The organism is Janthinobacterium foliorum (assembly GCF_978021625.1).
This window is the reverse complement of sequence record NZ_CDXDQE010000001.1, coordinates 1-57,671: the sequence shown is the minus strand read 5'-3', so window position 1 is coordinate 57,671 and position 57,671 is coordinate 1. Positions and strand designations below refer to the sequence as shown.

The following is a 57,671-nucleotide window of genomic DNA, read 5'->3' as shown; positions in this document are numbered from 1 at the left end:
TGGTCGCTCAGCATGTAGCCGGCGCTGCGCACGGTGCGCAGCAGCTGGGTGGGAAAGCCCGCGTCGATCTTTTGCCGCAGCTTGCTGATGTGCACGTCAATGACGTTCGTTTGCGGGTCGAAATGGTAGTCCCAGACGTTTTCCAGCAGCATGGTGCGCGTCACCACCTGGTTGGCGTGGCGCAGCAGGTATTCCAGCAGCTTGAATTCGCGCGGCTGCAAGGCCAGCTGGCGGCCGTCGCGCACCACCTTGTGCGTCAGCAAGTCGATGGACAGGCCGCCCAGCGACAAGCTCGTTTCCACGCTCTTTTCCTGCGAACGGCGCAGCAGGGCGTCGAGGCGCGCCAGCAGTTCGCCAAAGGCAAACGGCTTGATCAGGTAATCGTCGCCGCCGCTCTTCAAGCCGCGGATGCGTTCGTCGACGCCGTCAAGCGCGCTGAGGATCAGGATCGGCACGCGGTTGCCGCTCTTGCGCAGGGTTTCCACGATGGCCAGGCCATCGATGCCGCCCGGCAGCATGCGGTCCATGATGATGGCGTCGTAGGCGGCGCTGACGGCGTGGTACAGGCCGTCGCGGCCATTGTCCGCATGGTCGACGGTATGGCCCGCTTCGCCCAATCCCTTGCTGACGAAACGGGCCACGCGCTCATTGTCTTCCACTAATAGTAATTTCACTGCTGCCTCGTCTCGGTTCAGGTCGCGCCATGTTCGCGCCAGCCGCCGCCCAGGGCGCGGTACAGTTCCAGCATGCTGTTCCAGCGGTTCAGGCGCGCCGTGACGAGGGCGATCTGCGCATTGTACAGGTCGGTCTTGGCGTTGAGCACGCTCAAGTAATCGTCCACGCCATTGTCATAGCGCAGCTCGGCCAGGGCCAGGCGGCGCTGCTGCGTCTCGCTGTAGGCTTGCCGCGCCGCCAGTTCCGTTTCCCAGGTGCCGCGCGCGGCCAGGCCGTCCGCCACTTCGCGGAAAGCCGTTTGCACGCTTTTCTGGTATTGCGCCACGCCGATGTCCTTGCCGATGCGCGCCGCGTCCAGGTTGGCCTGGTTGGCGCCGCCGTCGAACAGGGGCAGCAGCAGTTGCGGCGCGAAGGACCAGGCGCCGGAGCCGGCGCTGAACAGATTGCCCAGCGACGAGCTGGCCGTGCCGGCCGTGGCCGTCAAGGCGATGCGGGGGAAGAAGGCGGCCCGCGCGGCGTTGACGCGGGCGTTTTCCCCGCGCAGCAGGGCCTCGGCCTGCTGCACGTCGGGGCGGCGCAGCAGCAGGTCCGACGGCAAGCCGGCGGGCAGGTCCGCCATCAGGGCCAGCTGGCGCAGCGGCACGGCGGGCGGCAGGTCGGCCGGCAAGGCTTGACCCAGCAAGAGCACCAGCGCGTTCTGCGCCTGCGCCTGCTGGCGCAGCAGCGCCGTGCGGTTGGCCTGCGCCTGCTGCACCGTGCCTTGCGCCAGGGTGGCATCGAGCTCCGAACCGCTGCCCGTGGCGTAGCGCAGCTGGACGATGCGGTGCGATTCATGCGCGGCGTTCAGGGTGCTGTCGCTGACGGCCAGCTGTTCGCCGGCGGCCAGCAGGGCCAGGTATTGTTCGCTGACTTGCGCCACCAGGGCGAGCTGCGCCGCCTGGCGCGCGGAATCGGTCGCCAGGTATTGTTCGCGCGCCACGTCGTCGAGCGCGCGCAAGCGGCCGAAGAAGTCCAGTTCCCACGACGTCGACAGGCCAGCGTTCTGGTTATGCACGACGCCGTGGTTGCGGCTGGCATCGCTGCCGCTGGCCGCATTGTTCTTGCTGTTGCTGCCGGATGCCGCCAGGCTTGCCTGCGGCAGGCTGGCGGCGCGCTGCAGTTGCAGCTGGGCGCGCGCCTGTTCCACGCGCAGCATGGCCACGCGCAGGTCGCGGTTGTTGTCGAGAGCGATGCGCACCAGGCGCCGCAGGGCCGGGTCGCCGAGGAATTCGGACCAGCCCGTGTCAAACGCCGAGGGCGCGCCACCGGGCTTGTCCGCCGCATAGGCCGGGCCGGCAGGGTAGGCGGCTGGCGCCGCGTCCGGGCGCTGGTAGGGTTCCTGCAGCGCGCAGCCCGCCATGGCCAGGGCGCTGGCCGCAGCCAGCACGGTTTTCAGATATGTCATCAGTGCGCTCCTTCGGCGGCGGCCGGCGCGGCGGCAGGCTGTTTCGCCTTGCCCGCCACCAGCACGTAAAACAGGGGAATCATGTAGGTGGCCAGGAAGGTGGCGCTGAGCATGCCGCCGATGACGCCGATGCCCAGCGCCTTCTGGCTGGCCGCGCCCGCCCCGCTGGCCAGGGCCAGCGGCAGCACGCCCAGCACGAAGGCCATCGAGGTCATGATGATGGGGCGCAGGCGCAGCTTGGCCGCTTCCATGGCGGCCGCCAGGGGCGTGGCGCCATGCTGCTGCAATTCGCGCGCAAATTCCACGATCAGAATCGCGTTCTTCGCCGACAGGCCGATGGTGGTGAGCAGGCCCACCTGGAAGTACACGTCGTTCGACATGCCGAACAGGCTGGCCGCGCCCAGCGCGCCGAGGATGCCGATCGGCACCACCAGGATCACGGAGACGGGCACCGACCAGCTTTCATACAGCGCGGCCAGGCTCAAGAACACCACCAGGATGGACAACGCGTACAGCAGCGGCGCCTGCGCCCCCGCCTGCGATTCCTGCAGCGAGATGCCGCTCCATTCGTAGCCGATGCCTTGCGGCAGCTGCTGCGCCAGGCGCTCCATGGCGGCCATGGCCTGGCCCGTGCTCTTGCCGGGGGCGGGCTTGCCGAGGATTTCCGCCGCCTCCACGCCGTTGTAGCGCTGCATGGCGGGCGAACCCCAGGACCAGTCTGCCGAGGCGAAGGCGGAGAACGGCACCATGTCGCCCTGCTTGTTGCGCACATGCAGCAGCTTGATGTCGTCCGGGTTCATGCGGAAGGGCGCGTCGGCCTGCACGTAGACGCGCTTGATGCGGTTGTCCATGTCGAAGAAGTTGTTGATGTATTTCGAGCCCCAGGCCGTCGAGAAGGTCTGGTCGACGTCGCTCAGCGAGACGCCCAGCGCGGCCGCCTTTTCATGGTCGATATTGATTTTATAGGTGGGGTTGTCGGCCTGGCCCGTGAAGCGCACCTGCATCAGGTCCGGATCCTGGCGCGCCAGTTCCAGTAGCTGGTCGCGCGCCTTGGCCAGGGCCGCGTGGCCCAGGTTGCCCCGGTCCTGCAGCTGGAACGAGAAGCCGGCGGCCGAACCGAGGCCGCGGATGGGCGGCGGTTCGATCGGCGTGACCAGCGCGCCCTGGAAGGCGGCATAGCGGGCCGCCACGCGCGCGCCCAGCGCCGAGACGGACAGCCTGGCATCCTTGCGCTCTTCCCACGGTTTCAGACGCACGAACAAACGCCCCAGGTTCTGTCCGCGGCCGTTCGAGTTGGCGCCGTTGATCATCATGGTGGCGTCGACCATGTCCGCCTCGTCCTTCAGCAGATACGTGCTGATTTCGTCGAGCACGGCGCCCGTGCGTTCCAGGGTGCTGCCGGCGGGCGTCTGCACCTGCACGAACATATAGCCCTGGTCCTCGTTCGGCAGGAAGCCGCCCGGCAGGCGCATGAACAGCCACAGCACCACGCCGATCAGGCCCGCATACAGCAGCAGCCAGCGGCCACGGCTGCGCACGATGCCCGCCACGCCGCCCAGGTAGCCGTCGCGGCGCGCGTCGAACATGCGGTTGAACCAGCCGAAGAAGCCTTTTTTCTCCGCGTGGCCGGGATCGGGGCGCTTCAGGATCATCGCGCACAGGGCCGGCGTGAGGGTCAGCGCGACGAAGACGGACAGCAGCATCGAGGCGACGATGGTGAGCGAGAATTCGCGGTAGATGGCGCCCACCGTGCCGCTGGAAAACGCCACCGGCACGAACACGGCGCACAGCACCAGCGCCACGCCGATCAAGGCGCTGCTGATCTGGCCCATGGCTTTCTGCGTGGCCTCGAACGGCGCCAGGCCGTCTTCATGCATCACGCGCTCGACGTTCTCCACCACCACGATGGCGTCATCGACGAGCAGGCCGATGGCCAGCACCAGGCCGAACATCGACAGGGTATTGATGGTAAAGCCCATGGCCGACATCACGCCGAAAGTGCCCAGCAGGACCACCGGCACGGTGATGGACGGGATCAGCGTGGCGCGCACGTTCTGCAGGAACAGATACATCACGAGGAAGACCAGGAGGATGCCCTCGATGAGGGTTTTCACCACTTCGTGGATCGATACTTCGATGAAGGGCGTGACGTCGTTCGGGTACACCACGCGCAAGCCGTGCGGGAAGTAGGGCGCCAGTTCGACCAGGCGCGCGCGCACGGCGGCGGCCGTCGCCAGCGCGTTGGCGCCCGGCGCCAGCTGGATGCCCAGGCCCGAGGCGCTCTTGCCGTTGTAGCGCACGTCGACGTTGTAGTTTTCGGGGCCCAGCGCGATGCGCGCCACGTCGCCCAGGCGCACGCGGGCGCCGTCCGGCTGCACCTTGAGCAGGATGCGGGAAAACTGCTCGGGGGTGCGCAGCAGGGTCGCCTCGCTGATGGTGGCGCTCAGGGTCTGGCCCTGCACGGAGGGCGAGCCGCCCAGCTGGCCGCCGGAAATCTGCACGTTCTGCGTCTGGATCGCCTGGTTCACGTCCAGCGGCGTGAGGGCATAGCTGGTCAGCTTGACGGGGTCGAGCCAGATGCGCATGGCGTACTGCGTGCCGAACAGGTTCATGCTGCCCACGCCGGGAATGCGGCTCAAGGGGTCCTGGATGTTCGAGGCGACATAGTTCGAGATATCGAACTTGCTCATGCTGTTGTCGTCCGAGACGAAGCCGGCCACCATCAAAAAGTCGCTGGTCGATTTCGTCACGCGCAGGCCCGACTGCTGCACTTCGGCCGGCAGGCGCGAGGTGGCCGACTGCAGCTTGTTCTGCACCTGCACCTGGGCGATGTCGGGATCGGTGCCGGGCGCGAAGGTCAGTGTCGTGGTGGACTGGCCCGTGTCATCGCTGATCGAGGACATGTACAGCAGGTTGTCGATGGCGCTCATCTGCTGTTCGATGACCTGGATCACCGTGTTTTGCAGGGTTTCGGCCGAGGCGCCGGGGAAGGTGGCGGCGATCTGCACCACGGGCGGCGAGACGGGGGGGAACTGTTCCACGGGCAGCTTGAAGACGGCGATGCCGCCGGCCAGCATGATGATCAGGGACAGGACGATGGCGAAAATGGGGCGGCGGATGAAAAAGTGCGACATGCGGCCGGCCTCAGTTCTGCGCCAGCGCGGCGCTCGCCGGCAGCACGGTGACGGCGATGCCGGGCTTGAGCTTTTGCGTGCCGCTGACGATCACCCTGTCGCCATCCTTCAAGCCGCCCTGCACCAGCCAGGCGCCGCGCTGCAGGGTGGTGGCGGTGATGTTGCGCTGTTCCGTCCTGCCGTCGGCCGTGGCCAGCATGACGCTGGCCTGTCCCTGCGGATCGCGCGTGACGGCGGTGGCGGGCACCAGCATGGTGTCCTGCTGCAAGCCCTGGCCCACTTCGGCGCGCACGAACATGCCGGGCAACAGCAGGTGCTCGGGGTTCGGGAAGCGGGCGCGCAGGGTGACGGAGCCGGTGGCCGGATTGACCGTCACGCCGGAAAATTCCAGGCTGCCCGCATGCGCGTAGGTGCTGCCGTTTTCCAGGGTCAGGCGCACGGCGGTGGCGGCCTCGCCCGCCGTTTTCAGCTTGCCCGAGGCCAGCGCCTGGCGCAGGGCCAGGCCTTCGGCCGACGATTGCTGCAAGTCCACGTACATGGGATCGATCTGCTGCACCGTCGTCAGCAGGGTGGCCGAGCCGCCCTGCACGTAGGCGCCCTGCGTCACCTGCGACACGCTGCTGCGTCCGGCGATGGGCGAGGCCACGCTGGTGTAGCCCAGGTTGATGCGGGCGCTGCTGACGGCCGCCTTGCCGGCTGCCACGTCGGCCGCCGATTGCAGCTGCGCCGCCAGTGCATTGTCATACGCCTGCTGGCTGACGGCATTGCCCTGGATGAGGATCTTGTAGCGCGCCAGCTGCGCGTTATTGCTGGCCAGGTTAGCCTCGGCGCGCTGCAGCACGGCTGCGGCGCTGGCCAGCGCGGCGCGGTACGGCGCCGGATCGATCTGGTACAGCGCCTGCCCGGCGCGCACGTCGGCGCCTTCCTTGAAGCTGCGCTGCAAGACCACGCCATCGACCCTGGCCCGCACTTCGGCCATCAGGAACGGCGCCGTGCGGCCCGGCAGCTCGACGCTGAGGGGAACGGCGCCGTGGCGCACCGTCAGCACGGACACTTGCGGCGTGGCGCTGGCGGCGGACTTGGGGGCGGGACTGCAGGCGGCCAGGGCAGTGATGGCCGTAAGGCAGGGCAGCAGCAGGCGATAGGGGCGGGGCAAGGGCAGATGCAAGGCGGGCATGGGCGATTCCAGAAGGCGAGAGTCGGACAGTGGAACAGGGGACGGGAAATTGTTGCGATGCACTATGCCAGCCCGGCGCTTACGTCAGCCTTTGCATATCATTAAAGTTTTTTAATGTGCGGGCCGTCGCCCATGTAATACTTGTTTTCGCAGCAAATGTGCTCATATGCCAATGATGTGCCTGGACACATCACTTCGTTTGCCATCTCATTACAGGAGAACACCATGTCCCATCTCCGCAGTCCCCTGCGCTCCACCGCCATGGCGGCCACCTTGTTGTTCCTCGGCCTGTCCGCCGCCCGCGCCGAACTGGCCGCCACGGGCGAACCGCCCGCCGCGCAGCAGGCATGGAAGGCCGAGACCGTCGCGCAGGGCGTGCGCCAGCCGTGGGGCATCGCCTGGCTGGGCGAGGGGCGCGCGCTGGTCACCAGCAAGCAGGGCACCTTGCATCTGCTCAATGGCAAGACCTTTAGCGACGTGGCGCTGGAAGGCATGCCGGCCGTCTTCACGGGCGGGCAGGGCGGCCTGCTCGATATCGTCATTCACCCGCAGGATGCGGCCAAGCCGAACCCCCGCGTGTACATGACGGTATCGACCGGCGACAACGACGCCAACCGCACGACCCTGGTGCGCGGCGTGTTCGACGGCAAGAAGGTGACGGGCATCCAGACCCTGTTCAAGGTCGCCACGGACAAGAGCGGCGGCCAGCATTTCGGTTCGCGCCTGCTGTGGCTGCCGGACGGCACTTTGCTGATGAGCGTGGCCGATGGCGGCAACCCGCCGCTGCGCGTCAAAGACCGCCTGGCGCGCGAGCAGGCGCAAAACCTGGCCACGCATCTCGGGTCCATCCTGCGCCTGACGGAAGACGGCAAGCCGGCGCCCGGCAACCCGCTGGCGGCCAAGGGCGCCTTGCCGGAAATCTGGTCGTATGGCCACCGCAACGTGCAGGGCCTGGCGCTCGACCCCGTCTCGGGGCGCGTGTGGGCCACGGAACACGGTCCGTATGGCGGCGATGAGCTGAACCTGGTGGTGGCGGGCGGCAATTACGGCTGGCCGCTGCAAAGCTATGGCGCCGACTACAAGACGCACGAGCCCGTCGGCAAGCACGAAGTGGCGGGCATGATCAACCCGAGCGTGGCCTGGGTGCCGTCACCGGCGCCGTCGGGCCTGGCCGTCTACACGGGCGACAAGATCCCCGCCTGGCGCGGCAGCGTGTTCAGCGGCGGCCTGGCGGCGAAGGATATCCGCCGCGTGGCCGTCGATGCGCAAGGCAAGGTGACGGGCCAGGACCGCCTGGCCATCGGCGCGCGCGTGCGCGACGTGCGGCAGGGGCCGGATGGCTATCTGTATGCGCTGACGGATGAAGACAATGGGCGCTTGCTGCGCATCGTGGCGCAGTAACGCTGCGGCAGGAGGGGGCGAAAAAAAGGCGCGTCCCGCAGGCGCGCCGTCTCCGCTATCCTGTTTTTAGTGCGTTACAGGTTGTAGATCAGGCACGTGGTGGTGGCATACGCATACAGCTTGCCGCTGGCGTCGGTGATGCGGCCTTCGGCGACGCCGATCTGGCCGCCGCAGCTGATGACCTTGCCTTCGGCGCGCACGGGGCCCGTCCTGTCCGTCATGGCCCGCACATAGTTGACTTTCAATTCCAGGGTCGTGTAGATTTTCCCTGCCGGCAGCATCGTATGGATGGCGCCGCCCACGGCCAGGCCCAGCAGGGTGGCCGCGTAGCCGCCATGCACGGCGCCGCCCGGGTTGTAATGCATGGCCCCTGGCAAGCCCTGGAAGACGGCGTGGCCCGGGGCGCCGCTGATGGGCGTAAAACCCATCAGCTCCGCGATCGGCGGGGGCGGCATGCCGCCCGTGCCGATGCCGTGGATGAATGCCAGTCCCGTCGTGCCGCGTATCGTCTCGTGGCTGGCCACGCCGGTGGGGGCCAGGCGTATGCTGATCGCCTCCTTCTCGTCCAGCCACATCTGCAAAGTATTATTCGCTTCCATGATCGCCTTTCGTGGGTTGAGGAAGCTTGAATATAAGCATTTGCTGAAAAAACAGGCGCCAGTTTGCTGCGCCTGCGATTAAGATGGCGTCCCAGCCCCACAGCGTGAGAATGAGAGAGAATCGATGGCCAGAGATACCTATGCATACCGGCATGTTGCCGTCGAATCGCGCGACGTCAATGGCCACGTGGAAATCCGTCCCGTGCCGGGCCAGGCCTTTTCGCCGGAACTGGCCGTGCAGTGCTCGCGCCGCCTGAGCGACGTGCAGCGCTATCGGCTGGGCAGCCGTTTCCTGCTGTTCGCCAAGCTGACGGACCGCCTGGGCGGCACGCCTTTCCTGTACGCGTATCACGGCGATGCGGACGTCCTGATGACGCCGGCCGAAGTCAGCAAATTCCTCGGCGAATTCCGCCGCGGCCGCATCTGATCGGGCTTTACGCGCCAGCCTTGCAGGCCGTGGCGCCGGCGTCCGCCGCTGCGGCGGCTCGTGGCTTGCCGAAGATGCCAATGGTCAAGGCGCAGCCGAGGGCGAACAGGCCGCCCACCACCATCGCGCTGGACACGCCCAGATGATCGACGGCCAGGCCGCCCAGCAAGGCGCCCGAGGCGAGCGACACCTGCACGATGGCAACGAACAGCGCGCTGCTGCCTTCCATCAGGTGCGGCGCCGCCTTGAACATCCACGTCTGCACGGCGATCGGCATGGCCCCAAAGCCAAAGCCCCAGATCGCCACCAGTAGCATGGCCGTGGGCGCATGCCTGCCCAGCGCGGCCAGCGCCAGGGTCGCGCCGCCAAGGATGGCGCCCGTCACCATCAGCGCCGGACGCTCGTGGCGCCCGGCCGCCCAGCCGCCCGCGATATTGCCGATGAAGCCCGCCGCGCCGTACACCAGCAGCATGGCGCTGACGGTACCGGCGGCCAGGTGCGACACCTGCGTGAGGAAGGGGGCGATATACGTGTAGGCGGCGAACTGGCCCGTGAAAAGCATGGCCGTGGCGATCAGGCCCAGGCGCGCCTTGCGGATGCCAAAGATCATCGGCAACTGGCGCAGGCGGATGGCTTGCGTGGGCGGCAGCTTGGGCAGCAGGAACAACTGGCCGATGAAGACCAGCACGGCAATGGCGCTGGCTGCGCCGAAGGCGACGCGCCAGCCCACCAGTTCGCCCACCAGGGCGCCGGCCGGCACGCCTGCCACCGTGCCCAGCGAGACGCCGGCAAAGATGATGGACATGGCGCGCGAGGCGTGCTGCGGCGACACGAGGCGCGGGCCGATGGCGCTGCCGATGGCCCAGAAGCCGCCCACGCCGATGCCCAGCATGGCGCGGCCCAGCAGGATCGCCCCAAACGATGGCGCCAGCGCCACCAGCAGGTTCGAGGCAACCAGCAGCGCCGTGAGCGCCAGCAGCACGATGCGGCGGTCCAGCCGGCCCGAGCCGACGGTGACGAAAATGGCGGCAAACGCGGCGACGATGCCGGGCGTGGTGATCATCAGGCCCGCCTGGCCTTTGCTGATGGCCAGCTCGGCGGCCATGGCCGGCAGCAGGCCGACGGGCAGGAATTCAGAGGTGACGAGGGCGAAGGCGCCAATGCCGACGGAGAGGACGGCCAGCCAGGGCGCCACGGTGGTAGCGTCGCTGGCGGCCGCGGAGGCGGGGGTGGAAGCAGGTGGTGTTTGCATGGTAGAAATCCTGAAAGACGGGGCTAGTGTTTTTAACCGGTCGGTATATAATCAGGGCAGGCAGACAGTGTTGTCAATAATTTTTTACCGAACGGTATGAAACAAGATAAAAAAGAGGAAGCGGTCAAGGCGAAAACGGGGCGGCCACGCACGTTCGACGCGGACGAGGCGCTCGATTGCGCCATGAAAGTGTTCTGGGAAAAGGGCTACGAAGGCAGCTCGCTGCCGGAATTGACGAAGGCCATGGGCATGAACCGGCCCAGCCTGTATGCCGTCTTCGGCAACAAGGAACAGTTGTTCCACAAGGCGCTGGAGCGCTACAGCGACACGCGCATGCAGTTCTTCGATGCGGCGCTGGAACAGCCGACGGCGCGCCAGGTGGTGGAAGCGTTGCTGACGCAATATGTCGATGCGCAAACCATGCCCGACGGTCCGCACGGCTGCATGGGCGTGAACGCGGCGCTGGCGTGCAGCGACGACGCCTTGCCGATCCGCGATGAATTGTTTGCGCGCCGTTTGCGCGGTGAAATCAAGCTGCGCGACCGCTTGCGGCGCGCCAAGGAAGAGGGGGATTTGCCGCCCGATTCCTGCCCGGAGCAGCAGGCGCGCTTTGTCGTGACCCTGTCGCAGGGCATGGCCATCCAGGCAGCCGCAGGCGTCGCGCGCGAGCAGTTGCACCAGATGGTGGCGCTGATGCTGCGCAACTGGCCGCTCTAGCGGCCGTGTTATCCCGCCTGGTCGATGCTCTTGGCCAGGTCGCTGGGCGCCTTGCGCCGCCACGCGGCCGTCAGGGCCGCGGCCAGCATGTCCAGTTCGGCATCGGCCAGGCGCACGGTGATGCCCGCCAGGCGTTCGCCCCACCAGAGTTTTTCGCAGCCTGACGGCGTGATGACGGTGGCGATATGCGCCGCTTCCGCGTCGAGCAGCACGTTGATGTGCTCGTCGTCGGGCAGGGTGGCAAAGATCTTCCCAGCCACGCGGAAGGCCGGACGGTCGTGGTGTTCTTCCTCGGTGGTGTCGGGAAACGACAGTGCCAGATAGCGCAGTTCTTCCAGGTCGACCATTTCCTCTTTCCCCTTCATCGGACGAATAAGCAGTGTGACTGCATTTTGCCATGCTGTTTCGCCGCGTGGTGCAGCGGCGTGCGAAAAGAAATGCGCCAGATGCGACAGTCGGGTCGCCGTTTGTGGTGCTGGCGCGACACGCAAGCGCAGGTATCCCAGGCTGCGCACGTCGTTTGCCAGGGGCGCACGGGCGGATTCCGGCACATCCGCATATGATTGCTAGAAAAATATCTTTCATGGTAAAAAGAAAAATACTTTTCTTATGGGGAAATTAAGATAGAATACATTCATCGTCTTACCTGACCCGTCAACTGTCTGGCTTTGTCCCGGGAACCCGAACCCTTTCCAGGACGCTTGCGATGCCGCCATGGCACCCAAGTCCGTGTTGTTTCGCGGAAGCTCACGCCACCGACCGCTCATCTTTGCAATCTTTAGCGCGCTACGCCGACACGCCTCAATGCAGCGTGTATTCAGCTCAAGCGCCCGCCTGCCGCGCCCACTGAATACTTACTTATTGGATACCATCATGAAAAACTTGCCTAAAATTGCCCTGTCCCTGATCGCCGTCGGTGTGTTTGCCCACGCGAACGCCAGCACCATCACCCTGTCCACGGGCTACTCGGGTGCCAGCGCACAAGCGTCGGCTGCCGCCTACCAGTCCGTGGTGAATGCCGCCGTGGCCACGCCAGGCGCCGGCTACGGCTCGACCAGCATCGCCAGCTACGACAACGTCAACAACAGCAGCCTGTTCGGCAGCGGCTCGAACATCGCCTTCAAATCCGTCATCAACTTTGGCGTCAGCGCCGCCGATGCGGGCGCCTGGAGCTTCCGCAGCGGCGTCGATTTCGGCAAGGGCGGTGCCCTGTTCCTCGACGGCGTGGCGCTGGACTTCAAGAGCAACGACATGTGGTGGGCAGGCAACTACAACAATGCCAGCCAGTTCCTCAGCGGTTCCAGCACCCTGTCGGCCGGCAACCATACCCTGAGCATCTACGGCCTGGAAGGCTGCTGCGATGGCGGCCAGCAGGCGCAGTTCAAGGCGGGCAATAACAACTTCCTCAGCTTTGGCGCGCAGGACGGCTTGATCTCGGCCGTGCCGGAACCCACCACCTACGCCATGCTGCTGATCGGCCTGGGCTTGCTGGGCTTCACGGCCCGCCGCAAGCAGGAAGCCAAGTTCTAAGTTTTCAGCAATCGCCGCGCGCCGGATGGCGCATGAAAAAGCCCGCCGTGTCTGCAAGGATACGGCGGGCTTGTTGCATGGGCGGCGTCGCGCTTATTCGTCTGCGTCGCTGTCGTCGTCCGCGTCGCCCTTGGCCGCCTTGCCCCGTTCGGCATCGACGCCTTGCTGCAGGCCGGCCGCATCGCGGAAGAAGGCATCCGCCGCATGGTTCGGGCTCAGGCGCAGCGCGGGCGGGTAGATCACGGACATGTAGGGTTCGTCGGCCAGGCGGCCGCTGATCTGCAGGTTGCTCAGCAAGATCAGGGTCGAGCCGATGATGGCCAGCACCACGGCAACGAGGGCGAAGCGGCGCGGATGCTGCGGCTTGATCGTGCACAGATGGTAGTAGATCATGGCGCACACGATGACGATGAACATATGCCGTCCATAGCGCGTCAGTCCTTCCAGCGACAGCGCGTAGGCCAGCACGCTGCTGCCCAGTTCCCACGCTTCCATGGCCAGCAAGCCGCAGCCGATGATGAACAGGTGGCGGCCGAAACGCGCCGTCTGGCCGAACAGGCGGTTTGCCACGGCCCAGATCGACGCCCATATGAGGCCGCCGCCCAGCGCATACGCGATGATCATCAGGTAGGAAATCGGATCGAACGCTTCCGCGTCGCCCAGCCAGTTGCTGAAGGCGGCCGAGGCGCCGATCATGGCCAGGCCCGCCACGGCGGGGCGCAAGCCTTCCCAGTCGTGCATGGTGGTGTCGCTCAGCTCGGGCGCCACCGGATGGTTGCTGGTGCGCACGCGCAGGCGCGTGTGGCCCAGGCGCACGACGCTGTCGCCGCTCAATGCCACCTGCAGTTGCCGCTTGCCACGGTGGATCACGCCGTTGTGGCTGCCCAGGTCGCGCAGCAGCAGGCCGCCGGCGCCGTCGTCCTCGATGATGGCGTGCGCGGCGGCCGTGTGCGCGTCGTCGAGGATGAAGTCATTGTCGTAGCCGCGGCCGATGCGGATCGGCAGGGACGCCATGCGCTGGCGCTGCTGCACGTCGCCATTCTCGGCCAGGATTTCGAGGTAGTAGGGCCCGTTCATGGTGTTTTGCCGCTTTCCCGCGACAGCGCTTCGAGGAAGGTGCGCGTGACGCGCATGCCGTTGGCGTAGGACACGCCGCGCGCGTCGATGCGGCTTTGCAGGTTCATCAATGGCTCATCGGTGCTGGCGGCCAGCAGGGCAAAATCGTACAGGCCGGTAAACTTGCGGTAGGCGCGCACGCACATGACGGCGCGCAAGGGCAGGGTCTTGTTCTTGACGAACTGTTCGATGCAATGGGGACCCGTCAGGTTCGCGCTTTTATAGCTGCCGAAGTTTTCATTCTTGAACGAAGCGCTGGCCAGTTCGGAAAAGCGCAGGGCGCCCAGTTCGCTGCTGCGCAGGAATTCATGGCGCATCGACACTTGCCCCGTCTGCAGGGCGCCGGAAATGAAGATGGCCGATTCCATGGCGCAGCTGGTGTTGTCGATCGTGTAGGGCTTGTCGGATTTCACGTTGGAGCGGCCCCAGCAGCGCATCTGGTCCGATTCGCGCACGGGCACGCGGTACGGGCCCATGGCTTTCAGGTTCAAGGGCGTGTCGAGCAGGCGCGCCACCATCACTTCCTGGTGCGCCAGCAGCTGCGCCGTCACCAGTGGCTTGAAATCCTTCGGCGGCTTGCCCTGGCTGGCCACCTTGGCGAGCAGTTGCTGCGCGTAGCGGGCCGGCACGAGGAAGCTGACCAGTTCGCCATCGAGGCGTTTCGACACATTCACGCCGGCCACGTCGCCGGCCGCCGTCACGCTGGGGCCGCCGCTCATGCCGGAATTGATCGGCCCCGTAAACATCAGCTGGTCGTAAAAGCTGCGCGTGACGATGCCGTTGTATGCGCCTTCCGAAATGGCGAAGCCCAGGTCCAGCGGATTGCCCATCGAATACAGGTATTGGCCCTGGGTCAGCGGCGCCAGCTGTTCCGGCATCTTGAAAAAGCCCGTGCCGTGGCGGTTCACGCGCAAGACGGCCAGGTCGTGCAGCACGTCGACGGCCAGCAATTCCACATTGCCGCGCTGGCCGCTGGTATCGACCCATTCGCCCACATAGGTATCCGGGTCGAGCGCGAATTGCGACACCACGTGGTAGTTGCTGACCACCAGGTCGCCCGTGCCGATCAAAAAGCCCGAGCCGACCGACGACTGCGTGCGGCCATTCTTCAGCAGCACGCGCACTTGCAGGATGTCGGCGCGCGCCGCCGTATACAGCTTTTGCGCGGCCGACGACGGCGGTGGCAGGGCGGCATGTTCGGTGGCGGCGGGCGCGGCGGTGGCTGGCGGTGGCTTGGCGGGGGGAGTCGTGGCGGCCGCGGCCGCGGCAGGCGCCGGAGCCGCCTGTGCGCCTGCTGTGGCGCACAGGCCGGCCAGCAGGAAGGCAAAGTTAGAGAATTTCATGCATCCTTTGTGCGTGAGCAGGAGCGCAGCGGGGACGCGCGACTGCGCGCCAGCCCGGCATGTTTACAGGGCGCCGTCTTCCAGCGCCGGCGCCGTCACGGGCGTCATCATATGGCCCAGCTTGCTTTGCTTGGTATTCAGGTAGTGCTGGTTGAAGGCATTGCGGTTGACCAGCAGCGGCACGCGTTCGGCCACGGCGATGCCCAGCGCTTCCATGGCGGCGATCTTGCGCGGATTGTTGGTCATCAGGCGCAGGCTGTGCACGCCAAATTGCGCGAACATGGGCTTGCACAGGGTGTAGTTGCGCGCATCGGCCTTGAAGCCCAGCTGCTCGTTGGCTTGCACCGTGTCGGCGCCCGCTTCCTGCAGGCGGTAGGCGCGGATCTTGTTGATCAGGCCAATGCCGCGCCCTTCCTGGCGCAGGTACAGCAGGATGCCGCGGCCTTCCTCGGCGATGCGTTTCAGGGCGCCTTCGAGCTGGGCGCCGCAATCGCAGCGCTGCGAGAACAGCACGTCACCCGTCAGGCACTCGGAATGCACGCGCGCCAGCACCGGTTCGCCGTCGCCGATATCGCCCAGCACCATGGCCAGGTGTTCCTTGCCCGTGGCGTGTTCGACAAAGGCGTGCAGGGTGAACTGGGCCCACGGCGTCGGCAGGGCGCAGGAAGTCGTGTAATCCAATTCGCCTGTCGCCAGGAGGTCTGCGCCGCTTTGCATGTGTGTGCTCATATAGGTAATTGTCAAAAAATAAAAGGCGCGCCTGACCACTCCGGTGCCGGCGCGCCCTGTCATCATACCAAAAAGCAGGGGAAGCGATTTCCCCTGGCTGATATTGGCAGGCTGGAATGCCTGGTGCTATCACTCTAATTGCGGCCGGATCAGGCTTTTGCAAGACGGCTGGCCTTGCCGAAGCCGCGCTCCACCAGCAACAGCATGCCGCCGAAGATGGACAGGTTCTTCAGGAAGTTGGTCAGCTGGTCCTGGAAGTGGGCCGCGTCCGCGCTCCAGAAGGCGTGGAAAATCACCGTCGTCGGGATCAGGAACAGGGCCAGCGCCAGGGCTGCCCAGCGCGCCTGCCAGCCCGTGATCAGCAGCAAGCCGCCGCCCACTTCCAGGGCGATCACGCCGACCAGCAAGATATTCGCCATCGGCAAGCCCTGGCTGGCCATGTAGCCGGCCACGCCCGCAAAGCCGCCGATTTTCAGCAAGCCCGACACAAAGAACAGCACGCCAAGGGCGGCACGGCCCAGGGGGAGCAGCAGATCAGTATTATTTTTCATGTTCATTCCATTGTTTTTATCAAGATTTAAGGTTGACTTGCGGTGCCTGGCAAAACCGTAGCGAGCGGCAGTGACGTGTGGCCAAGAAGCGCAACCGTACCTTGTACGGGGGCGCCGGGCCGGTGAGCATCGCAGGCCGCAAAGGGCGACGCGCGGTAGGTTTGGCCAGCTAGCCTCATTGAGGCAGATCGAAGACCAGCACTTCCGCGTCTTCCGGCTGCGTCAAGGTTACGGCCGCTTCCTGCGTCAGCTTCAGCGCATCGCCCGCTTTCAAGGGCGTGCCGTTGACCACCAGGCTGCCGCGGATCAGGTGCACATAGGCGATGCGGCCTTCGTCGAGCGCATGTTCGGCCTGTTCGCCTTCCTGCAGGATGCTGGCGTAGATGGCCGCATCCTGGTGGATCAGCACGGAACCCTGGCGCCCGTCGGACGAAGCGATCAGGCGCAGCTTGCCCCGTTTGCTTTCCGGCGTGAAATGCTTCTCTTCATAGCTGGGCGGGATGCCCGTCACGTTCGGCTGGATCCAGATCTGCAGGAAATGCAAGCCGTCCGTGTTTGAATGGTTGAACTCGCTGTGGCGCACGCCGCTGCCGGCGCTCATGCGCTGCACGTCGCCATAGTGCAAGACGGAACCGGTGCCCATGCTGTCCTTGTGTTCCAGCGCGCCGTCGAGCACATACGAAATGATTTCCATGTCGCGGTGGCCGTGCGTGCCGAATCCCTGGCCTGGCGTGACCCTGTCTTCATTGATCACCAGCAGCGGGCCAAAACCCATGTGATTGGCATCGTGGTAGCTGCCGAAGGAAAAGCTGTGGTGGGAATTGAGCCAGCCGTGGTTGGCGGCGCCGCGTTCTTCGCTATGACGAATCTGTAACATGGTGGACTCCGTTTCTATAAGTGAATGTGCGATAATTTCGAAGGACCGTTGCCTGGCAGTTGCCGTGGCGCCTGATCTGCCCTTCGCTGTACGATGGAGAAAGTATAGGCGCCTCTGCAGGGAAAGAAAAACGGAAAATCTTGCGACCTATGATCGAAAAAATCGAATGTTAAGACTGAGCCTGGAAGCACTGCAAATCGTCGACGCCATCGACCGCCGGGGATCGTTCTCGTCGGCCGGCAAGGAATTGCATAAAGTCCCGTCCACCATTTCCTACACGGTGGCCAAGCTGGAAGACGACCTGGGCGTGCAGGTGTTCCAGCGCAACGGCCCGAAAGTCGTGCTGACCGCGGCCGGCCAGGAATTGCTGAAGGAGGGGCGCTACCTGCTGAAGGCGGCGCAAGACCTGGAACACCGCGTGCGCCGGGTGGCCTCGGGCTGGGAAACGGAACTGGCCATCGGCCTCGATTCCATGTTTTCCGCCGTGGCCCTGGCCGACGACGTGCGCGCCTTTTACGACGTGGCCCAGCAGACGCGCCTGCGCCTGGCGCAGGATGCCCTGTCCGGCACCTGGGAAGCGCTGCTGGACCGCCGCGTCGATCTGCTGGTGGGCGCGCCCGGGGACGGGCCGGCCGGCGGCGGCTATATATCGCAGCCGATCGGCATGCTCGATTTCGTCTTCACCGTGGCGCCCACGCATCCGCTGGCGCAGCTGCCCGGGCCCCTGTCGCGTGGCGACCTGCAGCAGCACCGGGCCGTGGTGGTGGCCGATTCGGCGCGGCAGATGGCGCCGCGCACGGTGGGCTTGCTGCTGGGGCAGGATGCGCTGACGGTGCCGAACATGCAGGTCAAGTTCGACTACCAGGTGCTGGGACTGGGATTCGGCTTCCTGCCGGGGCCGTGCGCCCGCGCCGCCATCGAACGGGGCGTGCTGGTGGAGCGGGCCGTGGAAGAGCCGAAACCGTCGGAAACGTTTTACCTGGCCTGGCGGGTGGGCGAGGATGGCGCCGCATTGCGCTGGTGGCTGGCGCGCATGCGCGAAGCGGACGTGTTTGCCCGCCTGGCGCAGCATCTGCCGGGGCGCGGCTGGCCAGCGGCATGACGCCGCCCCGCCATTCTGCCGCGCCTGCAAAATGTTGACATACGCCAACATTTTTAAGTTACCATATTCACAGTATTGTTATCGTATTTCCGGCCCGACCTCCATGCCCCATAGTGGGATTTTGATGATTACACAGACCGCAGCGCCCCTGATTTGTTCCCCTGGCTTGCCTTTGGCGCGGGGCTGCCGTGCTTGAGGCGAAAGTCGCGCTGTGCCTGCGCCTGTCCCAGGAAGCCAGCGAACAGGCGGGGCCGCAGCAGGCCGCCACCCTGGCGCGGCTGCACGAGGAGCTGGAGCGGCTGCGGGGCGCCAGCCGGCCCGTGGTGCGCGTGGCGCCGGCCGACGCCTTGCTGGAAATCGACCATGACGGCTTCCTGATCGGCTGGAACCATGGCGCCGAACAGATGTTCGGCTATTCCGAACTGGAAGCCATGGGCCAGCACATCCTGTTTTTGTATCCGGAAGACGACGCGGAAGCGAGCGTGCTGGAGCTGCATGCGGCGCCGGGCGACGTGGCCACCGACGTGCGCCGGCGCAAGAAGTCCGGCATGGTGACGTGGCTGCGCATGCACCGCCACGTGATCCACGACCAGGCGGGCAAAGGCTGCGGCATGGCCGTGCGCCTGTCGGCCATGAGCGAGCCGCTGTCCGACGTGGACAAGGTCAAATTGCACGCGCGCATCATCGAAGACAGCGAACAAGCCGTGCTGATCACGGATGCGGAAGAGCGCATCGTCTCCATCAACAGCTCGTTTTCCCGCATCACCGGCTATTCGCCGGCCGAGGCCATCGGCCGCACGCCGGACTTGCTGCGTTCGGGCGTGCACGATCCCGATTTCCGCGCCAAGGTGCGCGCCGCCATGCGCGGCCACGGTTCCTGGCGCGGCGAAATCATCGGCAAGCGCAAGAATGGCGAACTGTTCCCGCAAGACGTCACCATCAGCGTCGTGCGCGACGAGTATGGCGAGATCAGCCACGTGTTTTCCCTGTTTTCCGATATCTCGGTGCACAAGGATGCGGAAGCGCGCATGCAGCGCATGGCCAACTACGACAGCCTGACGGGTTTGCCCAACCGCTGCCTGCTGAATCAATTGGTGGACCAGGGCCTGGCCGAAGCGAAACGCCAGGGCACGCATGGCGCGCTGATGGTCATCGACATCAGCCGCATCGGCTCCATCAGCGATACCCTGGGGCATGAAGTGGGCGACCAGCTGGTGATCGCCATCGGCCAGCTGTTCCGTGGCGCCCTGCGCGACGCCGATATCCTGGCGCGCGTCGACAACAGCAAATTCGTCGTGGCCCTGTTGCACATCGAAAAGCGCGAGCACGCGGCCAACGTGGCGCAAAAACTGCTCAACCTGCTGGAAACGCCGATCAATATCGACACGCACGCCTTGCACGTGGGCGCCAGCATCGGCATCACCGTGTATCCGGAAGACGGCCTGGAAGCGCCGGCCCTGTTCCGCTTTGCCGACGTGGCCGTGGCCAAGGCGGGGCAAACCATCGAATCGACCTTCCTGTTCTACCGCGAAGACATGAACCGCAGGGCCAAGGAACATTTGCGCCTGGAAAGCGAAATGCGCCTGGCGCTGGGCGACAAGGAACTGGAACTGCACTACCAGCCGAAAGTGAGCCTGGCCAGCGGGCGCATCGTGGGCGCGGAAGCCTTGCTGCGCTGGAAGCATCCGATGCGCGGCATGGTCTCGCCCGGCGTCTTCATCCCGGTCGCCGAGGAAACCAGCCTGATCCTGGAACTGGGCACCTGGGTGCTGGACGAGGCGTGCCGCCAGATCCGCAGCTGGGAAGACCGCGGCCTGCACATGCCGGCCATCGCCGTCAACCTGTCGGCGCGCCAGTTCGATGAACAGTTGCCGGCGCGCATAGCGGCCGTGCTGGAGCGCTACGGCGTGCGGCCCGAGCAGATCATGCTGGAAATCACGGAGAGCCTCTTGATGCGGGGCGCCGACAAGGTCATCGACATCATGAACCAGCTGGTGGCCATGGGCCTGGCGCTGGCGCTCGACGACTTCGGCACCGGCTATTCCAGCCTCGCCTACCTGAAGAAATTCCCCATCAGCACCTTGAAAATCGACCGCTCCTTCGTCATCGGCCTGCCGTTCGAGGAAAACGATTGCGCCATCGCCCGCGCCATCGTCACCATGGCGCAGCAGCTGCGCCAGGAAATCGTCGCCGAAGGGGTGGAGACGGCCGAGCAGATGCGTTTCTTGCGCGAACTGGGCTGCGACCAGCTGCAAGGCTACCTGTTCAGCCCGGCCGTGCCGGCAGCCGAATTCGAACTGATGCTCGACGAGGGACGGCAGTTGCGGCTGGAAGCGGTGGCCTGAACCACGGAGGCTTGAACAGGGAGGCAGGCTGTGCTCAGACGCGCAGCAGTCCGCGGAAGCCGCGGCTCGCATAATACGATTCGGCGCCATTGTGATACATGAATACCTGCTCGTAGCGGCGGTCGCAAAACACGGCGCCGCCCAGCGCCCGGATGCTCGCCGGGGTGGCGATCCAGCTCGACGTTTTGCGGTCGAACGGTTCCAGGTCCTGCAATTGCCGGTACTGCGCTTGCGTGAGCAATTCCATGCCCAATTCCTGCGCCATGCCGACGGCGCTGCCCGCCGGCTTGTTTTCCTTGCGCGCCGCCAGGGCGGCGGGATCGAAGCACAGGCTGCGGCGCCCGGCCGGACTTTCAGCGGAACAATCAAAAAACGTGACGGCGCCCGTGTCGCCGGCCGGTCCGACGACGTCCGGTTCACCGCCCGTGTCTTCCATCTTTTGCAACACCGCCAGGCTGGCGGGAGCGGCGTGCAGCCGGGACAGCACGGCGTCCCATGTCCATCCCGGATGGCGGTGCATATGCTTGCCGAAGCGCGCTTGCAAAGTGTGGATCAAGTCATCATTCATGGCACGGCTCCCTGGAAGTTCAATGATACGGCCGATTATAGGACGCGCTGCAGGCGGGCGGCGCTCATCCCAGCTGTACTTTTTCCAGCAGATAATCGAGCATCACGCGCACCCGGGCCGGCACTTGCTGGCCCGGCCCCACGAAGACGGCATGCACGAGTTCCTTGTCGCCGGGATTGTAATCCTGCAGCACGGTGATCAGATCGCCTTGCTGTATGTCGCGCAGCACGTGCTGGCGCGAAAAGCGTCCCAGTCCCATGCCCGCCAGCACCAGCTGGCGCATGCTCTCGCCATCGCTGACGCAGGTATTGCCCTGCGGCGCCACCTGCACGGTGTTGCCCGCCGCATCGAGAAAGGGCCAGGTTTCATTCTGGCAGCGGAAGTTGAACGCCAATAAATTGTGCCGTGATAATTCCTGCGGCGTGCGCGGCAGGCCATGGCGCGCCACGTACGCCGGCGACGCCACCACCACCATCGGGTCCTCGCCCAGCTTGCGCGCCACCAGGTTCGATTCCTTCAACTTGCCCGTGCGGATGGCGATGTCGGTGCGGTCTTCCAGCAAGTCGACGATGGCGTCGCTGACGACGACGTCGAGCACGATGTCGGGATAGCGCCGGGCGAATTCGGGCAGGATGGGCAGCAGATGGCGCACGCCGAACGGCACGAAACAGTTGATGCGCAGGCGTCCGCGCGGCGCCGCGCCCTGCGCCGCCTCGCGCTCGGCGCCATCGATATCGTCGAGGATGCGCTTGCATTGCGCAAAGAAAGCGTCGCCTTCGGGCGTGGTGTGCAGCTGGCGCGTGCTGCGCTGGAGCAGCCGCGCGCCCAGCCGCGCTTCCAGCCGATTGACGAGCTTGCTGACGGCCGATGGCGTCAGGGCCAGCCGGCGCGCGGCGGCGGAAAAGGCCCCCGTTTCCACCACGGCCACGTAGACGGCCATCTCGAAGGCGCGGTTGATGTCTTGCCTGGCCATTATTGAATCCATTTCACAGGTGTTTCCATTCTGCGAGTCTATATCAAAAGTAGGAAGCCCGATACACTGGCCGGCTTGAACCATCCGCCGGAGAATTCCATGACCACCGCACACCCTGTTTCCACCCAAGCCAAGATGCCGCCCGGCGTGCTGGCGCTGGCCGTCGGCGCCTTCGCCATCGGCGTGACCGAATTCATCGTCGTCGGCATCCTGCCGACCATCGCCAGGGATTTGCATATTTCCATCGAATCGGCCGGCTCCCTGGTCAGCGTGTATGCGCTGGCCCTGGCCATCGGCACGCCGCTGCTGGTGCTGCTGATGTCGCGCCTGCCACGCAAGGCCGCCTTGCTGGGCCTGATGTCGGTCTTCCTGGCCGGCAATTTGCTGGCGGCTTTTTCGCACACCTTTGAATTGCTGCTGGCCGGGCGGGTCATCACGGCCGTGGCGCACGGCACCTTCTTTGCCATCGGCGCCACGGTGGCGGCCAGCCTGGTGAGCAAGGCGCAGGCGGGCAGGGCGATTTCCGTGATGTTTGCCGGCTTGACCCTGGCCATGGTGATCGGCGTGCCTTTCGGCAGCTTTCTCGGCAACCTGATGGGCTGGCGCCTGCCGTTCTTTGCGGTGGTGCTGCTGGCCGCGCTGGGCCTGGGCGCCATGGCGCGCTGGCTGCCCGCCGGCTTGCAACAGGGCAAAGGTGGCAAGGCGATGACGCAGCTGGCGGCGCTCGGTAGTGGCCCCATCCTGACGATGATGGCCGTCACCACGTTCGGCTTCGGCAGCAGCTTTGCCGCCTTCACCTTCATCACGCCCATCCTGACGGATGTGACGGGGTTTTCCGCCACCATGGCCAGCGCCTTGCTGATCGTGTTCGGCGCCGCCACCTTTGCCGGCAACCTGGCGGGCGGCTACCTGACCAGTCACCTGGGCTGGCAAAAAGCCCTGCGCGTGATGCTGCTGTTGCTGGCCGCCACGCAAGTGGGCGTGGCCCTGTGCATCGCTTCGCAATGGGGCATGCCGGTGATGCTGTTTGTCTGGGGCGTGTTCGCCTTCGGCCTGTCGCCCGCCCTGCAGGCCGGCATGCTGGCCACGGCCGAGCGCTACACGCCGCAAGCCGTCGATTTCGCCTCGGGCCTGAACATTTCCGCGTTTAACCTCGGCATTTCCTTCGGCTCCATGCTGGGCGCGCTGATGGTCTCGCGCCAGCTGATGGCGTCGTCGCCGTGGGCCGGCGTGGCGGCCGCATTACTCGCACTGCTGCCGCTGGCCTGGCTGGCGCGCCGCAAGCTGGCCGCCCACGTGGCGGGGGCGGCCGTGCATTGACACATCAGTTGTGGATGGCAGCGGCGGGCGCGGCCCGCATGCGCTGCGCCATATACGAACTGCCCATCGACGCGGCCATGATCATGCCGATGGCCAGCCATTGGGCCGCATCCAGGCGTTCGTCCAGCAGGATGAAGGCCAGCATGGCGGCCACGGCCGGTTCCATGCTGCTCATGATGCCGAAGGCCTGCGGCGTCAAGCGTTTCAGGGCCACCATTTCCAGCGAAATGGGAATCGCGCTGGAAACGAAGGCCACGCCCAGGCCCACGCCCAGCACGACTGGCGAGAGCAGGGCCGCGCCGCTATGCGCCACGCCCACGGGCACCACCACCAGCGCCGCCATCGTCAGACCCAGCGAGACCGAATGGCCCGCGTGCAAGTGGCTGGCGCGCTTGCCGAAGACGATATAGCTTGCCCAGCACACGGCGGCGGCCAGGGCGAACAGCACGCCGGTGGGGTCCAGATGGCTGATGTCGTGGCCCAGCGGCAGCAGCAAGCCCAGTCCCGCCACGGCCAGGGCCACCCAGACGAAATCGAGCGGACGGCGCGAGGCGAACAGCGCCACGGCCAGCGGACCGGAAAACTCGATGGCCACGGCGATGCCGAATGGAATCGTGCGCAGGGCCATGTAAAAGCACAGGTTGGTCAAGCCCAGCGCGGCGCCATACAGGGCCACCGTGCGCAGGTCGGCACGGCCCAGCTGCCAGCGCCACGGCCGCCAGAACAGCAGCAGCAACAGGGCGGAAAAGCCCACGCGCACGGCCGTCGTGCCCTGCGCGCCGACCAGCGGAAACAGGCTGTGCTTGGCCCAGGACGTGCCGAGGCCCAGGCAGGTGACGGAGCCGAGGATGGCCAGCAAGGGAATGAATGAAGAATAACGGCGAAATGGCATGGCGGAGGCTGTGGGGCTTGATATCGGGATGGCGAAAGTTTATTGTGTCTGATCTGATATTTGCACTCCATTTTGACCCTCATGACGCAACTTTCGCTCACCACCAGCGCCGCCGGCCCTGCGCTCGATGCCTTTGACCTGGCCATCCTCGAGATTTTGCAGCGCGATAACACGACCTCGCAGCGCGAAATAGCCCAGGCCGTCCACCTGTCGGCGCCCGCCGTGCAGCGGCGCATCCGGCGCCTGCGCGAGAGCGGCGTGATCCGCAGCGAGGTGGCCGTGCTCGACGCCAGCCGCCTTGGCCGCCCCCTGATCCTGACGGTGGAAGTGCATCTGCACGACGAGCATCCGCTGCGCACGGCAGGCATGCGCGCGCGCATCCTGGCCGAACCGGCCATCCAGCAGTGCTACGGGATTACCGGCGAAGCGGACTATCTGCTCATCATCACGGCCAGTACCATGGCAGAATATGAGGCGCTGACGGAACGATTGTTCGGTGGCGATGACAATATCCGGCGCTACCGCACCTCGGTGGCGTTGAGCTGTCTCAAAATGGGCTTGCAGGTGCCGCTGGACAGGACGCAAGCGGGCAAGTGAGTGGCGCCTGGGCCGCAGCCGACGTACGGTAACCGGTTCACGAAAAAGGAAAACCATGCGAGTCTTGCGAATAGTGGCAAATATCCCCGTGTCGGATGTGGAACTTGCCCGCACGTTTTACCAGGAAGTCCTGGGCCTGAGCCTGTTAATGGACCATGGCTGGATCAGGACATATGGCTTGCCAACCGAGATGCCTGTGCAGCTGAGCTTCGCGACGGAAGGCGGCTCGAACACTGCCGTGCCAGAGCTTTCCATTGAAGTCGACGATGTGGATGCCGCCTGTGCGCGCATGTCTGGCGCCGGCTTCCCCATGGAATATGGACCGGTTGATGAACCTTGGGGCGTGAGGCGGTTTTTCGTGCGCGACCCTTTCGGCAAGCTTGTCAATATTCTGTCGCATGCCTAGACGCAGTGTTCCCGGCGGCTTCGGGCGGCGCAGCCGTTCGCGCCAGGGTCGATGTTGCCGCACATTGGCCGCCCCGCACCCGGTGCCGGGCGCGGGACATGCCGGCGGATTGTCGCGCCATCATTACTTCATGGTGCAGGCCTGGGCCTGGGCCGTGGCATGGGAGGGTTTGTGTCCACCTTTTTTGTCGCTTCGCAGGCGCTGCAGTTACCCGCCACATTGGCCGCCGCACTGCAAGGCTATGCGTGGGCGCGCGAAGGCGCTGGCCAGTCCGGTGCCGCCGTTTCTCGCCTGCAGGGCAAAGCCGGTTCGCCCGACCTGTATCTGAAGCATGGCACGGGCAACGTTGCCGATGAGCTGGCGGCCGAGGCGGGCAAGCTGCGCTGGCTGGCGGGGCGCCTGCCCGTGCCGGCGGTGGTGCAGTTTGTCCGTGCGGCAGACCAGGCATGGCTGTTGATGACGGCCATGCAGGGAAAAACGGCTGGCCAGGTGCTCGAATCGAGTCCCGGGGCGGGGCCCGCCGTGGTCGATGCGCTGGCGGCATTCTTGCGTCGCGTGCACGCGCTGCCGGTGGCCGATTGCCCGTTCGACAGCGGCCATGCTGTCCGGCTTGCCCATGCGCGCGCGCGTATCGCTGCGGGCCTGGTCGACGTCACGGATTTCGACGCGGAACGGGAAGGCTGGACGGCAGGGCAGGTTTGGCAGGCGCTGCAGGACCATCTGCCGCTCGCGCCCGATCCGGTGCTGACCCATGGCGACTGCTCGCTCGATAACCTGCTGTTGCATGAAGGCGAGGTCGTCGGCTGCATCGACGTGGGGCGGCTGGGAATCGCCGACCGCTACCAGGATCTTGCCATTCTGCATAACTGCCTCGGCGCGTTCGGCGCGCCGTTGCAGCAGCGGCTGTTCCGGCAGTATGGCATCGCGCATCCCGACCAGGCCAGGCTGCGATTCCATGTGTTACTCGACGAGCTATTTTGATGCGGGGGGGAGCTTGCTGCTGGCGGCGTGGCACAATGCGCCATCCGCACCACCGCGTGCCCATCCGCCACTTTTCACAGGATTTCCATGACCCGTGCCATTCTCGATGAAACCCAGATCCATCCCGCCGCCCGCCCATTGATCGGCAGCAAGCATACGGATATCGTGCGCGAGGTGCAGGCCGCCATTGCCGCGCACCAGGTCGTTGTCGTGGGCATGGCGCTGAATCCGTTTCCGCGCAAGGCGCGCAAGATCCTCGACGTGCTGGGTACGCCCTACACTTACCTGCAGTACGGCAGCTACCTGAGCCAGTGGCACCGCCGCAATGCGCTCAAGATGTGGACAGGCTGGCCCACGTTTCCCATGATCTTCGTGAATGGGGTGCTGATCGGTGGCGCCAGCGAACTGCAAGCGCTGGTGGAAAACGGCGAGTTCAGCGCCATGCTGGCAAAAAAAGTGCGCGCCTCATAATCCTTGCCGCACCCGTGACAATGCGTGAGCATTGCCCGGCGCCCAATTGCTTATAGTGAGCCTTTCATGCCGCGAGGCGCGAGGCGAGCGATGGACAAGGATGATGGCGTGCAAGGCAGTGCGGGCAAGGGCTTGATGGCGGCGTGCGCGCTGCTATGCGTGGCGGCGGTGTGGCTGGCGGCAAGCTGGCACAGCGGCGCGCTGGCCTTCCGCGACAATCTCGCCGCGCTGGTGCCGGGCATCTTCGGCTCGATGCTGCTGGTGGCCCTGTTTGTCGAGCGCATGATCGAGGTGTTCGTCTCGCTGTGGGCGCCGCCGCAAGTGGCCGCGCATCAGCAGGCGATCGCGTACTGGCTGGCCCAGCGTGGACGCCTGAAGCGCAGCATCGCCGACCTGGTGGCCGAGTTGAACAGCACGCCCGGATTGACGGATGAGCGCAAGGCGGCGATCGCCGCGCTGCTCGACACGGCGCGCCAGCAGATCGAGCAGGCCGACCAGCAAGTCGACCAGGAGGAAAAAGCCCTGCTGCCCTACACCATGGCCACCGTCAAGGCCACCACCTGGGTCGGCCTGGTGCTGGGCATGATCACGTCGGCCGCCGGTTTTCGCTTCCTGGGCCAGATCATGGTGCTCGCGCCGATTGCCGCCCACGGCCTGCCCTTGGCGTTGCAGGAACAGTACAGCGTGTTTATTGCCGTGGACGTCGTGCTGACGGGGGCCGTGCTGGCCGGCGGCAGCAAGCTGGTGCACCAGATATTTTCCGTCTACACCGCGTTCACCACGTCGCTGGCCAGGTCGGCGCAGGCGAAGGGTCTGGCGTCGTCGACTTAGTCCGGCCGGCGTTTCCAGCCGGGCGGGCGCAGCGGGTCGAGCAAGCTGCGCAAATCGTTGTGATCGAGCTCGTACATCAGCGCAATCAAACTGCCCAGTTCGCCCGAAGGGAAACCTTCGCGCGCGAACCAGCCCAGGTAGTGGCCGGGCAAGTCGGCCAGCAGCCGTCCCTGATATTTCCCGTATGGCATTTCGCGCGTGAGCAGCAGCGCCAGTGTGTCTGAGTTCATGGTGATGATTCCGTGTTGATCCGGCCAGTGTAGCAGAACACCATATTCTTGATCCGCGCGCAACTATCTTCTTCCACGGGAAGTATTTTTCGCAACAAGGAAAACCCCGATACTGCATGCCAACATCATTTATCGGAGTTTGCCATGCCCATTGCCTTGCTCGCGCTGACCCTCAGCGCATTTGCCATCGGAACCACCGAGTTTGTCATTGTCGGGCTGCTGCCCACCATCGCCGCCGACCTGGGCGTGAACCTGCCGTCGGCCGGCCTGCTGGTCAGCCTGTACGCGCTGGGCGTGGCCGTCGGCGCGCCCGTATTGACGGCCCTGACGGGCAAGATTGCCCGCAAGACCCTGCTGCTGTCCCTGATGGTGCTGTTCACCCTGGGTAACTTGCTGGCCTGGAAGTCGCCAGGCTACGAAACCCTGGTCATCGCCCGCATCCTGACGGGCCTGGCGCATGGCGTGTTCTTCTCGATCGGCTCGACCATCGCCACGTCCCTGGTGCCGAAGGACAAGGCGGCCAGCGCGATCGCCATCATGTTTACGGGCTTGACCGTGGCCCTGGTGACGGGCGTGCCGCTGGGTACCTTCATCGGCCAGCATTTCGGCTGGCGCGAAACCTTCCTTGCCGTCTCCGCCCTCGGCGTGGTGGCCTTCATCGGCAGCCTGCTGTACGTGCCGTCGGACATCAGCCACAGCAAGCCCGCTTCCCTGCTGCAGCAAGTGCAGGTGCTGGCCCAGCCCCGGCTGCTGCTGGTGTACGCCATGACGGCCGTCGGCTATGGCGGCTCCTTCATCGCGTTTACCTATCTGGCGCCGATTTTGCAGCAGGTGGCGGGCTTCGGCGCCGGCGCCGTGGGCGTGGTGATGCTGGTGTATGGCGTGTCCGTGGCCTTCGGCAATATCTGGGGCGGCAAGCTGGCCGACCGGAAAGGCCCCGTCAGCGCCTTGAAACGCATCTTTCTGCTGCTGGCAGGCGTGTTGCTGCTGCTGACCTTTACGGCGCCGCATGCCGTGCTCGTCGTCATCACCGTGCTGCTGTGGGGCGCCGTGGCATTCGGCAACGTGGCGGGCCTGCAGGTGTACGTGGTGCAGCAGGCGGAGCACTTCACGCCGCGCGCCGTCGACGTTGCCTCGGGCCTGAACATCGCCGCCTTCAACCTGGGCATCGCCGGCGGCGCCTGGGGTGGCGGCCTCATCGTTGAACACCTGGGCCTGGTGCACACGGGCTGGATCGGTGCCCTGGTCGTGCTGGGAGCGTTCGGCTTGACGGCCCTGAGCGGCCGCCTGGACCGCCTGAACCCGATTCCCGCGCGGCGGGCTGGCGAAAAATCGATGCATGCGGCAGGCCATTGAACCTCTGAGCGTCTTCCTGCCGTGACTTCGCGATGCGGCTTGCCTGGTAATCAAGGTGAAATATTTGTCGTTTATGCTCCGGCCTCGTATTCAAGCTGGTCTGTCCCACGATATTTATTTATAACGGAAGAAACAAAAAATGTCGAATTATGCCCCTGAGTCCTCGCGCCGCCGCCTGCTGCAACTGTTTGCCGGTGCCCCCATGCTGCCCTTGGCTGGCTTGACCGGCGTCAGCGCCTTTCTGTCCGGTTGTGGCGGCAGTTCGGATAACGAGCTGCCAGCGGTAACGCCGCCAGTCACGCCCGCCGCGACGTTTACCACGGCGGAATTCACCGGCATGGCCGCGCCGCTGGCGAGCTCGCCTGCCGCGCTGGCCACGACCACCGTCGGCTCCAAGCTCAAGGTCAATTTCAGCGATGGCAGCAGCAACAGCTACAACCTGGCATACCAGCCTTTCTTCCTGACCGGCGACCGGGTGCCTGATGGCAAGGGCGGCACCGTGATTGCGGGCGGCTATTTCGACATCAGGAACCAGCCCATCATCGACAGCTCGGTGCCGGGCAAGGAGCGCCAGTTCTTCTCGGACTCGCCGGACGGCAGCTCGATGCTGACGGTGGCCAATGCCGCCGTGGCGGGCGTCAAGGGCAAGCCCGTGTTTGCCGTGGTGCAGTTTGAGTACAATTCGCTCAACCAGGCCGGCGCCTCCACCTACGGCACGCTGCCGTCGCCGATCGCCGTGCTGACCCTGGACCAGGACCAGACCACCGGCAAGCTGTCGCTGGTGAAATACCACAATGTCGACACCTCGCTGGTGAAGGGCCTGTGGATTACCTGCGGCGCCAGCCTGTCGCCGTGGAATACCCATCTGTCGAGCGAAGAGTACGAACCCGATGCCTTCGACCAGGGCCTGGGCGGCCAGACTTTGGCCGTGCTCAAGGAATTCAGCAAGAACGTCTTCGGCGATGCGGCGACCGCCAATCCCTACGATTACGGCCACCTGCCGGAAGTGTCGGTGAACCCGGACGGCACCGGCAGCATCAAGAAACACTATTGCCTGGGCCGCTACTCGCGCGAACTGGTGCAGGTGATGCCGGACCAGCGCACCATCCTGGGCGGCGACGACTATACGAATGGCGGGCTGTTCATGTTCGTGGCCGACAAGGTCGCCGACCTGGCGGCAGGCGGCACCCTGTACGTCGCCAAGTACACCACGCAGCTGACCGAGACCACCACGGGCAAGCTGCAATGGGTCAAGCTGGGCCATGCGACGCACGCCGAGATCAAGGCGCTGGTCGACGGCGGCATCAAGGCCGCCGACATCATGGATTCGACCCTGGCCGATCCGTCCGACGCCAGCTACACGAAGATCGTGCTGAACAAGAAAACCGCCTGGGTCAGGGTCAAGGCCGGCCAGGAAAAAGCCGCCGCCTTCCTGGAAACCCACCGCTACGCAGCCCTGAAGGGCGGCAGCATGGCGTTTACCAAGAACGAGGGCACGACGGTCAACGCCAAGGACAAGATCGCCTACTCGGCGTATGCCAACATCCAGGACTCGATGGTCGAAGGCGCTTCGGGCTACGTGGCCGGCCACAACGTCAAGTTCAAGAAGCTGGTGGCGGGTGCCGTCGTGTCGCACAAGCTGGCGGGCGGCCAGAAGGATGACACGGGCGCGGCCATCGACAGCGAATGGGTGCCGAGCGAATCGACCCTGCTGATCGCAGGCGAAGACATCGCGGCCGATGGCCTGGGCAATACGGCCAACCCGGGCAAGATCGCCAGTCCCGACAACCTGAAGTTCTCGGAAAAACTGCGCACCCTGTTCATCGGCGAGGACAGCGGCAACCACCTGAACAACTTCCTGTGGGCTTACAACGTCGATACCAAGAAGCTGGAGCGTTTGCTGTCCTGCCCGGCCGGCGCGGAATCGACGGGCCTGCATGCGGTCGACGAGATCAATGGCTGGACCTATGTGATGAGCAACTTCCAGCATCCTGGCGACGAGTGGAACCGCTTCCCCGGCCTGCCATCGGCCCTGAAGGATCAGATCAACATCATCATCAACACCAACTACAACAGCAAGGCCAGCGGCGCGGTCGGCTATCTGACGGCGGAACTGGCGCAGGTGAAACTGTCGAAGTGATGCGCGCCGGCTGAGGCGGCCGCATGCACGCAGGGCGGGCAGGCGCAGGCCTTCCTTGCCGGCGTGCCGCCCGTCACCGCGACCGTGGCGACGGGAGGTTTGGCGTGTCGGCGCCCGGCGGGCGGCTTGATTGCTGGCGGAAAACTGCAAAACGGGGGAAAATGGCGCTTCCCTTCCTTTGGCGTCCCCTACCATGTCCGACACTGCCGCTTCGCCGCTACGCCTGCGCACCGAGATCAATCCGAAACCGCTGGGCGTCGCGCTCGTGCTCATCCTGCTGGGCGCCTGCTACCTGGCGCAGGCCGTGGGCATCAACCAGGCCGCGCTGTACGTGGTGGGCGCCTTGCTGGGCATCACCCTGTACCACGCGGCCTTCGGCTTCACGTCCGCCTGGCGCGTCTTCATCGCCGATGGCCGCGGCGACGGCCTGCGCGCGCAAATGCTCATGCTGGCCGTGGGCGTGGCGCTGTTCTTCCCCGCGCTGTCGGCCGGCACCCTGTTCGGTACGCCCGTCGCCGGCCTGGTGTCGCCCGCCGGCACCTCCGTCATCGTCGGCGCCTTCATCTTCGGCATCGGCATGCAGCTGGGCGGCGGCTGCGCTTCCGGCACCTTGTATACGGTGGGCGGCGGCAGCACGCGCATGATCATTACCCTCATCGCTTTTATCATCGGCTCCGTGATCGGCACGGCGCACATGCCGTTCTGGACGTCGCTGCCGCAGCTCCAGCCCATTTCCCTCGTCACGACCCTGGGCCTGGCGCCCGCGCTGGCGCTGAACTGGATCGTTTTTGCATTAATCGCCGGCATCACGGTATGGGTGGAAAAGCGCCGCCATGGCAAGCTCATCACGCCGCCGCTGCGCCCGGCGCACGCGTCGCCGTGGCTGCACGGCCCGTGGCCGCTGGTGGCGGGCGCCATCGCCCTCGTCGTGCTGAACTTCGCCACCCTGGCGCTGTCGGGCCGCCCATGGGGCGTGACGTCCGCGTTTGCCCTGTGGGGCGCGAAAGCGGCGTCGGCGATCGGCATCGATACGGCCAGCTGGGCCTACTGGTCCACCAAGGCCAACGCGGCCGCGCTGGCCGCGCCGATCACGCAGGACAAGACGTCCGTGATGGACATCGGCATCGTGCTGGGCGCCATGCTGGCGGCGGCGCTGGCTGGCCGCTATGCACCCGTGTGGCGCATTCCGCGCCGCTCGCTGATCGCCGCCATCGTCGGCGGCCTGCTGCTCGGCTATGGCGCGCGCCTGGCGTATGGCTGCAATATCGGCGCGTATTTCAGCGGCATCATCTCGGGCAGCCTGCACGGCTGGCTGTGGCTGGTCTGCGCCTTCCTGGGCAACGTCGTCGGCACGCGCTTGCGTCCGTGGTTCGGCCTGGAAGTGGAGAAAGTCAAGCCCACCGGCTGCTGAGGCCGGCATAAACAGGGGCTTTGCTGTATATTTCTGCCCCTGTTCCCCTTTGCCGCCAGCGCTGCGCCCATGTCCCCAGCCGTTCTCTTTGCCGTCGTCCTCGCGTACTTCCTGATCCTGCTGGGCGTGGCATGGCGCACGTCGCGCCATGCCACCAACGACAGCTTTTTCATCGGCAACAAGGACAGCAACTGGATGCTGGTGGCCTTCGGCATGGTCGGCACGACCTTGACGGGCGTGACCTTCATCAGCGTGCCCGGCGCCGTGGGCAGCAACGGCTTCGGCTACATCCAGCTGATGCTCGGCTATGTGCTGGGCTACCTGGCCATCACCTTCATCCTGCTGCCGCTGTACTACCGGCTGCAGCTCACCTCGATTTACCGCTACCTGGAACTGCGCCTGGGGCGCCGCTCCTACCAGAGCGGGGCGGCGTTCTTCATCCTGTCGCGCCTGCTGGGCGCCACGGCGCGGCTGTATCTGGTGGTCAATATTTTGCAAGCGACCATCCTCGACAGCCTGGGCGTGCCGTTCTGGCTGACGGCCGGCGTGGTGCTGCTGCTGATCCTGCTGTACACGTATGAAGGGGGCGTGAAAACCATCGTCTGGACCGATACCCTGCAAACGGCGTGCATGCTGGCGGGTCTCGTCATCTGCAGCGTGTTCCTGCTGCGCGCGATGGACCTGTCCGTCATCGACAGCCTCGAACGCATGCGCGCGCAGGGCCTGACGCGCATCTTCACCACCGATCCGGACAGCCCCGCCTATGTGTGGAAGCATGTCCTTGCCGGCATGTTCATCACCATCGCCATGACGGGCATGGACCAGGAGATGATGCAAAAGAATATCTCCGTGCGCACCTTGCGCGACTCGCAAAAGAACATGCTCAGCCTGACCGTCGTGCTGACGGGCGTGCTGCTGCTGTTCCTGTTTCTCGGCGGACTGCTGCACCTGTACGCTCCCGTCGCTGGCGTGACGGCCACGGGGGATAAATTGTTCCCGGCCATCGTGCTGGGCCACTTTCCCGCCGTGGTGCAGCTGATCTTTTTCATCGCCCTCATTTCCGCCCTGTTCCCCAGCGTGGACGGGGCGCTCACGGCGCTGACGTCCACCTTCTGCATCGACATCCTGGGCTTGCAGCGCCGGCAGGAGTTGAGCGCGGCGGCGCAGATGCGCTGGCGCCGCCGCGTGCACCTGGGGTTTTCCGCACTGTTCCTGATCCTGATCATGGCCTTCAAGTGGCTTGATGATCCCAGCATGATAGGCGTGATCCTGAAGCTGGCCAGCTATACCTATGGTCCGCTGCTGGGCCTGTTCGCCTTCGGCTTGCTGAGCCGTCGCGGCGTGCGCGACCGCTGGGTACCGCTGGTGGCCATCGCCGGGCCGCTGCTGTGCGCGCTGGTCGAGCAGGAGCAGTCGCGGCTGTTCGAACATTACCGCATCGGCCTGGAATTGCTGATCCTGAATGGCGCCCTGGTGCTGGCCGGCCTGTTCCTCATTTCCACGCCCGCGCCCAGGGCAGAAGCGCGGCGCGAAAAGGGCGCAGTACCGTTGTCAAAATAGGACGATTCGGGCGGTTTTCAGTTATATTGGTTTCCTTTAGGTAAATAACCTCACGGAGCTTCCATGTCACTCAACCCGTTCCCGCCGCTGCGCCGCGGTTTTGGCGCATTCTGGCGCGCGCTGGACGCCACCCGCCGCGCCGTCTTCAACCTGATCTTCCTGCTGATCGTCATCGCCATCCTGATCGCCATCTTCGGCGGCGGCGTCAAGCCCCTGGGCGACAAGACCACGCTGGTGCTGGACCTGCAAGGCCCGCTGGTCGAGGAAACCCCGGGCGGCGTGCGCGAAGCGGTGCTGGCCAATGTCAGCGGCGAAGTCAAGAAAAGCGTGCAGCTGCGCGACGTGCTGGCGGTGCTGGAGACGGCTTCCAAGGACAAGAATATCGGTTCCATGGTCATCCTGCTCGATGAATTGCAGAGCGGCGGCCTGGCCTCGCTGCGCGAAGTGGCGGCCGGCGTGGAGCGTTTCCGCGCCACGGGCAAGAAAGTGACGGCCTGGGGTTCGAGCTACAACCAGCGCCAGTACCTGGTGGCGGCAAAGGCGGACGAAGTGTTCGTGCACCCGATGGGCGGCGTCATGCTGGAAGGCTTTGGCCGCTACCGCAACTACTACCGCGACGCGCTCGATAAAGTGGGCGTGACGGTCAACCTGCTGAAAGTGGGCACGTACAAAAGCGCGGCCGAACCCTTCATCGCCAACGGCCCGTCCGACGCGGCGGCCGAAGCGGACCGCTACCTGAACAACGGCCTGTGGACCACCTACATCACCGACGTGGAAAAGTCGCGCAAGCTGCCGGCCGGCGCCATCATGCAAACCATCGACAACCTGCCCGCCATGATGACGGCGGCCGGCGGCGACCTGGGCAAGCTGGCGCTGAACGGCAAGCTGGTCGACGGCCTGAAAACGCGCGACGAACTGCGCCAGTTCATGATGGCGCGCGGCGCGAAAAACCCGGAAGGCACGAACTTCCGCCAGATTAATTACACGGACTACCTGGCGCGTCTGCGTCCCGTGCACATCGGCGACGCCGTGGGCGTGGTCATCGCCTCGGGCGAAATCGGCGACGGCATCGCGCCGCCGGGTGCCATCGGCGGCCTGTCCACCTCGCGCCTGATCCGCCAGGCGCGCGAAGACAAGTCGATCAAGGCCGTCGTGCTGCGCATCGATTCGCCGGGCGGCAGCGCCTTCGGCTCGGAACTGATCCGCCGCGAACTGGAACTGACGCGCGCGGCCGGCAAGCCCGTGGTCGTTTCGATGGGCAACGTGGCCGCTTCCGGCGGCTACTGGATCAGCACCTCGTCCGATGAAGTGATCGCCGACGCGGCCACCATCACGGGTTCCATCGGCGTGTTCGCGATCTTGCCGACGGCCGACAAGGTAGTGGAAAAGCTGGGCATCCACACGGCCGGTTCGCCCACCACCTGGCTGGCCGACGCGGGCAACCCATTGCGTCCGCTCGACCCCCGTTTCGCCGAAGTGATCCAGGGCTCCATCAACCACGTGTACGGCGACTTCATCGGCCTGGCGGCCAAGGCGCGCAAGACCACGCCGGAGAAAATCAATGAAGTGGCGCAGGGCCGCGTGTGGACGGGCCTGCAGGCCAAGGACCGCAACCTGGTCGACCGCATCGGCAGCTATGGCGACGCGCTCGCTTCCGCCGCCAAGCGCGCCAAGCTGGGCGCCGATTACCGCGTCACGTATCTGGAGCAGGAAACGTCGAACGTCGACCGCCTGATCGGCATGTTCGGCTCCAAGGCCATGGCCTCGCTGGGACTGGGCGAGCACGTGAAGCTGGGCCTGGCCGGCACGGGCTTGCCGGCCGACGCGGCGCTGGGCATGGCGCAGGACCTGAGCTGGCTGTCGGGCATCACGCGCGAGCACAAGCCGTTCATGGCGCTCACGCACTGCCTGTGCGAGGTGCCGCTGGGCGGCAAGTAAGGTAAAAAGCCGGGGTGGGGCCCGCCGGGTCCCACCCCCTACGGGGGACTACAGCATGGCAAGCGACATGAGCGGGCAGACTGACACGGCGATCACGGTCCGGCCGTGCGCGAAGGGCGATGAACACGCGCTGGCGCTGGTGGGCCAGGCCACCTTCCTGGAGGCGTTTGCCGGCATACTCGATGGCGCCGACGTCATCGCCCATTGCCAGCGCCAGCACGACGTGGAACTGTACCGCGACTGGCTGGCGCTGCCGGCCATGCGGCTGTGGCTGGCAGAGGCCACGCCCGGCGGCGCGCCCGTGGGCTATCTGGTGCTCAGTCCCGCCAGCCTGCCGGTGCCTGAGCCGCGGCCGGACGACCTGGAAATCAAGCGCATCTACCTGCTGCACCGCTTCCAGGGCCAGCGCGTGGGCCAGCGGCTGATGCAGGCGGCACTGGCGCAGGCGCGCGACAGCGGGGCAGGGCGGGTGCTGCTGGGCGTATACGCGGAAAACCATGACGCGCTGGCGTTTTATGCGCGCTGCGGCTTCGCGCAACTGGGGCGGCGCACCTTCCGCGTGGGCCGCACCGACTATCAGGATGTCATCCTCGGCATCAGCTTGTAAAGCACGTGGCCACGCCGCGGTGTAAAGCCAGGTAAAGATGCATGCCCGTTTTCCCGCCCATGCAGGCCGCTGGCGGGAAATTTTGTAGCGAGTTTGTATCGATATGCCAGCCGCCCGCCATGCCCTGTGGCGGCGGCCCGTCGCCCCGCAAGCCTGATGAATCCACCCTTCGCCCCACGCGGCCGCGCCGATGCCGGCGCCGCCGGCCGGCGGCCGCTGACAGGCGTGTGTGTAATTGTTTCAAATGGAAATGAAACAGATACATGACTATGCTAGAGTCGTTTCACGCTAGGGAGCGATGTTTTTTCAGCTGATCTTCAGCTCTTGACCCCCGACGCTTTTTAACTGCAACAACCCGAAAAACGGTCGTCCGGCCTGAGCGTGTCCCACCTCGGCCGGCGCCACAGACTCGCCGTGCCAGCGGCCTATAAAAGGATAAGCGATGGATTCGCAGACAGCACCCAATACCCCACGGCGCAGCCGCCGTTCGAAAATCGTCGGCAGTGTCATCGCGCTGGCCGTGATGGCCGCGCTGGGCGGTGGCGCCTGGTATCTGACCCATTCGGGCACCAGCGCGCAGGGCGGTGCCGGCGCGGGCGGTCCTGGCGGGCCAGGCGGCCCCGGTGGCCGCCGCGGCGCCCCCTCGACCACCGTTGGCGTGGCCACGGCCGTGAAGTCCGACCTGCCCGTGGTGCTCGATGCACTGGGCACGGTGACGGCCGCGTCGACCGTGACGGTGCGTCCGCAGGTGTCGGGCATCCTGAAGGAATTGAAGTTCAAGGAAGGCGGCATGGTCAAGGCGGGCCAGGTGGTGGCGCTGATCGACCCGGCGCAGTTCGAAATGGCGCTGATGCAGGCCACGGGCCAGCGCCAGCGCGACGAAGCGCAGCTGGAAAATGCGCGCCTGACCTTGAAGCGCTATCAAACCCTGCTGGGCCAGGATTCCATCGCGCGCCAGGACGTCGATACGCAGGCCGCCTTGGTGAAGCAGCTGGAAGGCACGGTGCTGACGGACCGCGCCGCCGAAGGCACGGCCAGGCTGAACCTCGGCTACACCAAGGTGGTCTCGCCGATCAGCGGCCGCGCAGGCCTGAAAGTGGTCGATATCGGCAACCTGGTGAGCACCAGCGACACGGGCGGCGTGGTGGTGGTGACGCAGCTCTCGCCCATCGACGTCGAGTTTGCCGTGCCGCAGGACAAGGTGCAGACGGTGCAGGAACGCCTGAATTCCGGTTCCGCCCTGGCGGCGCTGGCGCTGGACCGCACGCGCACGCACACGCTGGACAAGGGCAGCCTGACGGCGCTCGACAACCAGGTCGACGTGCAGACGGGCACCGTGCGCGCCAAGGCCCGCTACACGAACGAGAAGATGGCGCTGTTCCCCAGCCAGTTCGTCAACGTGCGGCTGGAACTGGGCAATATCACGGGCGCCGTGCTGGTGCCCGTGACGGCCCTGCGCCACAGCAATAACGGCGACTTCGTCTACGTGCTCAAGGCCGACAAGACCGTCACCGTGCGCATGGTCACGCGGGGCCAGGCCACCACCGACATGGTGGAAATCCGCGCCGGCCTGGAAGCGGGCGAGCAAGTCATCACGGAAGGCGCCGACCGCCTGAAGGAAGGTTCCAAGGTCATGCTGGCGGGCGACACGCCAGCCGCCGGCGGCGCGGGGGCAGCGAATGGCGAACGCCGCCACCGCCGCCAGCACGCTGACGGCGCGGCCAGCGCGGCGTCGGCTGCGGCATTGGCTACCGCCTCGGCGCCCGCGCCGGCGCCAGCGAAGGGCGCGGCACAATGAGTCCATCGACGCCATTCATCAAGCGCCCCGTCGCCACGGCGCTGCTGATGCTGGCCATCGTGCTGGCGGGGCTGGTCGGCTTCAAGTTCCTGCCGCTGGCCGCCTTGCCGCAGGTGGACTTCCCCACCATCCAGGTGCAGACCCTGTACCCGGGCGCCAGCCCCGAAGTCATGGGGCAGACGGTCACGGCGCCGCTGGAGCGTCAGTTCGGCCAGATGTCGGGCTTGCAGCGCATGAGTTCCACCAGCGCCGCCGGCGTTTCCATCATCACCCTGCAATTCACCCTGGGCCAGACGCTGGACGTGGCCGAGCAGGAAGTGCAGGCGGCCATCAACGCAGGCGGCTCGCTGCTGCCGACGGACTTGCCGGCGCCGCCCGTGTACGCCAAGATCAATCCGGCCGATGCGCCCGTGCTGACCCTGGCGATTACCTCGGACACGATGCCGCTGACGCAGGTGCAGAACATCGTCAACACGCGCCTGGCCCTGAAAATCAGCCAGGTCGACGGCGTGGGCCTGGTCTCGCTGTCGGGCGGCCAGCGGCCTGCCGTGCGCATCCAGGGCGACACCAAATTGCTGGCGTCGTACGGCCTGGGCCTCGACAGCCTGCGCACGGCCATCACGGCGGCCAACGTGAACAGCGCCAAGGGCAGTTTCGACGGTCCCACGCGCTCGTTCACCATCAACGCCAATGACCAGCTGGTGACGGCGGAAGACTACAAGCGCCTGATCATCACGTATAAGAATGGCGCACCCGTGCGCCTGTCCGACGTGGCCAACGTGGTCGACAGCGCGGAAAACACGCGCCTGGGCGCCTGGGCCGGCAAGCAGCCGGCCATCATCCTGAACGTGCAGCGCCAGCCCGGCGCCAACGTCATCAAGACGGTGGACGCCATCAAGGCGCTCCTGCCCGACCTGCAGGCCAGCCTGCCTGCGGCCATGAAGCTCGACGTGCTGAGCGACCGCACGACGGGCATCCGCGCTTCGGTCGAACACGTGGAGATGGAATTGCTGGTCTCCGTGCTGCTGGTGGTGCTGGTGATCTTCGCCTTCCTGCACAGCCTGCGCGCCACGGTGATCGCCAGCCTGTCCGTGCCGATCTCGCTGATCGGCGCCTGCGGCGTCATGTATCTGCTGGGCTACAGCCTGAACAACCTGTCCCTGATGGCATTGACCATCGCCACGGGCTTTGTCGTCGATGACGCCATCGTCATGATCGAAAACATCGCCCGCTACATCGAGGAGGGCGAGACGCCGATGGCCGCCGCATTGAAGGGCGCCTCGCAGATCGGCTTTACCATCATCTCGCTGACGGTTTCCCTGATCGCCGTGCTCATTCCCCTGCTGTTCATGGGCGACGTGGTGGGGCGGCTGTTCCGCGAATTTGCCATGACCCTGGCCATCACGATCCTGATTTCCGCCGTCGTCTCGCTGACCCTGGTGCCAATGATGTCGGCGCGCTGGCTGAAAAGCCACGCCGATGAAAAGGTCAGCGCCACGGGCCAGCGCATCCAGGCGTTCTTCGACAAGGTCATCCATCATTACGACCACGCCCTGGTGTGGGTGCTGAAGCGCCAGGGCCTGACCCTGCTGGTGGCCCTGGCCACCTTGGTGCTGACCGTGATCCTGTACATCACCATTCCGAAAGGCCTGTTCCCCACGCAGGACACGGGGCAGCTGCAGGCGCGCATCGAAACCTCGCAAGCCGTGTCGTATGCGCGCATGGCGGCCTTGCAGCAGGCCGCCGCCGCGGCGCTGCTGGACGATCCCGACGTCGAAACCCTCAGTTCCCTGGTGGGCGTGGATGCGGCCAACAACACCATGCTGCACACGGGCAGCATGCTGATCAACCTGAAGCGCTCGCGCAGCGACAGCCAGGACGACATCATGGAGCGCCTGCGCAACCGCGTGGCCAAGGTGGCCGGCGTGACCTTGTACCTGCAGCCGACGCAGGACCTGACCATCGATGCGGAATCGGGCCCCACGCAGTACCGCGTGTCGCTGGAGGGGGCCGACACGGCCACCGTCACGCAATGGGCCGGCAAGCTGGCGGCGCGCATGCGTGAAAAATCGCAGCTGCGCAATGTCGTCACGGATGCGGGCGCCACGGGCGCCGCCGTCACGGTGGCGATCGACCGCGACAGCGCCGCGCGCATGTCCGTCACCACGGCCACCGTCGACGACGCGCTGTACAACGCGTTTGGCCAGCGCATCATCTCGACGATTTTCACGGAAACCAACCAGTACCGCGTGATCCTCGAAGCGCAGCCCGGCATCGTCACCACGCCGTCCGACCTGTCGGACCTGCAGGTGCGCACGGGCTCCGGCAAGTCGACGCCGCTGTCCGCCTTTGCCAGCGTCAGCGAAAAACAGGCGCCGCTGCAGATCACGCACGTGGCGCAGTACCCGGCCACGACGCTGGGTTTCGACACGACGCAGGGCGTGGCTCTGGGCAGCGCCGTCGACGCCATCCGCCAGGCGGCGAAGGACATCGCCATGCCCGCCTCGGTGACATTGACGTTCCTGGGCGCGGCCGGCGCGTATGAAAACTCGCTGTCGAACCAGCTGTGGCTGATCCTGGCCGCCGTCGTCTGCGTGTACATCGTGCTGGGCGTGCTGTACGAAAGCTATATCCACCCGCTGACGATTCTGTCGACCCTGCCGTCGGCCGGCGTGGGCGCCTTGCTGGCGCTGATGCTGTCCGGCCAGGACCTGGGCGTGATCGGCATCATCGGCATCATCCTCCTGATCGGCATCGTGAAAAAGAACGCCATCATGATGATCGACTTCGCCATCGAGGCCGAACGCGACGAGGGCAAGGGCCCGCAGGAAGCCATCCACCAGGCGGCGCTGCTGCGCTTCCGGCCGATCCTGATGACGACCCTGGCGGCCCTGTTCGCGGCCGTGCCGCTGATGCTGGGCTGGGGCGAGGGCGCCGAGCTGCGCCGTCCGCTGGGCCTGGCCATCTTCGGCGGCCTGATCGTCAGCCAGGTGCTGACCCTGTTCACCACGCCCGTCATTTACCTGGCCTTCGACCGCCTGGGCCGCCGTTTCGGCAGCAAGACGGGCGGCGCGGTGAACCTGGACAAGCCGGGCGACCATCCCCAGCCAGGGAGCGCCGCGTGAACCTGTCCGCACCGTTCGTCAAGCGGCCCATCGCCACCGTGCTGCTGACCATCGGCATCGCGCTGGCGGGCATCGGCGCCTTCTTCGTGCTGCCCGTCTCGCCGCTGCCGCAGGTCGATTACCCGACCATCTCCGTCAGCGCCAGCCTGCCCGGCGCCAGCCCGGAAACCATGGCCACCTCCGTGGCCACGCCGCTGGAGCGCCGCCTCGGCGTCATCTCCGGGGTGAACGAGATGACCTCGTCGTCCAGCACGGGCTCGGCGCGCATCAACCTGCAGTTTGACCTGAACCGCAAGATCGATTCGGCCGCGCGCGAAGTGCAGGCGGCCATCGCCGCCTCGCGCGTCGACCTGCCGGCCACCCTGCGCAGCAACCCCACCTACCGCAAGGCCAATCCGTCGGACGCGCCCGTGATCATCCTGGCGCTGACGTCCAAGACGCGCACGCCGGGCCAGATCTACGATGCCGTCTCGAACCTGGTGCAGCAGAAGGTGGCGCAGGTGAAGGGCGTGGGCGACGTGGAGCTGGGCGGCGGTTCGCTGCCGGCCGTGCGCGTGGAACTGCTGCCGTACCAGCTCAATCACTATGCCGTGTCGATGGACGACGTGCGCGCGGCCATCCAGGCCACCAACGCCAACCGGCCCAAGGGCGCGATCACGGGCGACGAGCGCAGCCTGCAGATTTATTCGGGCGCCAGCACGGCGTCCGGCGGGCGCAGCGCCGCCGACTACCGCAGCCTGGTGGTGGCCTGGCGCGACGGCGCCGCCATCCGCCTCGACGACGTGGCCGAGGTGGTCGACGGCGTGGAAAACACGAATACCCTGGGCCTGTTCAATGGCGACCCGGCCGTCATCGTGCTGATCACGCGCCAGCCGGGCGCCAACGTCATCGCCACCGTCGACGGCGTGCGCGCGCTGCTGCCGCAGCTGCAGGCGCAGCTGCCCGGCGACATCAAGCTGCAGGTGGCGTCCGACAGCACCAATTCCATCCGCTCCTCGCTGCACGAGATCGAGTTCACCCTGATCCTCTCCATCGTGCTGGTGGTGCTGGTGGTCAGCGCCTTTTTGCGCAGCGTGCGCGCCACCATCATCCCGGCCGTGGCCACCATCGTGTCCCTGCTGGGCACCTTCGGCGTGATGTACATGCTGGGCTTTAGCCTGAACAATTTGTCGCTGATGGCGCTGACGGTGGCCACCGGCTTCGTTGTCGACGACGCCATCGTGGTGCTGGAAAACACGCAGCGCCACATCGAGGCAGGGATGGACCGCTTCAAGGCGGCCCTGCTGGGCGCGCGCGAAGTGGGCTTTACGGTGCTGTCGATCAGCCTGTCCCTGGTGGCCGTCTTCATCCCGCTGCTCTTCATGGGCGGCCAGGTGGGGCGCCTGTTCCGCGAGTTTGCCGTCACCCTGTCGGCCGCCGTGATGATTTCGCTCGTCATTTCGCTCACCACCACGCCGATGATGTGCGCCTGGCTGCTGAAGAACGGCGAGCCGCACAAGGAGCCCGGCGCCGTGGCGCGCTGGTTCGAGCGGGGCTTCGACCGCATGCTGAAGCTCTATGAGCACTGCCTGGACTGGGCCTTGTCCAGCGCCGCGCTGGTGATGGCGATCCTGGTGTTCGTCGTCGGCTTGAACGTCTACCTGTTCGCGGCCGCGCCGAAGGGCTTCTTCCCGCAGCAGGACACGGGCCAGATCAACGGCGGCATGCGCGCCGACCAGAGCATCTCGTTCCAGGCCATGCAGGGCAAGCTGCGCGAGCTCGTCAACATCATCAAGGACGATCCGGCCGTCGCCACCGTCGTGGGATTCACGGGCGGCGGCAGGGCAGGGGGCGGCTTCATGTTCATCGATTTGAAGCCGGCTTCGCAGCGGAAAGACAAGGGCCAGGCCGTCATCGCGCGCCTGCGTCCGCAGCTGGCCAAGGTCACGGGCATCTCGCTGTTCCTCAACCCGGTACAGGATCTGCGCATGGGCGGGCGTTCCAGCAATTCCACCTACCAGTACACCCTGATCAGCGACAACCAGGCGGACCTGAAGAAATGGGCGGCGAAACTGGCCGACCAGATGAAGGCCCAGCCGGCCCTGATCGACGTCGATACGGACCAGGCGGAAAATGGCGTGGAAACCTTCGTCACCATCGACAAGGACCGCGCCACGCAGCTGGGCGTGCAGGTCAAGGATATCGACAATGCGCTGTACAACAGCTTTGGCCAGCGCCAGGTGGCGACCATCTATGATGAGCTGAACCAGTACCACGTGATCATGGAAGTGGCGCCGCGCTATGCGCAAAGCCCGGAAGCGCTGCGCTCCGTGTACGTGCCGGCGACCGCCGCCACGGCCACCGCGGACACGGCGGCATCGGCCACGGTGACGAATATCACGGCGGCGCGCGACCCGTCCAGCGGCAATGCGCTGGCCACGACGTTGACCACCATGGTGCCGCTGTCGTCGTTCAGCAGCTTTGCCGAGAGTTCGACGGCCACCTCGATCAACCACCAGGGCGGCGAACTGGCCACCACCGTGTCGTTCAACCTCAGCGACGGCTATACCCTGGGCGACGGGCAGGCGGCCGTGGCCCAGGCGGAGGCGGAAATCGGCATGCCCGTGAATGTGCGCGGCAGTTTCCAGGGCACGGCGAAAAGTGCGCAGGACAGCAACAAGGAGCAGCCGCTGCTGATCCTGGCGGCCATCGTGGTGATCTATATCGTGCTGGGCATCCTGTACGAAAGCCTGATCCACCCGATCACCGTGCTGTCGACGTTGCCCTCAGCGGGCGTGGGCGCCGTGCTGGCCTTGCTGATGTTCCGCATGGAGTTTTCCATCATAGCCCTGATCGGCGTGTTCCTATTGATCGGTATCGTGAAGAAAAATGCTATATTGATCATCGACTTCGCGCTGGAGGCCGAGCGTTCGCGCGGCCTGACTGCGGTGGAGGCGGTGCGCGAGGCATGTTTGCTGCGTTTCCGCCCCATTCTGATGACGACCGTCGCGGCGGCGCTGGGCGCCTTGCCGCTGGCGATCGGCTTTGGCGAGGGGTCCGAGCTACGCCAGCCCCTGGGGGTCGCCATCATCGGCGGCCTGATCGCCAGCCAGTTACTCACATTGCTGACCACCCCGGTGGTCTATATCCTGCTCGACAAGCTGCGCACGCGCAGCGCCGACGAGCAGCAATTGAGCCGCATTCCTGGGCCAGATAACCCGAGCACACAATCATGAAGCATGTAAAACCCATCGTATCGACCGTACCGGCGCGCCGCCTGGTGGCGCTGGCCACCGCCACCGCTTTCCTCCTGCTGGCCGGCTGCGCCGTCAGCCCCACGTATGAAGTGCCGGCCGCCGCCGCGCCGCAGACGTTCAAGGAGGCGGCTGGCTGGCAGCCCGCCGCGCCGGCCGACACCCTCGAGCGGGGGCCGTGGTGGGCCCTGTTCGGCGACGCGCAGCTGAACCAGCTGGCTGACAGCATCGATATCTCGAACCAGAACGTGGCTGAAGCCATCGCCGCGTACGAGCAGGCGCGCGCCCTGGTGCGCGAACAGCGCGCCTCGCTGTTCCCCACCGTGAACCTGACGGGCAGCGGCACCCGCTCGGGCGGCGGGGGCGAGCAGCAGACGGCGAACAATTACCGCGCCGCCATCGGCGCGTCGTGGGAGCCGGACGTGTGGGGCAAGCTGCGCGCCGGCGTGACGGGCGCGGACGCCAGCGCTAGCGCCAGCGCGGCCGACCTGGCCGCCGCGCGCCTGTCGGCGCAGGGCGAGCTGGCGACCAATTATTTTTCGCTGCGCCAGAGCGATGCGCAGATCGCGCTCCTGAATTCCACCATCGACGGCTACAAGCGCGTGCTCGACATCACCAGCAACCGCTTCAATGCCGGCATCGCCGCCAAGTCCGACCTGCTGCAGGCGCAGACGCAGCTGGCCAATGCGCAGATCGATCTGTCCAGCCAGGTGCGTTCGCGCGCGCAGCTGGAACATGCGATCGCCATCCTGCTGGGCAAGGCACCGTCCGACTTCAGCCTGGCCGTGGCGCCGTGGACCCTGACCGTGCCCGAGGTGCCGCTGGGCGTGCCGTCGACGCTGCTGCAGCGCCGGCCCGACATCGCCGCCGCCGAGCGCCGCGTTGCCGTGGCCAACGAGCAGATCGGCATCGCCCGTTCCGCGTATTATCCGAGCCTGAACCTCACGGGTTCCTACGGTTCCGGCGCCAGCAAGGTGGGCGACCTGTTCAATGCATCGTCGAGCCTGTGGTCCCTGGGCGTGTCGGCCGCGCAAACCCTGTTCAACGCGGGCGCCACCACGGCCAGCGTGGATGCCGCCAAGGCGGGCCACGAAGCGGCCGTGGCGCGCTATCGCCAGACGGTATTGAGCGCCTTTGGCGCCGTGGAAGACCAGCTCTCGGCCACGCGCGCGCTGGCCGAGCAGCTGGCATTGCGCCAGCAGGCTTCGTCGGCCGCCGACCAGGTGGAGCAGCAGATGCTGAACCGCTACAACGCGGGCCAGGTCGGCTATACGGACGTGGTGACGGCGCAGGTGACGGCCCTGTCGGCGCGCCGTTCGCTGGTGCAGGCGCAAGCCGACCGCCAGACCACGGCCGTGGCGCTGATCCAGGCGCTGGGCGGCGGCTGGCATACGCCGCAGGCGCAGTAACGGGGGCAGCCTGGCGCAGGCAAAACCGCTGCGCCAAATTCGCGTTTTCCCGCGCATCTTGAGTGCTAGAATGCAAGATTATCAATTCCCAGCCTGACGGTTTTGCCGTGGCTGCACTCTTGCAGACGATGACACGCAGCAAACACAGCAATACTTCCGTGCCCGAGGTGGCCGCCATCGATTTCCCCGTGGTGGCCATCGGCGCTTCTGCCGGCGGGCTCGATCCCATCGTCGCCTTCCTGGCGAATGTGCCGCAGGAAAGCGGCATCGCCTATGTGGTGATCCAGCACCTGGACCCCACGCAGAAGGCCATGCTGCCGGAACTGCTGCAGCGCGCCACCAGCATCCCCGTCACGGAAATCACGCACCAGGCGGAGTTGCGCCCGAACCATATCTATGTCATTCCTTCGAACGCGGACCTGGGCCTGTCGAAGGGGCGTTTCCTGCTCAGCGAGCCGCTGCAGCTGCGCGGCCACCGCTTGCCCATCAATACATTTTTCGAGAGCCTCGCAAGCGAACTGGGCGAGCTGGCCGTCGGCGTGATTTTTTCCGGCATGGGCAGCGACGGCACGCGCGGCTTGCAGGCGATCAAGCAGGCGGGCGGGCTGACCCTGGCCCAGCATCCCGATACGGCCAAGTTCGACATGATGCCGCAAAGCGCCATTGCCGCCGAAGTGGTCGACCTGGTCGATTTTCCCGACAAGATGCCGGACAAGATCATCAGCTACCTGTTCCGCAGCAGCTTCCTTAGCTTGCCGGGCAGGGAGCCGAACGGACGCAATTCCCTGCAGGAGATCGTTGCCCTGCTGTCCGAGCATACGGGCAACAGTTTTACGGACTACAAGATCAATACGGTGCTGCGCCGCATCGAGCGGCGCATGAGCTTGTACCAGATGACGTCGATGGAAGCCTACGTGCCGTACTTGCGCGCCAATCCCGCCGAAATCGACTTGCTGTTCAAGGAATTGCTGATCGGCGTGACGAGCTTTTTCCGCGACCAGAAGGTGTGGGAATACCTGAAGATGGTGGTCTTGCCGCACATGCTGGCGGCGCATCCGGACGGCCGCGCCTTCAAGGCCTGGGTACCGGCCTGTTCCACGGGCGAGGAGGCGTATTCGCTGGCCATGGTCTTCCATGAAGTGGTGGCCGGCATCAATCCGCCGTCCAAGTACAGCCTGCAGATCTTTGCCACCGACCTGTCGGCCGATGCCATCGACCGCGCGCGCCAGGGGCGCTTTCCGCACAGCATCAGCAGCGATGTGTCGGCCGAACGCCTGGAACATTTTTTTGTGCGCGACAAGAGCGATTACCACGTGAAAAAAGAGATCCGCAACACGATCATCTTTGCCCAGCAAAACATCATCTCCGACCCGCCGTTCACCAAGCTCGATATCCTGTGCTGCCGCAACCTGCTGATTTACCTGAATGCCAAGCTGCAGCAGCGCCTGATCCCCCTGTTCCACTATGCGCTGAACCGCGACGGCATCCTGTTGCTGGGCAGCGCGGATACGCCCGGCCACTTTTCCGACCTGTTTTCGCCCCTGACCACGTCGACCCGGCTGTACCGCCGCCTCGACAATATGGCGCGCCAGCGCCTGCCCACGTATTTTCCCACCAAGGTATCGTTGGCATCCCCCCCTACACCTAGCGACACGAGAGAAGTCAGCATGACTGGAAAGATACAATCCCATGTCGAGCAATTATTGCTCCAGAAATATTCACCGGCCGCCGCGCTGCTGAACCAGGACGGCGACATCCTGTACATCAATGGCCGCACGGGCGCTTTCCTGGAACCGGCGGCCGGCAAGGCCAACTGGAATATCCATGCCATGGCGCGCGAAGGCTTGCGTTATGAATTGGCGGGCCTGATCAAGCAAGCCCTGCAAACCGAGAGCGTGGTGCGCCTGAAGGGCCTGGTGGTCAAGGATCACCTGGGCCAGTCGCTGGGCGTGGACTTGAGCGCGGAAGCGCTGAGCCAGCCGGAATCGTTGCGCGGCATGGTCTTCGTGACGTTTTCCAGCGTGCCGCTGGTGGCCGAGGCACGCCGCGGCCGCTCGCCCAATCCCAAGGTCATGGAGCTGGAACAGCAGCTGGCGCAGGCGCGCAATGAGATCCAGGCCGTGCGCGACGAGATGCAGACCTCGCGCGAAGAGCTGAAATCGGCCAACGAGGAATTGCAGTCGACCAATGAGGAACTGCAATCGACGAACGAGGAACTGACCACCTCGAAGGAAGAGATGCAGTCGCTCAATGAAGAGCTGTATACGGTCAATGCCGAGTTGCAATCAAAGGTCGATGATTTGTCGCTGGTCAACAGCGACATGAAGAATTTGCTCAACAGCACGGACATCGCCACCATTTTTCTCGACAGCGACCTGCGCATCCGCCGCTTCACGGCGCCGGCCACGCAGATCTACAAGCTGATCCAGACGGACTTGCGCCGCCCGCTCAGCGACATCGTCAATGACCTCGACTATCCGGGGCTGGAAACGGATGCGCTGGAAGTCATCCGCAGCCTGGTCTTTTGCGAGCGCCAGGTGGAGACCAAGAACGGGCGCTGGTACAACGTGCGCATCATGCCCTACCGTACGATTGAAAATGTGATCGATGGCGTGGTCGTGACCTTCATCAATATCACGGAATCGAAGCTGCTGGAAGCCCAGCTGCGCCAGATGCAGTCCGGCGCCGTGGCTGGCGGCGTCACGGGAGAATACCTGCCATGAACCAACCATTCGACGGCGGCGGCACACCGGCCAGGCTGAGGGAGCAGGCCGAGCAATTGGCCGAGCAGCAGCGCGTGTCGCTGCCGCCACTGTCGAATGAAGAAGTCATGCGCCAGCTGCATGAATTACAGGTCAGCCAGATCGAGCTGGAAATGCAGAATGCGGCCCTGGCCGAGCTGGAGCAGCTGAAGAATGAATTTGAAAGCAGCCGCGACCGCTATGCGCAGCTGTACGAGCAGGCGCCCGTCAGCTATTTTTCGCTGGCGCCGGAAGGCGTCATCACGCGCGCCAACGAGGCCGCCTGCGGCCTGCTGCGGCGCGAAAAAACCCGCTTGCTGGGCCGGCGTTTCGAGCAGTTCATCGCGCCCCAGGCGCAGGGCGGCTTCCGGCGTTTCCTCGACACCGTCTTCGCCAGCGGCGCGCGCCAGGTGCTGGAAGCGCAGCTGTTCGAAGGCGAAGCGGGCCGCACGGGCGGCATGGTGCGCATCGAGGCCAATTTCGACGGCGCCAGCGGCACGGCGCGCATGCTGGTGACGGACCTGGGCGACGAGCTGGCGCGCGAATCGGCCTTGCGGCGCGCCTTTGTTATCCTCGATACCATCCGCGAAGGCGTGCTCGTCACCGACAGCGCCAACCGCATCATTTCCGTCAATCCCGCCTTCACCACCATCACGGGCTACCAGGCGGAAGAAGCCATCGGGCGCGACCCGTCCTTCCTCGGCGGCGGCACGCACCTGCCGCAGTTTTATGAAGCCATGTGGCGCAGCCTGCACCAGGACGGCAGCTGGTATGGCGAACTGGTGAACCGGCGCAAGAATGGCGAGCGCTTCGTCGAATCGCTGTCGATCACGCCCATGCGCACGGCCGATGGCGCCATCAGCCATTTTGTCGGCGTGTTTTCCGATATCACGGAGCGCAAGCTGGCCGAGGCGGACTTGCGCGAGCTGCACCGCGAGCTGGACCAGCGCGTCATCGATCGTACGGCCGAGCTGCTGCGGGCCAACCAGCATCTGCAGCTGGAAGTGCACCAGCGCGAACGGGCGCAGGAAGCCTTGCGCGACGCCGAGCGTTTCTTCCATGCCACCATCGATTCGCTGTCGGACCGCGTGCTGGTGCTGGACCAGGCGGGCTGCCTGGTGCATGCCAACCAGGCGTGCCTGGCGTTTGCCGGCCACGCGAGCCACCAGTTGCAGTATCTGCATTTTTGCGAGACGGACCCGCGCTGGCAGCGCAGTTCCGGACGCGAGCTGGCCGCCGGCATCCGCGCCGTGATCACTGGCACGGCCGATGCGTACGCGCTCGAATATGAATTTGCCACGCGCGCCGGTCCCCGCTGGTCGCAGGCCAGGGTCAGCCGCTTTCTTGGCGAAGGGCCGCTGCGCGTGGTGGTGGCGCACACGGATATCACGGAGCGCAAGCTGATGGATGGGGCGCTGCGCCAGTCGCACGCCCAGCTGCGCCAGCTGGCGCTGCACCTGGAAACGGCCAAGGAAGACGAGCGCAAGCGCATTTCGCGCGATATCCACGATGAACTGGGGCAAAACCTGCTGGCGCTGCGCATCGATATTTCCATGCTCAGCGCCCGCACCGAAGGGACGCACCCGCGTCTGCACCGCCGCGTCGGTGCCGTGCTCAGCAATGTTGACACCACCATCAAGAGCGTGCGCGGCATCATGAACGAACTGCGCCCGATGGCGCTGGACCTGGGCTTGCAGGCCGCCATCGAGTGGCAGGTGGGCGACTTCCGCAAGCGCAGCGGCGTGGCGTGCCGCCTGCTGATACGCGACGAGGCGCTGTTCGCCGCCATCGGCAGCCAGGTCGAAACGGTGCTGTTCCGCATCGTGCAGGAAGCGCTCAGCAACGTCATGCGCCATGCCCAGGCCAGCCAGGTCGAGATCGAGCTGAGCTCGGACGCCTGCGCCGTCTACGTGGCCATCAGCGACAACGGCATCGGCATCACGCCGCAGCAGCAGCGCAAGAAACAGTGCTTCGGCCTGATCGGCATTTCCGAACGGGTGACGGCGTTGGGCGGCCAGTTCGAGGTGGGCACGCCGCCGTCGGGCGCCGGCTGCCGCCTGGCCCTGCAAATTCCCCTGCCGGGCGCGGTGCGCGTCACCGGCTGAGCGATGATTGCCGCAGGAACATTTTTTTGCCGACCCTGGCGGCCTGGACAGGCTATACTTTCGCCTGCTTTTTATGGAGGGGCATATCTTGTTCAAGACAATCGTATTACCAGTCGCCTTGATGGGCGCGTTCGCCGGCGCACACGCCGACGAAGGGCAGTGGCAACCACATCAGCTGCCACAGCTGAAAGCCGAACTCAAACGGGTCGGCATCGAAATTCCTGCGGAAAAACTGGCAGACCTGAGCAAGCACCCGATGAGCGCCATCGTGTCGCTGGGCGGCTGCTCGGCCGCCTTCGTTTCCGACGCGGGCCTGGTCGTGACGAACCATCACTGCGCGTATGGCGCCATCCAGCGCAATTCCACTCCGGAACACAACTACATTACCAACGGCTTCCTGGCCAAGACTCGTGCTAGCGAGCTGCCGGGCGGTCCGAACAGCCTGGTGTATGTGACGGACAAGGTGGAAAACGTCAGCGACCGCGTGCTGAAAGGCTTGACGGCCGACATGACGGGCCGCGCGCGCCACGAAGCCGTGGAAAAACGCGTCAAGGACCTGATCGCCGAATGCGAAACGGACAAGATGTACCGCTGCTCCGTGCCCGCCTTCCACCGCGGCCTCGAGTACTACCGCATCCGCCAGATGATGATACGCGACGTGCGCCTGGTGTACGCGCCGTCGGACAAGATCGGCAACTTCGGCGGCGACACCGACAACTACGAATGGCCGCGCCACACGGGCGACTACTCGTTCCTGCGCGCCTATGTGGGCAAGGATGGCCGTCCGGCCGATCCGTCGCCGGACAACGTGCCCTACAAATCGAAGGACTTCCTGGTGGTCTCGGCGGAAGGCTTGAAGGCCGGCGACGGCATCTTGCTGGCGGGCTATCCCGGCCGCACCAGCCGCTACAAGCTGCCGGCGGAAATCCGCTTCGCGCGCGATACGGCTTTCCCCCTGAAAGTGTCCGAGTTGCAAGCCGACCTGGCCGTGATGGCGGACGCGACGGCTGGCGATGCCGCCTCCGCCGTGCGCTACGCCAGCGTGGTGAAAAGCATCAATAACGTGCTGAAGAAAACCCAGGGCTTGCTCGACGGCTTTGCGCGCAAGGACATCGCCGCCATCAAGGATGGGCAGGATGCCGAATTCCGCGCCTGGTACGCCAGGCAGCCGAACGTCTCGCCGACCCTGCTGGCGGAACTGGATGCGGCGATCGCCAGCGACATGGCCCTGAGCGAAGAAGAGTTCGCCTGGACGGTGGCCACCAACAGCGACCTGCTGAAAAGCGCGCGCACCGTCTACCGCCTGTCGCAAGAGCGCCAGAAGCCGGACGCCGAGCGCGAATCGGGTTTCCAGCAGCGCGACCTGGCCTTCATCAAGGCCCGCCTGGCGCGCCTGGAACAGTCGTATGTCAACAAGGTCGACCAGGCGCGCTTTGAAGCGGGCCTGAAACGCTACGCGCAATTGACGGCGAAGAGCCATCCGCAGGGCCTGGACGCGCTGCTGCCGGCGCCAGCGGCCGTGGCGGCCCTGTACCAGCAGACGCAGCTGGCCGACACGGCCAAGCGCCTGGCCTGGCTGGAAAAGGACCAGGCCGCTGTTGCCCAGTCCGACGACGCCTTCATGCAACTGGCCGTCAAGCTGCAGCCGGTGGAGCTGGCGCTGGAAGAGCGCCGCAAGGAAATCGATGGCAACCTCGAGCGCGTGATCCCGCAATACATGCAAGCCGTGATCGCCTGGAAGCAGTCGCAAGGCAAGCCCGTCTATCCTGACGCCAATTCGACCCTGCGCGTCACGTATGGCACGGTAGCGCCATACTCGCCGCGCGACGGCATCAGCAAGGGGCCGTTCACGACCGTGGAAGGCATCGTCGAGAAGGTCACGGGCAAGGCGCCATTCGAAGCACCGCAGGCGCTGCTCGATGCCGTCAAGGAAAAACGCTACGGCCAGTTCCGCGACCCGGCGCTGGGCACGGTGCCCGTCAACTTCCTCACCAGCGCGGACACGACGGGCGGCAATTCCGGTTCGGCCGTGATGAACAAGCGTGGCGAACTGATCGGCCTGAACTTCGATTCGACCTATGAATCGATCACCAAGGACTGGTACTTCGACACGGCCATCACGCGCGCCATCCACCTCGACATCCGCTACATGCTGTGGGTGATGAAGGAAGTGGACCACGCGGATAACCTGCTGCAGGAAATGACCATCAAGTATCCGAAGCCTGTGAAAGCTGCGAAGAAGTAACTTTCAACGCTCAACAAGCCGCATCCGCCCCAGGGCCGATGCGGCTTTTTTACGTATGAGCAACTAGTTTGTGTTCCATCAATATGCCGGCGTTCCCCATGGTTAGCATGGGCCAGGGAAACAAGTCCGAAGGAGGCAATATGGATGATGGCAAGCTGGCAGCCGACCTGGCGCGCCTGTTCGGGGCGGGCAGGCGAGTCCAGGACAGCCGCTTGCTGCGCATGGATTTTCCGCACGACGATGGTCCGCCCGATACCGCGCTGCTGGTCAACAGCTTGCGGGCGCACGAAGCAATGTCACGCGACTTCCGCTTCGACGCCGAACTGCTGTCCGACAATCTGCACGTGCCCCTGACAGCGATGATGGGACGCATGGTCACGATTTCGATGGTGCGCGATGATGGCAGCTTGCGCCATTTTAATGGTTATGTGGGCGAATTTCGCCTGTTGCGCAGCGATGGCGGTTTCGCGTTCTACCAGATGGTGCTGCAACCCTGGCTGGCGTTTTCCAGGCTGCGCATGGACAACGTCTCGTTCCACGGACGCACGGTCATCGACATCAGCGAAACGACCTTCGCGCATTATATGCAGCGCGACTGGCAAAACCGCCTGCATGAGGAAAAAGCGATATTAACTTGCGCCAACCAGCACAATGAAACCGATTACAACCATCTGCACCGGCGCTGGGAAGAGCAGGGTATCCATTACTGGTATGAACATCGCGCCGACGGTCACACGCTCTGCCTGGGCGACAATACCTGGCTGACCGACAGCATCGACCCAGGCGATGGCCAGGCCGGCGAAGCCGGCGAGATGGTGTTTCGCAGCGGCGCGGGCTCGCTGGAGTGCGACGGCATACGCGATTGGCAGGCCATACGCAAGATCGCTTCAGGCTCGCTCACGCTGGCCAGTTTCAATTACAAGCAGCCCCATGCCAGCCGCGCCAGCGGCCATGCGCTGCACCAGCAGGGCGACGTGTTTGCCCATGAACTGTATCAGGACACCGGCTATGGCTATGCCGACATGGGCGACGGCGAAGCGCTGGCGCAACGCCGCCTGGAAGAGCATAACTGCCAGGCGCAATACTTCGACGCTGGCGGCAATCACCGCTGCGCCCAGGCAGGGCGCAGTTTCACGCTGGGCGGCCACTTCAGCGGCGAGCAATCCATGCCGGCCAGAGGCGAAGCGGCGCGCCCGGACATCCGCTCGCGCGAATACCTGATACTGGCGGTCGATCATGTCGCCACCAACAATTACCAGGCAGGGACAGGCGCGACGTCGCATTATGAAAACCGTTTCAGCTGCATCCGCAAGAGCATCCGCTGGTATCCGGGGCGGCAGTTCAACAGCACGCCGTGTAAGTTGCCTGGCGTGCAGACCGCGATTGTCACCGGACCGGCGGGCGAAACCATCCATACCGACGCGCTGGGCCGGGTGAAGGTGCAATTCCACTGGGACCGGCTGGGCAAGTTCGACGCGGGCAGTTCGCCATGGATCCGGGTCATGACGCCATGGGCGGGCCAGGCCTTCGGCCAGATCGCGTTGCCGCGCATCGGCCAGGAAGTGCTGATCCAATTTTTGGACGGCAATATCGACCGTCCCGTCATTGTCGGCGCGGTGTACAACGGCAACCATGCGCCGCCGTGGAATTTGCCGGGGCAATGCATGCTGGGCGGCTGGCGCAGCGCCGAACTGATGCCTGGCGGCGGCCACGGCGTGCGCGGCAACCAGCTGGTGCTTGACGACACGCACCGGCGCATCCAGGCGCAACTGAGAAGCGATCATCAGCACAGCCAGTTGTCGCTCGGCTGCATCAGCCGCATCGAAGACGCCAGCGGGCGCAAGGATGCGCGTGGCGAGGGCTGGGAACTGGCGTCCGACGCCTGGGGCGTGGCGCGCGCCGGCCGCGGCATGTTGCTGACCACCGAAGCGCGCCCTGGCGCCGCTTCGCATATCAAGAGCATGGATGAAACGGTGCGCCGGTTGGCCGAGGCTGCCGAGCGGCACAAGGCACTTGCCGCCCTGGCGCAGCATCACGGCGCGCAGGAAAGCGCCGCCCAGCAGGCTGCAGCCGCCGAGGTGCTGACAGCCCAGCATGCCGCCATCCAGGGCGCCGCTGGCGGCGGCGCAGACGTGTTTCCGGAACTGTCAAAGCCGCATCTGGTGCTGGCCAGCCCGGCCGGTATCGAAACGACGACCGCGCAATCGACGCACATCGCCAGCGCCGAGCACACCGCGCTGACGACCGGGCGCGACCTGTCGCTGGCGGCGGGTGGCGGCCTGTTTGCCAGCATCGGCGCGGCGCTGCGCCTGTTCGTGCACAAGGCCGGCATGAAACTGATCGCCGCCTCCGGCATGGTGCAGATCGCGGCACAAACCGATGCGGTCGAAATCGTCGCCAACAAGGTGCTGGAGCTGATCAGCCAGGCCGACTGGGTGAACATCCGCGGCCGCAAAGGCGTGCGCCTGCATGGCGCCGACTGCATGCTCGAAATTGGCGACAAGGTGCAGTTTTTCACGTCGTCGCCGACGCTGTTTCATGGAAACCTGGAAACGCTGGCGCCCAAAAACCGGCCGCAGCCGGAGATGGAACCGCCCATTGCGCCGGCAGCGGGGCAATTGCAGCATACGATACAGGCCCATGCGGATGGCGGTCACTACGCGCAGGTGCCGTACACGCTGTACAAGGGGGACGCGGAAGTCGAACGCGGCTTGACCGACGACTTCGGCCGCATCCTGATCGCGCACGAGGATGGCACGCCGCGCTACCGTGTCGTCCTGGGCAATGGCGAGGAGTTTGCCTTGCAGGCCAGCGCGTGCTTCGATGCCTGCGCAGCGGCGGATGGCGAACAGACGCTGTCGAACCGCGGTGTGCGCGCGTTCGACGACACCGCCGATGGCCGCTGGATGCAATGATTCACGACACTGACGGGAGAGCGCCATGCCGGAACCGACCAGCCGCATCGAAACCACGCACATCGACGAGGTCGGCCGCAGCGCGACCAGTTCGCTCCAATGGCTGCTGGAAAACCGCAACCTGAAAGGCAAGGCCAGCCACCCGATTACGCATAACAACAAGCTGACGCTGTTCATTTGCGGACAGGAAGGGTTCGCCGACATCGCCGGCGAAATCGCCAGGGCTGAAAAGTCCATCGACCTGTGCTGCTGGGGTTTCGATCCGGGCATGGAACTGGTGCGCGGCAACAGCGCCATCTGGCCGCGGGGCGACACGTTTGGCGACTTGCTGATCGCCGCCGCACGGCGTCACGTCAGGGTGCGGCTGCTGATCTGGCATGACCGGATCGGTTCACCGATGGTGCACAATATGCCGGGCCATACACACGGCACCTCGCCATGGAAAATCGGTGGACAGCGCGCTGACGATATTAGCGCAAAAGCCAGCCTGGCGATGTTGCAGGAGGCGGTCAGAAAAAAGAAACCGGTTGCAGGCCACGGTTATTCGGGCGAGTTCGTCCGGGCCGAGGATATCCCGATGCTGGCGCGTGAAGAATACTGCTACAGCTGGTATGCGGCCGCGTTCAAGGGCTTGTTTGGCGGCCTGGAGATACGCTTGCGGCACGGCGACAGCGCGGCGATCAGCAAGAGTATCGCGACCGAAATCAACCGGCCGCACGGCCTGACGATGGGGGAAATCGAAAAGCCCGGCATGCAATACCTGGGCACGCATCACCAGAAGCCCGTCCTGATCGATTTCGACCACGAAGAAGGGGCGAAGGCCGTCGGTTACGTGATGGGCCTGAACTCGGTGACCGATTATTGGGACACGACGGCCCATCTGCTCGACGATACGCGGCGCGAACAGGGCGGCGTCAACGAGCGGCGCGAGTGTTTGCAAGGCATGGCCGCAGATGGCGGATTTGCCACGCTGAAACCGTATCAGGATTATGCCTGCCGCATCGACGGCGGCAAGGCGCTCATCGCGCTCTATAACAATTTCGTGAAGGCATGGGATCGCGCGGCCGGCGATCGCACGCATGCGGCGTCCACTGCCAGCGTGAGCCGCGAGTTGCCCCATGGCAGCCCACCGGCGCGGCTGTTACACAAGGCCGAACCGGGCGACTCCATCGTGCAGATCGTCCTGACCCAGCCCGAGGAGCAGGACAAGACCATCAAGGAAACCTATTTTCGCGCCGTGACCCAGGCCAGCCTGGCGGGCGGCTACCTGTACGTGGAAAACCAGTATTTCCAGTATGAGGAATGGGCCCGGCATTTGCTGGCCGAGCGCAAGAAGGTGGTCGCCGCCTGGAAGGCCGGCAGTGCCAAGGCGGGCAAGAGTCTTGAAGATATGCCGGTCA

Annotated in this window: 44 protein-coding genes (2 of these 44 only partly in view); 27 read left to right on the top strand and 17 right to left on the bottom strand. The window is 65.3% G+C overall.

The features are described from left to right. On the bottom strand, position 1 holds a 1-nt sliver of the coding sequence (locus tag ACZ92H_RS00220; protein WP_131372749.1) for a sensor histidine kinase. The gene continues 1,388 nt to the left of window position 1, outside the view; a 1-nt sliver of its 1,389-nt coding sequence is all that appears in the window; its start codon straddles the left edge of the window (only 1 of its three bases is visible, at position 1); its stop codon lies off the left edge, out of view. Next, positions 1-674, bottom strand: the 5' portion of a protein-coding gene (locus ACZ92H_RS00215) for a winged helix-turn-helix domain-containing protein (protein ID WP_131372751.1). Its footprint begins 7 nt before the window's first position; 674 of the gene's 681 nt are visible here — the first part of the coding sequence; it begins with the start codon at positions 672-674; the stop codon falls past the left edge of the window. Before ACZ92H_RS00215 ends, ACZ92H_RS00220 begins: the two co-directional genes overlap by 8 nt. Positions 675-691: 17 nt before the next feature. Then, entirely contained in the window at positions 692-2,119 is a 1,428-nt protein-coding gene (locus ACZ92H_RS00210) for an efflux transporter outer membrane subunit (RefSeq protein ID WP_465048404.1), read from the bottom strand. Beyond that, positions 2,119-5,253 carry an efflux RND transporter permease subunit gene (locus ACZ92H_RS00205; protein WP_465048405.1) on the bottom strand — a complete coding sequence of 1,045 codons (3,135 nt, stop codon included), beginning with the start codon at positions 5,251-5,253 and terminating at the stop codon, positions 2,119-2,121. The genes ACZ92H_RS00210 and ACZ92H_RS00205 overlap by 1 nt, the downstream gene beginning before the upstream one ends. Before the next feature lie 10 nt (positions 5,254-5,263). After that, positions 5,264-6,430, bottom strand: a complete 1,167-nt coding sequence (locus ACZ92H_RS00200; protein ID WP_131372757.1) for an efflux RND transporter periplasmic adaptor subunit — start codon at positions 6,428-6,430, stop codon at positions 5,264-5,266. A 225-nt stretch (positions 6,431-6,655) separates the two neighbouring features. On the opposite strand from ACZ92H_RS00200, the gene ACZ92H_RS00195 reads away from it, so the two are divergent. After that, positions 6,656-7,831: a PQQ-dependent sugar dehydrogenase gene (locus ACZ92H_RS00195; protein ID WP_131372759.1), complete on the top strand. Its 1,176-nt coding sequence runs from the start codon at positions 6,656-6,658 to the stop codon at positions 7,829-7,831. Between the two features lie 74 nt (positions 7,832-7,905). Here ACZ92H_RS00195 and ACZ92H_RS00190 read toward each other — a convergent pair whose 3' ends face one another. Further along, entirely contained in the window at positions 7,906-8,430 is a 525-nt protein-coding gene (locus ACZ92H_RS00190) for a PaaI family thioesterase (RefSeq protein WP_465048407.1), read from the bottom strand. A gap of 124 nt (positions 8,431-8,554) precedes the next feature. Here ACZ92H_RS00190 and ACZ92H_RS00185 point away from each other — a divergent pair, with 124 nt between their 5' ends. Then, complete coding sequence (locus tag ACZ92H_RS00185) at positions 8,555-8,857, top strand: hypothetical protein (protein ID WP_131372763.1); 303 nt, start codon at positions 8,555-8,557, stop codon at positions 8,855-8,857. 7 nt (positions 8,858-8,864) lie between these two features. Here ACZ92H_RS00185 and ACZ92H_RS00180 read toward each other — a convergent pair whose 3' ends face one another. Continuing rightward, the gene (locus ACZ92H_RS00180) at positions 8,865-10,109 is read right to left on the bottom strand and encodes an MFS transporter (RefSeq protein ID WP_465048408.1); all 1,245 of its coding nucleotides are present in this window, start codon (positions 10,107-10,109) and stop codon (positions 8,865-8,867) included. Between the two features lie 96 nt (positions 10,110-10,205). On the opposite strand from ACZ92H_RS00180, the gene ACZ92H_RS00175 reads away from it, so the two are divergent. Continuing rightward, positions 10,206-10,826, top strand: a complete 621-nt coding sequence (locus ACZ92H_RS00175; protein WP_131372767.1) for a TetR/AcrR family transcriptional regulator — start codon at positions 10,206-10,208, stop codon at positions 10,824-10,826. Positions 10,827-10,834: 8 nt separating this feature from the next. Here ACZ92H_RS00175 and ACZ92H_RS00170 read toward each other — a convergent pair whose 3' ends face one another. Continuing rightward, positions 10,835-11,173 (bottom strand): MmcQ/YjbR family DNA-binding protein, encoded by a 339-nt coding sequence (locus ACZ92H_RS00170; protein WP_131372769.1) that lies wholly within the window; start codon positions 11,171-11,173, stop codon positions 10,835-10,837. A 526-nt stretch (positions 11,174-11,699) separates the two neighbouring features. Here ACZ92H_RS00170 and ACZ92H_RS00165 point away from each other — a divergent pair. Then, complete coding sequence (locus tag ACZ92H_RS00165) at positions 11,700-12,356, top strand: CCXG family PEP-CTERM protein (protein WP_131372771.1); 657 nt, start codon at positions 11,700-11,702, stop codon at positions 12,354-12,356. Between the two features lie 93 nt (positions 12,357-12,449). Here the strand turns inward: ACZ92H_RS00165 and ACZ92H_RS00160 are convergent, their stop codons facing one another. The 5 genes from ACZ92H_RS00160 to ACZ92H_RS00140 all read right to left on the bottom strand — a co-directional run bounded on the left by ACZ92H_RS00160 (position 12,450) and on the right by ACZ92H_RS00140 (position 16,972). Then, on the bottom strand, positions 12,450-13,433 hold the full coding sequence (locus tag ACZ92H_RS00160) for an FHA domain-containing protein (RefSeq protein ID WP_465048409.1): 984 nt from the start codon (positions 13,431-13,433) through the stop codon (positions 12,450-12,452). Continuing rightward, positions 13,430-14,815 carry a S1 family peptidase gene (locus tag ACZ92H_RS00155; protein ID WP_465048410.1) on the bottom strand — a complete coding sequence of 462 codons (1,386 nt, stop codon included), beginning with the start codon at positions 14,813-14,815 and terminating at the stop codon, positions 13,430-13,432. The genes ACZ92H_RS00160 and ACZ92H_RS00155 overlap by 4 nt, the downstream gene beginning before the upstream one ends. 63 nt (positions 14,816-14,878) lie before the next feature. Continuing rightward, complete coding sequence (ribA, locus tag ACZ92H_RS00150; protein ID WP_092794997.1) at positions 14,879-15,532, bottom strand: GTP cyclohydrolase II; 654 nt, start codon at positions 15,530-15,532, stop codon at positions 14,879-14,881. A gap of 161 nt (positions 15,533-15,693) precedes the next feature. After that, complete coding sequence (locus tag ACZ92H_RS00145) at positions 15,694-16,095, bottom strand: DoxX family protein (RefSeq protein ID WP_131372781.1); 402 nt, start codon at positions 16,093-16,095, stop codon at positions 15,694-15,696. Positions 16,096-16,270: 175 nt separating this feature from the next. Then, positions 16,271-16,972 (bottom strand): pirin family protein, encoded by a 702-nt coding sequence (locus ACZ92H_RS00140; RefSeq protein ID WP_131372783.1) that lies wholly within the window; start codon positions 16,970-16,972, stop codon positions 16,271-16,273. 166 nt (positions 16,973-17,138) lie between these two features. Here ACZ92H_RS00140 and ACZ92H_RS00135 point away from each other — a divergent pair, with 166 nt between their 5' ends. Both ACZ92H_RS00135 and ACZ92H_RS00130 read left to right on the top strand, forming a co-directional pair. After that, positions 17,139-18,074: a LysR family transcriptional regulator gene (locus ACZ92H_RS00135; RefSeq protein ID WP_131372785.1), complete on the top strand. Its 936-nt coding sequence runs from the start codon at positions 17,139-17,141 to the stop codon at positions 18,072-18,074. A 188-nt stretch (positions 18,075-18,262) separates the two neighbouring features. Then, positions 18,263-20,419 carry a putative bifunctional diguanylate cyclase/phosphodiesterase gene (locus ACZ92H_RS00130; RefSeq protein ID WP_131372787.1) on the top strand — a complete coding sequence of 719 codons (2,157 nt, stop codon included), beginning with the start codon at positions 18,263-18,265 and terminating at the stop codon, positions 20,417-20,419. A gap of 34 nt (positions 20,420-20,453) precedes the next feature. On the opposite strand, the gene ACZ92H_RS00125 is transcribed toward ACZ92H_RS00130, so the two are convergent. Further along, positions 20,454-20,987: a DUF4256 domain-containing protein gene (locus ACZ92H_RS00125; protein ID WP_465048412.1), complete on the bottom strand. Its 534-nt coding sequence runs from the start codon at positions 20,985-20,987 to the stop codon at positions 20,454-20,456. Positions 20,988-21,051: 64 nt separating this feature from the next. Next, positions 21,052-21,960 carry a LysR family transcriptional regulator gene (locus tag ACZ92H_RS00120; RefSeq protein WP_465048413.1) on the bottom strand — a complete coding sequence of 303 codons (909 nt, stop codon included), beginning with the start codon at positions 21,958-21,960 and terminating at the stop codon, positions 21,052-21,054. Positions 21,961-22,059: 99 nt separating this feature from the next. Between ACZ92H_RS00120 and ACZ92H_RS00115 the strand changes: the two genes are divergently transcribed. After that, positions 22,060-23,280 (top strand): MFS transporter, encoded by a 1,221-nt coding sequence (locus ACZ92H_RS00115; RefSeq protein WP_465048414.1) that lies wholly within the window; start codon positions 22,060-22,062, stop codon positions 23,278-23,280. 4 nt (positions 23,281-23,284) lie between these two features. Here the strand turns inward: ACZ92H_RS00115 and ACZ92H_RS00110 are convergent, their stop codons facing one another. Further along, positions 23,285-24,172: an EamA family transporter gene (locus tag ACZ92H_RS00110; RefSeq protein ID WP_465048416.1), complete on the bottom strand. Its 888-nt coding sequence runs from the start codon at positions 24,170-24,172 to the stop codon at positions 23,285-23,287. Between the two features lie 81 nt (positions 24,173-24,253). Here ACZ92H_RS00110 and ACZ92H_RS00105 point away from each other — a divergent pair, with 81 nt between their 5' ends. From ACZ92H_RS00105 to ACZ92H_RS00085, 5 genes are all read left to right on the top strand, one after another. Further along, positions 24,254-24,769 (top strand): Lrp/AsnC family transcriptional regulator, encoded by a 516-nt coding sequence (locus ACZ92H_RS00105; protein ID WP_131372795.1) that lies wholly within the window; start codon positions 24,254-24,256, stop codon positions 24,767-24,769. Positions 24,770-24,824: 55 nt separating this feature from the next. Further along, entirely contained in the window at positions 24,825-25,175 is a 351-nt protein-coding gene (locus ACZ92H_RS00100) for a VOC family protein (protein WP_131372797.1), read from the top strand. A gap of 171 nt (positions 25,176-25,346) precedes the next feature. Next, positions 25,347-26,156, top strand: coding sequence for an APH(3')-I family aminoglycoside O-phosphotransferase (locus ACZ92H_RS00095; RefSeq protein ID WP_465048417.1), 810 nt, complete (start codon positions 25,347-25,349; stop codon positions 26,154-26,156). 87 nt (positions 26,157-26,243) lie between these two features. Then, positions 26,244-26,627 (top strand): glutaredoxin domain-containing protein, encoded by a 384-nt coding sequence (locus ACZ92H_RS00090; protein ID WP_131372801.1) that lies wholly within the window; start codon positions 26,244-26,246, stop codon positions 26,625-26,627. Between the two features lie 90 nt (positions 26,628-26,717). Further along, entirely contained in the window at positions 26,718-27,458 is a 741-nt protein-coding gene (locus tag ACZ92H_RS00085) for a hypothetical protein (protein WP_465048418.1), read from the top strand. Here ACZ92H_RS00085 and ACZ92H_RS00080 read toward each other — a convergent pair. Then, positions 27,455-27,688 (bottom strand): DUF3820 family protein, encoded by a 234-nt coding sequence (locus ACZ92H_RS00080; protein ID WP_131372805.1) that lies wholly within the window; start codon positions 27,686-27,688, stop codon positions 27,455-27,457. The two genes, ACZ92H_RS00085 and ACZ92H_RS00080, sit on opposite strands and share 4 nt — an antisense overlap. A 144-nt stretch (positions 27,689-27,832) precedes the next feature. Here ACZ92H_RS00080 and ACZ92H_RS00075 point away from each other — a divergent pair, with 144 nt between their 5' ends. The 15 genes from ACZ92H_RS00075 to ACZ92H_RS00005 all read left to right on the top strand — a co-directional run. Then, positions 27,833-29,044 carry an MFS transporter gene (locus ACZ92H_RS00075; RefSeq protein ID WP_465048419.1) on the top strand — a complete coding sequence of 404 codons (1,212 nt, stop codon included), beginning with the start codon at positions 27,833-27,835 and terminating at the stop codon, positions 29,042-29,044. Between the two features lie 139 nt (positions 29,045-29,183). Beyond that, positions 29,184-31,184: a PhoX family protein gene (locus ACZ92H_RS00070; RefSeq protein ID WP_465048420.1), complete on the top strand. Its 2,001-nt coding sequence runs from the start codon at positions 29,184-29,186 to the stop codon at positions 31,182-31,184. A gap of 193 nt (positions 31,185-31,377) precedes the next feature. Further along, on the top strand, positions 31,378-32,595 hold the full coding sequence (locus tag ACZ92H_RS00065) for a YeeE/YedE family protein (protein WP_465048421.1): 1,218 nt from the start codon (positions 31,378-31,380) through the stop codon (positions 32,593-32,595). A gap of 69 nt (positions 32,596-32,664) precedes the next feature. Then, a complete protein-coding gene (locus ACZ92H_RS00060; protein WP_465048423.1) occupies positions 32,665-34,155 on the top strand; it encodes a sodium:solute symporter in 1,491 nt (496 codons plus the stop codon). A 63-nt stretch (positions 34,156-34,218) separates the two neighbouring features. Then, positions 34,219-36,093: a signal peptide peptidase SppA gene (gene sppA / locus ACZ92H_RS00055; protein ID WP_131372815.1), complete on the top strand. Its 1,875-nt coding sequence runs from the start codon at positions 34,219-34,221 to the stop codon at positions 36,091-36,093. A 67-nt stretch (positions 36,094-36,160) separates the two neighbouring features. Then, on the top strand, positions 36,161-36,700 hold the full coding sequence (locus ACZ92H_RS00050; RefSeq protein ID WP_131372817.1) for a GNAT family N-acetyltransferase: 540 nt from the start codon (positions 36,161-36,163) through the stop codon (positions 36,698-36,700). Between the two features lie 442 nt (positions 36,701-37,142). After that, positions 37,143-38,498 carry an efflux RND transporter periplasmic adaptor subunit gene (locus tag ACZ92H_RS00045; protein WP_465048424.1) on the top strand — a complete coding sequence of 452 codons (1,356 nt, stop codon included), beginning with the start codon at positions 37,143-37,145 and terminating at the stop codon, positions 38,496-38,498. Next, positions 38,495-41,623: an efflux RND transporter permease subunit gene (locus tag ACZ92H_RS00040; RefSeq protein ID WP_131372822.1), complete on the top strand. Its 3,129-nt coding sequence runs from the start codon at positions 38,495-38,497 to the stop codon at positions 41,621-41,623. The genes ACZ92H_RS00045 and ACZ92H_RS00040 overlap by 4 nt, the downstream gene beginning before the upstream one ends. Then, the gene (locus tag ACZ92H_RS00035; RefSeq protein ID WP_465048426.1) at positions 41,620-44,838 is read left to right on the top strand and encodes an efflux RND transporter permease subunit; all 3,219 of its coding nucleotides are present in this window, start codon (positions 41,620-41,622) and stop codon (positions 44,836-44,838) included. The genes ACZ92H_RS00040 and ACZ92H_RS00035 overlap by 4 nt, the downstream gene beginning before the upstream one ends. Continuing rightward, positions 44,835-46,265, top strand: coding sequence for an efflux transporter outer membrane subunit (locus tag ACZ92H_RS00030; RefSeq protein ID WP_465048427.1), 1,431 nt, complete (start codon positions 44,835-44,837; stop codon positions 46,263-46,265). The genes ACZ92H_RS00035 and ACZ92H_RS00030 overlap by 4 nt, the downstream gene beginning before the upstream one ends. Positions 46,266-46,393: 128 nt before the next feature. Then, positions 46,394-48,988 carry a chemotaxis protein CheB gene (locus ACZ92H_RS00025; RefSeq protein ID WP_465048428.1) on the top strand — a complete coding sequence of 865 codons (2,595 nt, stop codon included), beginning with the start codon at positions 46,394-46,396 and terminating at the stop codon, positions 48,986-48,988. Then, positions 48,985-51,111 carry a PAS domain-containing sensor histidine kinase gene (locus ACZ92H_RS00020; protein WP_465048430.1) on the top strand — a complete coding sequence of 709 codons (2,127 nt, stop codon included), beginning with the start codon at positions 48,985-48,987 and terminating at the stop codon, positions 51,109-51,111. Before ACZ92H_RS00025 ends, ACZ92H_RS00020 begins: the two co-directional genes overlap by 4 nt. 88 nt (positions 51,112-51,199) lie before the next feature. Further along, positions 51,200-53,356, top strand: coding sequence for a S46 family peptidase (locus ACZ92H_RS00015; protein ID WP_465048432.1), 2,157 nt, complete (start codon positions 51,200-51,202; stop codon positions 53,354-53,356). Between the two features lie 140 nt (positions 53,357-53,496). After that, positions 53,497-56,271, top strand: a complete 2,775-nt coding sequence (locus ACZ92H_RS00010) for a type VI secretion system Vgr family protein (RefSeq protein ID WP_465048434.1) — start codon at positions 53,497-53,499, stop codon at positions 56,269-56,271. 25 nt (positions 56,272-56,296) lie between these two features. Continuing rightward, the coding region (locus ACZ92H_RS00005) for a phospholipase D-like domain-containing protein (RefSeq protein ID WP_465048436.1) at positions 56,297-57,671 on the top strand (1,375 nt) is incomplete at its 3' end.

Bases quoted from the DNA above. Each gene is read 5' to 3' on its own strand.
- ACZ92H_RS00210 (WP_465048404.1), bottom strand. From the start codon at position 2,119: ATGACATATCTGAAAACCGTGCTGGCTGCGGCCAGCGCCCTGGCCATG.
- ACZ92H_RS00205 (WP_465048405.1), bottom strand. From the start codon at position 5,253: ATGTCGCACTTTTTCATCCGCCGCCCCATTTTCGCCATCGTCCTGTCC.
- ACZ92H_RS00200 (WP_131372757.1), bottom strand. From the start codon at position 6,430: ATGCCCGCCTTGCATCTGCCCTTGCCCCGCCCCTATCGCCTGCTGCTG.
- ACZ92H_RS00195 (WP_131372759.1), top strand. From the start codon at position 6,656: ATGTCCCATCTCCGCAGTCCCCTGCGCTCCACCGCCATGGCGGCCACC.
- ACZ92H_RS00190 (WP_465048407.1), bottom strand. From the start codon at position 8,430: ATGGAAGCGAATAATACTTTGCAGATGTGGCTGGACGAGAAGGAGGCG.
- ACZ92H_RS00185 (WP_131372763.1), top strand. From the start codon at position 8,555: ATGGCCAGAGATACCTATGCATACCGGCATGTTGCCGTCGAATCGCGC.
- ACZ92H_RS00180 (WP_465048408.1), bottom strand. From the start codon at position 10,109: ATGCAAACACCACCTGCTTCCACCCCCGCCTCCGCGGCCGCCAGCGAC.
- ACZ92H_RS00175 (WP_131372767.1), top strand. From the start codon at position 10,206: ATGAAACAAGATAAAAAAGAGGAAGCGGTCAAGGCGAAAACGGGGCGG.
- ACZ92H_RS00170 (WP_131372769.1), bottom strand. From the start codon at position 11,173: ATGGTCGACCTGGAAGAACTGCGCTATCTGGCACTGTCGTTTCCCGAC.
- ACZ92H_RS00165 (WP_131372771.1), top strand. From the start codon at position 11,700: ATGAAAAACTTGCCTAAAATTGCCCTGTCCCTGATCGCCGTCGGTGTG.
- ACZ92H_RS00160 (WP_465048409.1), bottom strand. From the start codon at position 13,433: ATGAACGGGCCCTACTACCTCGAAATCCTGGCCGAGAATGGCGACGTG.
- ACZ92H_RS00155 (WP_465048410.1), bottom strand. From the start codon at position 14,815: ATGAAATTCTCTAACTTTGCCTTCCTGCTGGCCGGCCTGTGCGCCACA.
- ribA (WP_092794997.1), bottom strand. From the start codon at position 15,532: ATGCAAAGCGGCGCAGACCTCCTGGCGACAGGCGAATTGGATTACACG.
- ACZ92H_RS00145 (WP_131372781.1), bottom strand. From the start codon at position 16,095: ATGAAAAATAATACTGATCTGCTGCTCCCCCTGGGCCGTGCCGCCCTT.
- ACZ92H_RS00140 (WP_131372783.1), bottom strand. From the start codon at position 16,972: ATGTTACAGATTCGTCATAGCGAAGAACGCGGCGCCGCCAACCACGGC.
- ACZ92H_RS00135 (WP_131372785.1), top strand. From the start codon at position 17,139: ATGTTAAGACTGAGCCTGGAAGCACTGCAAATCGTCGACGCCATCGAC.
- ACZ92H_RS00125 (WP_465048412.1), bottom strand. From the start codon at position 20,987: ATGAATGATGACTTGATCCACACTTTGCAAGCGCGCTTCGGCAAGCAT.
- ACZ92H_RS00120 (WP_465048413.1), bottom strand. From the start codon at position 21,960: ATGGCCAGGCAAGACATCAACCGCGCCTTCGAGATGGCCGTCTACGTG.
- ACZ92H_RS00115 (WP_465048414.1), top strand. From the start codon at position 22,060: ATGACCACCGCACACCCTGTTTCCACCCAAGCCAAGATGCCGCCCGGC.
- ACZ92H_RS00110 (WP_465048416.1), bottom strand. From the start codon at position 24,172: ATGCCATTTCGCCGTTATTCTTCATTCATTCCCTTGCTGGCCATCCTC.
- ACZ92H_RS00105 (WP_131372795.1), top strand. From the start codon at position 24,254: ATGACGCAACTTTCGCTCACCACCAGCGCCGCCGGCCCTGCGCTCGAT.
- ACZ92H_RS00100 (WP_131372797.1), top strand. From the start codon at position 24,825: ATGCGAGTCTTGCGAATAGTGGCAAATATCCCCGTGTCGGATGTGGAA.
- ACZ92H_RS00090 (WP_131372801.1), top strand. From the start codon at position 26,244: ATGACCCGTGCCATTCTCGATGAAACCCAGATCCATCCCGCCGCCCGC.
- ACZ92H_RS00085 (WP_465048418.1), top strand. From the start codon at position 26,718: ATGGACAAGGATGATGGCGTGCAAGGCAGTGCGGGCAAGGGCTTGATG.
- ACZ92H_RS00080 (WP_131372805.1), bottom strand. From the start codon at position 27,688: ATGAACTCAGACACACTGGCGCTGCTGCTCACGCGCGAAATGCCATAC.
- ACZ92H_RS00075 (WP_465048419.1), top strand. From the start codon at position 27,833: ATGCCCATTGCCTTGCTCGCGCTGACCCTCAGCGCATTTGCCATCGGA.
- ACZ92H_RS00070 (WP_465048420.1), top strand. From the start codon at position 29,184: ATGTCGAATTATGCCCCTGAGTCCTCGCGCCGCCGCCTGCTGCAACTG.
- ACZ92H_RS00065 (WP_465048421.1), top strand. From the start codon at position 31,378: ATGTCCGACACTGCCGCTTCGCCGCTACGCCTGCGCACCGAGATCAAT.
- ACZ92H_RS00060 (WP_465048423.1), top strand. From the start codon at position 32,665: ATGTCCCCAGCCGTTCTCTTTGCCGTCGTCCTCGCGTACTTCCTGATC.
- sppA (WP_131372815.1), top strand. From the start codon at position 34,219: ATGTCACTCAACCCGTTCCCGCCGCTGCGCCGCGGTTTTGGCGCATTC.
- ACZ92H_RS00050 (WP_131372817.1), top strand. From the start codon at position 36,161: ATGAGCGGGCAGACTGACACGGCGATCACGGTCCGGCCGTGCGCGAAG.
- ACZ92H_RS00045 (WP_465048424.1), top strand. From the start codon at position 37,143: ATGGATTCGCAGACAGCACCCAATACCCCACGGCGCAGCCGCCGTTCG.
- ACZ92H_RS00040 (WP_131372822.1), top strand. From the start codon at position 38,495: ATGAGTCCATCGACGCCATTCATCAAGCGCCCCGTCGCCACGGCGCTG.
- ACZ92H_RS00030 (WP_465048427.1), top strand. From the start codon at position 44,835: ATGAAGCATGTAAAACCCATCGTATCGACCGTACCGGCGCGCCGCCTG.
- ACZ92H_RS00025 (WP_465048428.1), top strand. From the start codon at position 46,394: ATGACACGCAGCAAACACAGCAATACTTCCGTGCCCGAGGTGGCCGCC.
- ACZ92H_RS00020 (WP_465048430.1), top strand. From the start codon at position 48,985: ATGAACCAACCATTCGACGGCGGCGGCACACCGGCCAGGCTGAGGGAG.
- ACZ92H_RS00010 (WP_465048434.1), top strand. From the start codon at position 53,497: ATGGATGATGGCAAGCTGGCAGCCGACCTGGCGCGCCTGTTCGGGGCG.